Genomic DNA, 41,775 nt, shown 5'->3' with positions numbered 1-41,775 from the left:
TTCACCTTCCACAATATCGAGGCCTTTGCCGGGCTGATGGAGGCAGGGGACACGGAACTTCGCCAGTGGCCGGAGCCCGTGGCGGCGGCGATGGCGAAGGTGTCGGGCGAGGTTCTCGCGGAGCTGGCGGCGACAAGCGACCTGGCGGGACGCGTGGCGGCCTCCTATGGCGATTATCTCGCCAAGGCTCGGGCCTGGTCGGAATGGAGCGAGGCGGCGATGCTCTCGCTCCGGAACCGGCATCCGGCGGGCTGAGCCAGCTTTTGAAATAATTGCGCCATGGCGCGCACTTAGGTCCGGTTATTAACGCCGTATTTACCGACATTGCCGCTTTATTGGCGGTGCTGGAAGCAGCACGTCCCGCCGATTGTTTGCGCGCCGGCGGAGACTTGAGAACCGCAACAAGATTTTGGGTTAGTCTGCGTTGAGAAATACCAGATAGCGCGGTTTATACTGGCTCGAAGGGTTAACGGGCATAGTGATTCGGATGCGATCGGGTGTTCCATGGAGCGTCAAGGGTATTGAGCCCGAGGCGCGGGAGGCGGCCAAGCAGGCGGCGCGGCGCGCCGGCGTGACGCTTGGGGCGTGGCTGAACCAGGTCATCATGGATACGGGGACCGACGAAGTGGGGCAGCAGGAGGAGTCCATCATGGCATCTCATGCCCACTACACCCCGCCGCACCAGTCGGCGCCCGGCATCGCGATACCCGAACCCAAGATCGATCTCGGCCCCGTGGCCGAAGCCGTGCGGGAACTCGTGCAGCGGGTGGACAGCAGCGAACGGCGGACTGCGGAGATGACGCGCAAGCTGGAAGCGACGGTGGGACATCTCGCCGCGCGCATCGACGGGTCGGAGCACGACATGGACGACAGGTATTCCGAAGCGAGATCGCCCGATCCGCTGGAGCGCAAGCTGCAGCAGCTCGGCGAACGCATGGAGCGCGCGGAGCGCAGCCGCGGCGGGCTTCGCCCGGAAGACGCGCGCGCGATCCAGACGCTCGAGAAAGCCATGAACGCCGTCGTCGACCATCTCGACGCGACCGAGCGCCGGACGGACGAGACGCTGATCGAAATACGCCAGTCGCTCGCATCGCTCTCGCACCGCATCGAAAACGCGGAACAGGAATCCGAACGCGAGGAGGCGAAGAAGCGCGCCCGCGCGCTCGAAGACACGCTGATGCAGCTCGCGACCCGCATGGAGAAGATGGAGACGGGCGTCGGCGGGATCGGCTCGCAGGCCGTGGAGGCGGCGCTGAAGGCGATCGAGGAGAAATCGAACGCGGAAAACCAGCGCGCCACCATCGACCGGCTGCAGAAGAGCATCGAACAGATTTCGGCACGCATCGAGCAAACGGAACGGCGCGGCGACGAAACGGCAAAGGCGCTGGAGACGACGGTTTCGAGCATCGTCCGCAAGATCGAAGAGATCGACGTTTCCCATCGCACGCATATTCCCGACGCACTCGCGCAGCGGCTCGAACAGATGGCGCAGCGGCTGCAGCACAATGAGCAGTTGACGGTGGAAGCCGCGCAGACGGTCGAGCGCGCCATTGCCGGTATCGGCGAGAACCTGACGGCGACCGAGAGCCGCGACCGCGAGGCGCTTTCATCGCTGCAGGCGATGATCGAGCGCATGACGAACCGGCTCGGCCAGCTCGAAAAGGAAACGAAAGCGGTGAAGGCGCAGGCCGCCCTGTCGCCGCAGCTCAATGTGGGCGCCCTCGCCGCCGGCTTTCCGCCCGCCGGGCCGGGATACGGCATGAACTTCGATGCGCCGCAGATGATGAACCCGAGCATGGGCGGCAATCTCGGGCCGTCTTTCGGTCCGAGCGACTGGGGCCGCCAGTACGAGGCGGAGCGCTCGGCACCGAGCGTTGCCGCGCCGCCGCCCTACGAAGCGCCGCCCCCGCCTTACGAGCGGACGGCACGGGAAGACCACTCCTTCGAGGAAGCCAGCCCGCCGCCCTTCGCGACGGAGACAAGGCCCGATCCTTACGATGACGATTTCAACGGCGACGCGCAGATGCGCGGCCAAGTGGACGACGGCATCATTCCGCCCGACCCGGTGGAGCCGATGCAGAATGCCGGCCAGCGGGCGGCAAGCGACTTTCTTGCCGCGGCACGACGCGCAGCCCAGGCAGCCGCGGAAGGCGGCAGCACCGGGCGGCAGGAGCCTTACTATGGCGCGGCGCCGGCAACGGGCTTCGCGGAATCTTCAGCACGGTTCTCCGCGCAGGACGGCAGTGAAGGCCGCCGCCGGAAACTCGTTCTCGCCGTAGCCGCGAGCTTCGTGGTGCTTGCCGTTCTCGCGGGCGCCTATGCGATGCTGAAAGAGAGTGCCGCACCCCTTTCCCCTGTGAGCGGCATCGACAATCCAGGCAGCACCCGGCCGACCGTTCTCGACAGCCAGCCGGTGAAGCCGAACATCCCGGAGGCCAATCCGGAAGACGCCGGAACCAGCGACGCGGCTGCAAGCGCCGCCACGGCTCCGGCGTCGACGCCTTCAACCGACGCGTCGACGGATGTGCCCGTCATGCCCGACGACGCATTGGTGCCGGCACCCAAGACACCTGCGGCGAATGTTCCGGCAGCGGCGCAGCCTTCCGCCGGCACACCGGCGGGACAGGCCTCGCTGACGCCGGCACCCTCGCTGACGCCAGCCCCTTCGACGCCCGTGGACGCGGCGCCGATGGAGCCTGCCAAGGTGACGCTGATGGATGCGGCGCGGGGCGGCGACGCGGCTGCGCAATACGAAGTCGGCCAGCGCTATGCCAATGGCGAAGGCGTGACACAGGACATGTCCGAAGCGGCGCGATGGTTCGAGCGCGCCGCCGGCCAAGGCCTCACCATCGCGCAATACCGGCTTGCCACCCAGTATGAAAAAGGCCGCGGCGTGCCGCAGGACGACGCGAAGGCGCGCGACTGGTACGAGAAGGCAGCTTCGGGCGGCAATGTGAAGGCGATGCACAACCTCGCCGTCATCCATGCCGAGGGACGCGGCACGGCGCAGGATTTCGAAACCGCGTCGCGCTGGTTTACGCAAGCGGCGGATTTCGGGCTTGGTGACAGCCAGTACAATCTCGCGATCCTGAACGAACGCGGGCTCGGCATCGAGAAGAACCCGGTGGAGGCCTACAAGTGGCTCGACATCGCCGCGAAGGGCGGCGACAAGGGCGCGGCCGCGAAGCGCGACGCCATTGCCACGGAGATGAGCGCCGACGATCTGGCGCGCGCGAAAATCGCCTCCGGCACGTGGCGCGCGAAGACGCCCGACCCGATGGCGAATGGCGATGTGAGCTCGCTGAAGAGCTGGGAGGTCTCCTCGCTTGAAGGCGCGACGACGGCGAACGGACCCGCCTCGCGGGCCGACATCGCGCGGGCGCAGGAGCTTCTCAACCGGCTCGGCTACGACGCCGGATCGCCGGACGGATTGATGGGCCCGCGCACGCGGGACGCCATACTGGAATATCAGCTCACCGAAGGGCTGGAGACAACAGGAACGGTGACGCGCGAGACGCTGGCGTCGCTGGAAGCGACGCTCAGCTAGCCTTCGGCGCCCGATCCGGCGCCGGCATGCTAGGAATTGGCGGGGGGACGTGCTACCCCAATTCCCGTTCATTCCTTTTCAGGGCGACTTTCCGGTCCTGAGGGTCTCCGGCAGCCGGAGCCGCGCGCGACATGCAGATCTACCTTCCGATCGCCGAGTTGCCGGTCAACATCCTGACCATTCTCGCCATGGGCGCGACTGTCGGCTTTCTCTCCGGCATGTTCGGCATCGGCGGCGGCTTTCTCATGACACCGCTTCTGATTTTCCTCGGCATTCCGCCCGCCGTCGCCGTGGGCACGCAGACGACGCAGGTCGTCGCCTCGTCCGTCACCGGGGCACTCGCGCATTTCACGCGCAAATCCATCGACTTCAAGATGGGCGGTGTGTTGCTGGCCGGCGGCATCGTCGGATCGTTGAGCGGCATCTATCTCTTCAAGGTGCTGACGGCCATCGGCCAGATCGACCTCACCATCTCCATCGCGTATGTGCTTTTGCTGAGCGTCATCGGCGTGATGATGATGGTGGAAAGCGTGCGCGCGATCCGCGCGGCGCGGGGCGGCGCGCAACCGGCGCGGCGCGGCGGACATCACAGCTGGATCCACGGCCTGCCCTTCAAGGCGCGGTTCCGCCGCTCGAAACTCTATATCAGCGTGATCCCGCCCGTTCTCGTCGGATTTTTCGTCGGCGTGCTGTCGGCCATCATGGGCGTCGGCGGCGGCTTCATCATGATCCCGGCGATGATCTATCTGTTGCGGATGCCGACCAATGTCGTCATCGGAACGTCGTTTTTCCAGATCGTCTTCGTGGCGGCGCTGACGGGCGTGATGCATGCCACCGAGAACCAGGCCGTCGACATCGTGCTCGGATTCCTGCTTGTCGTCGGCGGCGTCATCGGCGCGCAATACGGCGTGCGCGCGGCGGAGAAGATGCCGGCGGAACAATTGCGCGCGCTGCTGGCGGCGATCCTGATGCTGATCGGGCTTCGGCTCGGCTACGACCTCATTTCGACGCCGCCGGATCTCTATTCCATCATCGAAGTGGAGCCGCTTCCATGATGCGGCGGGCGGCGGCGTTTCTTCTCATGCTTGTCGCATTCACGGGCGCGGCGCGCGCGGACCAGCTTGTCACGGACCTGTCCGAACACCAGATCGCCATCCGCTCGAACTTCACCGGCACGCAGATACTTCTGTTCGGCGCGGTGGAGGCGCGGACGCCCGGCACGCGGGCACTCAACCGCGACGTCGTCGTCGTGGTGCAGGGACCGGTGCGGCCGGTGATGGTGCGGCGGAAGGAGAGAGTGGCGGGCGTCTGGGTGAACCACGATTCCGTGACCTATCCGAATGTGCCCGGCTATTACGCCATCGCGAGCACGCGGCCGCTCGAAGTGACGGCGGCGGCGGACACGCTGAAAGCGCTGCGCATCGGCATCGAGAATATCGGACCGGGGGCGCCGACGGCGCGCTCCATCGACGGTACCGTGCAGATCCTGCCGCCGGACGAAGAGACTGCCTTCTGGAAAGCGCTTATCCGCAACAAGCGCCGCGACGGGCTCTATATCAACGTGCCGGGCGGCGTGACCTTTCTCGGGCAAACGCTTTTCCGCGCGACGGTGAACATTCCCGCGAATGTGCCGGTGGGGCTTTACACGGCGAAGGTCTACCTGCTGCAGGACGGCGAAATCGTCGATACGATTTCGTCGCCGCTCTATATCGACAAGCGCGGCGTGGAGCGTTTCATTTTCCGCATGGCGCATAGCGACCCGCTTCTCTACGGATTGATCGCGGTGCTCGTCGCGGCATTTGCAGGGTGGCTCGCTTCCGCCGTGATGAACCGGCGATAAGGGGGATGTAAAAACATGTCGCAAGAGAGAGTGGCACGGCTCAACGAATTCGCGCGGCACAAGCATCCGGGACTTGTCGGCGTCGAGCTTGAAATCTGCGAGCCGGAACTCGTTACCGGCAGGATGACGGTAACGGAACCGGTCGTCGCGGGGACGGGTTTTCTGTGGGCGCCGGTCGTCATCACGCTGGCGGACTGGCTCTGCGCGGCAGGCATGTCGCCGAACCTGCCGGAGGGCGCGAGCTTCACGACGGTCGAACTGAAGACGAATTTTCTCGGCTCCGCGAAGGAAGGCGAAGTCGTGACGGGGCGCGCGGTGCCGGCGCATCGCGGGAAAAGCACGCATGTCTGGGATGTCGAAGTGCGAAACGAGACGAAAGACCGCACCATCGCCCTCTTTCGCTGCACCCAGATGATCCTCTATCCAAGGTAGACTGCGCGCTCGAAAGACGAAGGACAAATGGCGACGCTCGAACTTTCATATGCCGCCGCGGCGCTTGGCGGCCTTATCAGTTTTCTGTCGCCTTGCGTGTTGCCGCTGGTGCCGGCCTATCTTTGTTTCATCGCGGGGACGTCGCTCGAGGAACTGACGCGCGAGGACGAACAGGGAAAGCCGCTGGCGTCGGAAGGGCTGACGCGGCGCGTGGCGCTCGGCGCCGTGGGCTTCGTTCTCGGTTTCACAACGATCTTCGTGGCGCTCGGGGCGAGCGCCAGCGCGATCAATCCTTTCATTCTCGAACACAAGGATGTGCTGTCGCGCATTGCGGGCGCGGTCATCATCGTGTTCGGCTTGCATTACATGGGATTGTTCCGGATCGCCTTTCTCAATCGCGAGGCGCGGTTTCATATTGCGGGTACGGGCGAGGAAGCGCGGAGCCCGTTGATGCAGTTCGCGAGCCCCTATCTGCTGGGGCTTGCCTTCGCGTTCGGATGGACGCCTTGCATCGGTCCCATTCTCGCGACGATCCTGACGATCGCGGCGGCGCAGGAGAGTCTCAGCGCCGGCGTTACTCTGCTCACGGTCTATTCCCTGGGGCTCGGTATTCCTTTTCTGCTTGCCGCATTTGCGGTGCGCGGGTTTCTCAGTTTCGCGGCGCGGTTCCGGCGGCATATGCGGAAGGTGGAGATCGCCGCGGGCGTGCTGCTGGCGGGGACGGGAGCGATGATGCTGACCGGCAATTTCGAGCGGATCGCGATCTTCATTCTGGAGACATTTCCGGTGCTGGCAACGCTCGGCTGAGGTGTGGTTATCCCCGGTTTTCGGGCGACCGTCATCGAACTGTCATGAAAATGTCATCAACGGATTTTCAGGGTGGCGGGAAATAAGTAATCCCCGGTTTTGGCGCCCTGCCCTGCGGCTTACCCCTCCCCAAAATTTGCTGTGCAAATTTTGACCCCGGATCGGGTCCGGGGCAGGCCCTCCCTCAGGGGGAGGGTAGGGAGTGAGCGCGCCGGGGGTGGGGACAAGTATTTTTGTCCGTCTACGGATCAATCTGCTTCGAGGCGGCGGGCGGAGACGGGGATAACCGTTCTTGCGCCCATCATCCAGGCGTGGAAGTCGAAGCCGGGGAGAAGATTTTCGTAAGCGACGTCGAGGACGTTGAGGCCGCCGGCATAGGCGCCGAAGGCGGGGAGGATAAGTCTCGTGCCGTCGGAGGCGAAGCAGCGGCGGCGGAGGCGGCGGCCACGGACGCGGACGGCGGCGCAGGGGTGGAGATGGCCGGCGACCTCGCCCGTCGAGGGCGCGGCCTGCGGCTCGTGACGGAAGGTGAGCGGGCCGAGGCGAAGTTCCTCCATGACGGTGCCGCCGAATTCGCGAGGCGGCACGGGATCGTGATTGCCGGCGATCCAGACCCAGTCGAGATTTTTGGCGAGGCGCGTTAGATGCGCGGCGTCGGATGCGTCCATGCGCGAAGCGGCGGCGCGATCGTGGAAGCTGTCGCCGAGGGCGACGATTGTGCGCGGCTTCAATTTTTCAATGAGGGCTTCGAGGCGCGCGAGCGTGGCGCGCGTGTCGTAGGGCGGGAGCGCGATGCCCCGCGCGGCGAAGGCGGAGCCTTTTTCGAGATGGAGATCGGCGACGACGAGGAGGCGCTCGTCCGACCACCAGCCCGCGCCTTCGGGCATGAGACCGAGCGTGACGCCGCAGACGCGGAGCGAGGGCTGCGTTTCTATGCGGGGTTCTTTTTCTTGCAGGTCATACATTCAGCGGTGCCCGTCGAGAGGCCCATGGGCCCCGGCTTCCGCCGGGGTGACACTTCTATTTATCGAGAGGCAGCGGGTCAAACCAGCCTTGTCGCTTCTTCTATCAGACTGTCTCTCGCTTCCGCGAGCAAGGCTTCGTTGGCTTCGCCGTCGATCTGGACCTTGCCGATGTCGAGGAGGACGGGGACGGCCAAGGGCGAGACGCGGTCGAGGCGCTTCAATGTGATGCGGCCCCTTACGCGCTTCAGCATTTCGGCGACGCGGCCGACATCGAGGAGGCCGGTCGCCGCGTCGTTATAGGTGGCGCGGAGCAGGATGTGGTCGGGTTCGTGCTCGCGGAGCACGTTGTAGATGAGGTCGGAGGAGAAGGTGACCTGGCGGCCGGTTTTTTCCATGCCGGGATAACGGCGCTCGATGAGGCCCGATATTATGGCGCAATCGCGGAAGGTGCGCTTCAGCAGGCTCGATTCGGCGAGCCATGCGTCGAGGTCGTCGCCCAGCATGTCCTCGGCGAAGAGTTCGCCGAGCGGCAATTCGTGGCGCTCATGCATGAGGCCGGAATCGCGCAGGCACCAGATGGCGAGCGAATATTCGGAGGCGACGAAACCCAGGGGCCGCGCGCCGGCGCGGTCGAGGCGGCGGGTGAGCAGCATGCCGAGCGTCTGATGCGCGAGGCGGCCCTCGAAGGGATAGCAGACGAGATAATAGCGGTCGCCGCGCGGGAAGCACTCGACCAGCAAATTGTGTTCGCCGGGAAGGACGGAACGCCAGGCCTGAATTTCCAGCCATTCGCGGACCTGCGGCGGCAGCGCCGACCATTGTTCGCGATGCGCGAGCATGGAACGGACGCGGGCGGCGAGATAGGTCGAGAGCGGAAACTTGCCGCCGTAATAGGACGGGATCATCGGCTCGGCGGCGTTCGACTTCGTGACGAGGGCTTCGGTTTCGGCGAGGCCTTCGAAGCGGAGGACATGGCCGGCGAAGAGGAAGGTGTCGCCGGGGGACAACTGATCGATGAAATATTCCTCGATCTCGCCCAAATAGCGCCCGCCCATGCTGCCCACCGGGCGGCGGCCGCGGCTCTTGATCATGCGGACTTTCAGCATCGGCGCTTCGACGATGGTGCCGACATTCATGCGGTATTGCTGGATGACGGAGGGCGAGGCGGCGCGGAGCCGCATGTCGCCTTCGTGCTTCGCGTTGGGGCGGAGGCGCGCGAAGCGGTCGTAGTTTTTCAGCGCGTAGCCGCCGGTGGCGACGAAATCGACCACCTTGCCGAAATCCTCACGCGGGAGAGCGCGGTAGGGTGCGGCGGATTTTACTTCCGCGTAGAGCGCATCCGGGTCGAAGGGTTCGGAGCAGGCGCAGCCGAGGATGTGTTGCGCCAGAACGTCGAGCGCGCCCAACCGCGCGACCATGCCATCCTGTGCGCCTTCCAGCGCGGCGGCGCGGGCGGCCTCGCATTCGAGCACCTCGAAGCGGTTTGCGGGGACGAGCAGCGCGCGGGACGGCTCGTCGAGGCGGTGATTGGCGCGGCCGATGCGCTGGAGGAGGCGGCTTGCTCCTTTCGGTGCGCCCATGTTCACCACGAGATCGACCTCGCCCCAGTCGATGCCGAGATCGAGGGTGGAGGTACAGACGACGGCGCGGAGCGAGCCCGCCGACATGGCGGCCTCGACCTTGCGGCGCGCTTCGGCGGCGAGCGAGCCGTGATGGAGCGCAATGGGGAGCGCGTCTTCGTTCAGGCGCCATAGTTCCTGGAAGACGAATTCGGCCTGACTGCGCGTGTTGACGAAGACGAGGACGATCCTGTTGGCGCGGATCGCTTCGTAGACGGCGGGGAGCGCGTGGCGCGCGGAATGGCCGGACCAGGGAATGCGCGCCTCGCCGCCCTCCTCCGCGCCGGGCTCCATCGGCGTCAGCACGGCGATTTCCGGTACGGCGCCGGGCGGGGCGACGACGATTTCGCTGAAGCTCTCGCCTTCCGCCGGTTGCGGCATGAGGTAACGGCGCAGCTCGTCCGGCTCGGCGACGGTGGCGGAGAGGCCGACGCGACGGAGGCCCGGCGCGAGACGGGAGAGACGCGCGATGCCGAGCGCGAGAAGATCGCCGCGCTTGGAATTCGCCAGCGCGTGCAGTTCGTCGAGCACGACGCAGTCGAGCGCGCCGAAGAAATCCTTCGCGTCGGGATAGGACAAGAGAAGCGCCAGTTGCTCGGGCGTCGTCATCAATATGTCGGGCGGCTCGCGGCGCTGGCGGAGGCGGCGGTTCTGCGGCGTGTCGCCGGTGCGGGTTTCGATGGAGATTTCGAGGCCCATTTCGGCGACGGGCATTTCGAGATTGCGCTTCACGTCGACGGCGAGCGCCTTGAGCGGCGAGATATAGAGCGTGTGGAGCTTGCGGGTTTTACGCGGATTGGTGGCGAGATCGACCAGCGTGGGGAGGAAGCCGGCGAGCGTCTTGCCGGCGCCTGTGGGCGCGACGAGGAGCGCGGATTTCTTCTCGCGCGCGAGACCGACAAGGGCGAGCTGATGCGCGCGGGGGCGCCAGCCGCGCGCCTCGAACCAACGGGTGAAGGCGGGCGGGAGGATGGCGCCTTGCGGTTCGGCTTCCTTCGGGGCGGGGAGCGGCTTGGTCATGGGGGAGAGCGTATCAGGCCACACTCCCCTTGGGGGAGGGTCGAAATTTGCGCAGCGAATTTCAGGGAGGGGATGCAGCAGCGGACAAACATGCAGTCCTGAATTTCCTGGCAGATTCCCCTACCCCTCCCCAAACGGCTTGCAGCCGTTTGACCCTCCCACAGGGGGAGGGTGATAGAGAAGGATCGACTTCAGGCGCGGATGGGGGGCAGGCCGGGGCGAGGTTTTCTCAGCGCGTGCCAGATGGTTTCGACCACCTTGTCGGTTTTCGCGAGGACGTCGTTGTTCCAGAAACGGAGAACCTCGAAGCCATCGGCTTCCAGCCATTCGGTTCTGCGGGTATCGCGGGCAACGCCGGCCGACATGTTGTGTTGACCGCCGTCGACTTCCACGACCAAGCGTCTTTCGAGGCAGACGAAATCGACGATCCAGCTGCCCAACCGATGCTGGCGCCGGAACTCGTATCCAAGCGCCTCCTTGCGCAACCGGCTCCAGAGGCGGCGTTCGGCCTCTGTCATGTTTTTCCGCAGATTCCTGAGCGCCGGATCAACCATGACGTCAGTGTAACTTCCACCCTCCCCCTGTGGGAGGGTCGAAATTTGCGCAGCGAATTTCGGGGAGGGGTTGCAGCAGCGGACAAACATGCAGTCCTGAATTTCCTGGCACCTTCCCCTACCCCTCCCCAAACGGCTTGCAGCCGTTTGACCCTCCCACAGGGGGAGGGTGGCAGAAGGGGGAGGGTGGCAGGAAGGGGGAGGGTTCAAATCACGCGGCAGTCGTGGGAGACTGCAGGGCACGGGTTCAAGGAGTTTTCGCATGCTCGATCAGTTGCCGCCGGAGTTGAGGGACCAGATCGCGGTTTTGCTGCCGCAGATCGTCGATGGCGGGCTCAGCCTCCTGTCGGCAATCCTCATTCTCATTCTCGGCATCTGGTTCGCCGGGAGGCTGCGGCTGTGGACCGTGCGGGCCTTCGGGCGGATGCCGCAGATGGACACGATGCTGCAGAATTTCTTCGGCACCATCGTCTGGTATCTCGCGATCATCTTCACCGTGCTGGCGGTGCTGGCGAAATTCGGCGTGCAGACAGCGAGCCTCATCGCCGTTCTCGGCGCGGCCGGCCTTGCGGTGGGCCTTGCGCTGCAGGGGACGCTGGCGAATGTGGCGGCGGGCGTGATGCTGCTCATCATCCGGCCGTTTCGCGCGGGCCACTATGTGGAGGTGGGCGGGATCGCCGGGACGGTGAAATCGCTGTCGCTTTTCACGACCGAACTTTCGACGCCGGACAATATCCAGATCATCGTGCCGAACAGCGATATCTGGGGACAGCCGATCAAGAACTACACCTATCACCCGACGCGGCGGCTGGATATTACCTTCGGGATTTCATACGGCGACAATATCGGCAAGGCGATGGGCATCATCAAGGCGGAGATCGCGGCGGATGCGCGCTGCCTCGCCGAGCCCGAGCCTTTCACCGGCGTGCTCAATCTCGGAGAGAGCTCCGTCGACATCGTGATGCGCGTGTGGGTGGCGAACAGCGAGTTCTGGAACGTGCGGTTCGACCTGATGCGGAAGATCAAGGAACGCTTCGACGCGGAAGGCATCACCATCCCCTTCCCCGCGCGGACGGTCTACACTGTGAATGCCGCCAGGAAAGTGGCGGAGTAAGGCCGGACGACGAGGCCATCGCCGGAAGACAATCTGGAAGGACGGAATATGGATCGGTTTTTCGGCGGGCCCGTGGTGCCCACACTTCTGAAGCTCGCCATCGCTTCCATCGCGGTGGGCGTCGTGCTGGCGGTGTTCGGCATCAAGCCGATCGACCTGTGGCGCGACTTCCTCGACACGATCGCGAACATATGGGCGATGGGTTTCGATGCGCTCGACTGGTCGGTGCAGTATCTGCTGCTCGGCGCCGTGGTCGTCATTCCGATTTTCGTCGCGGTGCGGCTGTGGAGCGTGCTGATGGCGCGGGGGAAGAAGGAGTAGCGCGTTCGACGGCGGGAGCGTTGCGGGCGAAGAGTAACTTCATGCGTTAGCCAAAGAGATAAAGTGTCATTCCGGCGAAAGCCGGGATGACATTTTTGTTTTTATTTCTTGCTGCGGCTCAATCCACCTCCCTTCCCCATCGCATTCCGCGACGTCAACCCGAAAGGCGAGACGGGCGGCGGCTGCCACGCTAGTCTTTCCGCAACAAAACACGGGAGGACGAGATGGCGACGATGTTTCGCGACGGGCTTTTGAAGGGCAAGCGCATTCTGGTGACGGGAGGCGGCACGGGGCTTGGGCGGGAGATGGCCGAGGACTATTTGCGGCTCGGCGCGGAGGTTTACATCTGCGGGCGGCGGAAAAACGTGCTCGACGACACCGCGAAGGAGCTGATGGCGAAGCATGGCGGCTCGGTGAAGACGCACAGCGTCGACATTCGCGTGGCGCAGGCGGTCGACGACATGGTGGCGGAAATCTGGGCGGATGGCGGGCCGCTGACGGGGCTTGTGAACAATGCGGCGGGGAATTTCATCTCGCCGACAAAAGACCTTTCGCCGCGCGGCTTCGACGCGATTGCCAATATCGTTTTCCACGGCTCGTTCTATGTGACGCATGCGATCGGCCGGCGCTGGATCGAGGACAAGGTGAAGGGGAGCGTGATTTCCATTCTCACCACCTGGGTCTGGAACGGCGGACCCTTCACGGTGCCTTCCGCCATGTCGAAGGCGGGCGTCAACATCATGACGAAATCGCTCGCCGCCGAATGGGGACCTTACGGCATCCGTCTCAATGCGATTGCGCCGGGGCCGTTTCCGACCGAAGGGGCGTGGGCGCGGCTTTCGCCGGGACAGTCGGTCGATGGCGGCGGCTCGCGCGAAGGCATTCCGATGGGGCGCGTGGGCGAGATGGACGAGCTGAAGAACCTCGCGACGTTTCTGATGGCGGATGGCTGCGAGTATCTGACGGGCCAGTGCATCGCGATCGACGGCGCTGGCTTTTCGGGCGGCGGCGGGAATTTCGCGCGGCTGTCGAAGCTGTCCGACGAGGAGTGGGACAAGATGCGCGAGATGATCCGCAGCGCGAACGACAAGGACAAGGCGCAACGGAGCGTTTGAGGGAAGGAAGGGGTTTGCACGCAGAAGAGGACTGGATTGCTTCGCTTCGCTCGCAATGACGAGGTGAGGCGGGCATACCAAATGGAAGTGTCATCCCGGCGAAAGCCGGGACCCAATTCACGTTTCCACAAGAGGTGAGGCACATGGATCCCGGCTTTCGCCCGGATGACACGTGTTTTTGTTTTTGGCCGAACGTAGTCGCGCTTGCTGGGGGAACCAATGGGTCCCGGCTTTCGCCGGGATGACACCTCTATATTTATTTTCGCTTCTATATTTATTTCACAGCACACTCACATCTCCAGCACGACCTTGCCGACGGCTTCGCGGTTTTGCAGCAGGCGCATGGCGTCTACCGCGCACTCAAGGGGGAAGCGGGCGCAGATGTGGGGGTCGATCTTTCCTTCGGCCGCGAGGCGGTCCACCGCTTCGATGTTTGCCCTGCCCGCTTCGGGGTCGCGGCGGCCGTATTCGCCGGCGCGGACGCCGATGACGGAGAAGCCTTTTATCAGCGGCATGTTGACCGGGATGGTTGGGATGCGGCCGCTGGTGAAGCCGATGACGAGGAGGCGGCCGTTCCAGGCGATGCAGCGCACGCTCTCGTCGAAGACGTCGCCGCCAACGGGATCGTAGATCACATCCGCGCCGCGCCCGCCTGTCAGTTCCTTCACCTGTTCGCGGAAGCCTTTCGTCACGTTCAGCACGTGATCGGCGCCGCGCGATTTCACGACTTTCAGTTTTTCGTCCGAGGCGGACGTCGCGATGACGGTGGCGCCGAGGAGCTTGCCCATTTCGACGGCGGCGAGGCCGACGCCGCCGGTGGAGCCGTGGACCAGCAATGTTTCGCCCGGCTGCAAATGGCCGCGGCAGACAAGCGCGACATAGGCCGTGAGGTAGGCGGCGGGATAGGCGGCGGCTTTCGCGAAATCCATGCTGCCGGGGATCGGGCGGCAGGCTTCCGCCGAGACGTTCGCCTCTTCGGCGAAACCGCCGGTGCGCAGGCCCGCGACGACGCGGTCTCCCGGCTTGAATTTCGTCACGCCCTCGCCCACCGACGCGACGACGCCCGCCCCCTCCATGCCGGGCGCGAAGGGAAGCTCGGGCTTGAACTGGTATTTGCCCTGCACCATCAGGATGTCGGGGAAATTGATCGAGCAGGCCTTGAGGCGGAGACGGATCTCGCCCTTGCCCGGCGGTGGCAGTTCGACCTCGTCCATCCGGAGGACGGAGATGTCCTCCGATAGTTCATGCACACGCATGGACCGCATTTTTTCACTCCCGAAATTTTCTCTTATGGCAAATTGCTTTGTGGACCGAGCATAGAGCGGCGGCCCCAACTTCGCCACGGTGGGTGCGGAGAATATGGCCCGGGGGAAGCAAGAGGGACGACATGATTGCGGGCATGGAGGAGGCGCGCTTCGGCGTGGCGCATCTCGACAGGGTGGCATTGCATTATGCCGAGATGGGGCCGGAGGACGGGCCGCTCGTCATTCTGCTGCACGGGTTTCCGGATAATTGCCTCGGCTGGAAGAACCAGATGCCGGCGCTGGCGAAGGCGGGGTTTCGCGTGATCGCGCCCGACCAGCGCGGCTATGGCGTGAGCGGGAAGCCGCGCGGCGTGAAGGCCTACGATCTCGACGAGCTGGCGGAAGACGTGGTGGCGCTGGGGAAGCATTTTGGCGAGGAGAAGCTGCGCGTCGTCGGCCACGACTGGGGCGCGAGCGTCGCCTGGTGGCTCTGCTCGACCAAGCCGGAGCACATGGAGAAGGCGGCGACGATCAACGCGCCGCATCCGGCCATCTGGAAAAATGCGATGTACACGGACAAGGTGCAGCGGAAGAAGAGCCGCTATGTGAAGGCGTTCCGCCTGCGCGTGCTGCCGGAGATGATGATAAGGCGGAAGAATTTCGACGCGCTGGTGGAGGCATTGAAAGGATCGGCAAGGCCAGGCGCGTTCGACGACGCGGAGTTCGACGCCTATCGCAAGGCGTGGCGCGAGCCGAAGGCGATCACCTCCATGGTGCATTGGTACCGGGCGCTGCTGAAGAAGAAGCTGCCGGCGGAACCGGCGCGGATCGAGACGCCGGTGCTGCTGATCTGGGGCGAGAAGGACGAATTCGCCGATGTCGCGCTCGCCAAACGCAGCATCGCGCTGTGCGAGCGCGGCGGCACGCTGTTCTTCGCGGAGGGCACGCACTGGGTGCACCGGGAGGAGCCGCAGGCGATCAACGACATGCTGATTACCTTTCTGCGCTCCGATCAGGAATAGGCGAGCGCGCCGCCAATGGCCGCGAGGCCGAGCACGATGAAAATGGCGGCAGTGACGGCGCGGACGACGCGGAGCGGCACGCGCTTCGCCGCCGCCTCGCCCAGATAAACGGCGGGGACATTCGCCACCATCATGCCGAGCGTGGTGCCGAGCGCGACGAGGACGAGCGACTGGTAATGCGCGGCGAGCGCGGCCGTCGCGATCTGCGTCTTGTCGCCCATCTCCACGAAGAAAAAGGCGACGGTGGTGGCGAGGAAGGGGCCGAAGCGGGTGGGGGCTTTCATCTCGTCTTCGGAGGGCGGCGCATCGGGGATCAAGGCCCAGACGCCCATGGCGAGGAAGGAGAGGCCGAGCACCCAGGCGAGAACCAGATCCGTCAGCCATTCGGCGATCAGCGTGCCGACCAGGGCGGCGAGCGCGTGATTGGCGACGGTGGCGACGAAGATGCCGGCGACGACCGCGAGCGGCGCACGGAAGCGCACGGCGAGGATGAGCGCGAGAAGCTGCGTCTTGTCGCCGATTTCAGCGACGGCGACGGTACCGAGGGAGACGAGGAAAGCTTCCAAGGAAATAACTCCGCGCCGGACGAGACAATGACCCATTGCGCCCGCCCGGCAGAGGGGCACGCATGAGCCAAAGGTCTCGCCAAATCAGCTTGCGCTGAGCACGGACGCCACGGGTTTTTGTTTGTCGCGATCCCGGACGACGAACCGGGGTCCACTTCGTCTGGGATCGCTTGGAACCCGAGTTTGTTGACGCCCGCCCCTCTCTGCCATGACGGCGGAGGGCGGCTACTCCCCTAAGGACGGGGTGGAATTAGCATGGAGAGTTGCGGCGGGCAAGAGAGCCAGGGGTGAGAACGACTCGCAGAGGCGCGTCTCAGAGGGCGATGCCGAGGCGGGCCACGAGCCAGACGGTGAGGAGATAGAGGAGGACGGTGACGGCGCAGCCGGCGGCGAGCGCAGGCCAGAAGGCGACACCGTTTCGCAGCATGGCGGGGAAGATCAGAAACATCGGCAGCGACGGCAGGACGTACCAGAAGGTTGCTTCGGCATGGGCGGCGATGCGCGCGGTGTCGCCCGTTTCGCGCCAGAGCCAGATGATGGCGAGAATGGAGACGAGCGGGAGCGACGCGACGAGCGCACCGAAGGCGGGGCTGCGCTTCGCCGTCTCGGAAACGATCATCACAAGAATGCCGGACAGCGCCGCCTTGACGATCGCGTAGAGCATGGATCAGCCCGTCTTGCGAAGGGTGGCGCCGACGTCGCGGGCGATGCGTTCGCAGGCGGCGTTGGCGGCGGGGAGGATTCCGGTCATGGCGGTGAAGGCGTGGGCGAGGTTGTCCTCGCAGCGATAGGTGACGGGGACGCCGGCGGCTTTGAGCTTTTCGGCATAGGCCGCGCCCTGATCGCGCAGCACGTCGAAGCCGGCGGTGACGATAATGGCGGGGGCGAGACCGGAGAGGTCCGGCGATTTCATCGGCGAGAGGCGGGGATCGTTCGCATCGGCGGGGCTGTTCATGTAGAGCGCGCCGAACCAGTCCATCACGTCGCGGGGGAGCGGGTAGACATTGGCGCAGCTTTCCATCGAGCCGCCCTTCCAGGCCCAGTCGGTCACCGGATAGATGAGAAGCTGGACGGCGGGGGCCGCGAAGCCCTCGCGCTTCGTTTCCTGCGCGACATGGGCGGAGAGATAGCCGCCCGCGCTGTCGCCGCCGACGCCGATGCGGCCGGGGACCATGCCGAGCGAGGCGGCGTTTGCCTCGGCCCATTTATAGGCGGCGACGGCATCTTCGCCCGCAGCGGGAAATTTGTGCTCCGGTGCGAGACGGTAGGCGACGTTGAGGACGGCGACGCCCGCGATATCCGCGATCATGGTGCAGAAGGTGTGGCAGGTGTCGAGATCGCCGATGACGCAGCCGCCGAAATGGAAGAAGACGAGGCCGGGCAGCGGACCCGATACGCCGTGCGGACGGCAGAGGCGCGCGTCGAGCGGACCGGCGGGACCGGGAATTTTCAGATCCGCGATTTCGACATTCGCGCGCGGCTCGCCGTCGAGAAGGGCGAGGCCCTGGGACGTGGCGGCGCGGGCGGCGACGGGATCGAGCGTCACGATGGAGGGACCGCGCGCACCCTGCGCGGCGAGGAACTGCATGCGGGCATCCATGATGCGGCCGTCTATGGCGAGGGGTTTGCCGCCGGAGAGGCGGACGAGAGCGCCGTCCGGCAGTTTCATCAGCAGGCGGATTATCGCTTTCTGGATGTTCATGTCTTTTCCTTGCCCGCTGTATTCTTCGGCTTTATCCCTCCCCGAAAATCCTTTGGATTTTTCGACCCCCGGGTCAAGCCCGGGGGCAGGCTCCTCCCTCACGGGGAGGGTGGGAAGGAAGTACTTGATAGGCTGCGCTGTCGCTACGGCTTGTCTGTGTTTCCTGCATGAGGGAGGGCGCGGAAGCCGCCGAGGACGAGGGCGGTGGCGAAGGCGGAGGCCTGTTCGGGATCCATTTCGGGGCGGCGCAGCATGCGGTCGCCCATTTCCATGGCGAGGCCAACGACGGAGGCCATCAGATATTCCGCGTCCACCGCCGGCAGGGTGCCGTTGCGGATGTCTTCTTCGATATATTCGCGGATTTCCTCGAAGCCGGCGATGATTTCGGGCGAATCCATGCGGACGCGCACCGTGTTCGGATTACGGCGCATGACCTGGAAGGTGTCGCGGTCGGTGGCGAGATAATCGAAATAGGTGCGGAAGGCGTTGCGGATGAAATCCTCGAAGGTGCGCGAACGGATGCGCTCGGCGCGCAGGCGCGGCCGGATGCGGCGCATGCCCTCGTCCATCAGCGCCTCGAAGACTTCTTCCTTGCTCTTGAAGTAATTGTAGAAGGTGCCCGATGCGAGGCCGGTCTTGCGGATGATGTCGCGCACCGAGGTCGCGCCGTAACCGAGATCGGAAAAGACGATGCGCGCGGCATCGAGAATGGCTTCACGGTTGTTCTGTTTGGTCTGTTCGCGCTTGCCCGGCGCCTTCGATTTCGCGGGCGCTTCCTTCAGATCGGTACTCAATCATTCCTCCCCATGAACGCCACGGGAAACCTCGGCCCCCCGAAATCCCGCGCGTCCGGATATCCGGCTCACTCTATCTTAATGACGATAATCGTCAACTTTTCAATGCGGGAGAGGGGCGGAAAAAATGACGAAATATCAATCGGTTAGGCGGCGGCCCCGGTCCGGCTATTCCCGAAGTTCAGGGAAGGCGTAGGCGGCGATGAGGCGCGTTACCCTTTCGCCATCCTCCGAGAGCGGCAGATGCACACACTGGAAGCGGCGGTAGCCGCGGCCCAGCCAGTCGAGACGGCCGCCGAGCGCAACGGGCCCGCGCGTCGCCAGCAGGCGCTCCAGCGCGGCGAGCCGCTCCGCCAGCGCCTCACCCTCGTGGTTTTCGCGGAGCGACTGGCCGGTGCGGTTGACGCCGCCCATCTCGACGACATGCGTGCCCATGAGGCGGTAACGCATGTCGAGCGGGTCGTAGGTGACGTCGGCGAGGACCAGCCAGGGAAGGAGGCGCGGGATCTCGACCGGGTCGATGTCGGCGGGCGCCGGCATTTCCCTCGCGCCGCGCTTGCGGTCCCAATATGAGATCAGCACGGGTAATGGCGACGCCAGTCCGTCCAGGTCCGTCAGGACGGCGAGACCTCCCTCGATCGTCAGCATGAGCTTCCGGTCCTCCCGCCTTCATTGTTGCGCGCCGGAGCGGCGCGATGCAAGCGGAGCGGCAAGAAGGAAAATACAGCGAGACCGGGGGAAGCGTTTGCGCCGCGCCCCCGCCCCAAAATTCGCAAGCGAATTTTGACCCTCCCCCCAGAGGAGGGTGATCAGGGTTGCTCTTATGGAAATGCGGGTTGACTTGGCGCGGGGGCGTGGCGCTATTAGGACGGCGTAGCGAGCGAGGAAACATGGCGGCCGACGACGACTTCAAGCCCGAACATATCGAACTGATGAAGAGCGTGCTGATCGAACATGTGCCGCATGCGAAGGCGATCGGGCTCACCGTCGTCGATGCGAAGCGGGGCCAGGCATGGCTCTCGGTGCCTTACGCGGAAAACCTGATCGGCAATCCCGAAACGGGCGTGATCCATGGCGGCGTCATCACGTCGCTGCTCGACAATGCCTGCGGCATCGCGGTGCAGCTTGCGCTGCCGGAGCGCATGTCCATCGCGACGCTCGACCTCCGGCTCGACTACATGAAACCGGCGACGCCGAAGCTCGACCTGATGGCGCATACGCATTGCTACAAGGTGACGAAGAACATCGCCTTCGTGCGCGGCACGGCCTATCACACGGACGAGGAAGACCCCATCGCCACCTGTGTCGGCACTTTCATGCTGGCGGCGAACCGCGCGGTGCCGATGCCGATATCGCCGGAGACCGTGGACGAAGCGATGAAACTGCTGGCGAAGAACAAGGACGGCGCGGCATGAGCGAGACGAAGAAGCCGGTCGACATCAACGCGCTGATGCAGGCGATCCCCTATGCGCGCTATCTCGGCATTACCGTCGACCAGCGCGGCAACGAGGTGACGACGGTGCTGCATTTTTCGCAGCAGCTTATCGGCAATCCGGTGCTGCCGGCGCTGCATGGCGGCGTGATCGGCGCGTTTCTCGAAACGACGGCGATCGCGCAGCTTGCCTTCGAAGGCGGCGCGGGGCCGCTGCCGAAGCCTATCGGCCTCACCATCGACTATCTGCGCTCCGGCAAGCCGGTGGATACTTACGGCCGCGCGGAAATAACGAAGCAGGGGCGGCGCGTGGCAACGGTGCGCGCGGAAGCCTGGCAGGACGACCGCTCGCGGCCCATCGCGGCGGCGCATGGCCACTTCCTGCTGCAGGCGGCGGACGACACGACCACATCATGAGCGAGACGGCGGCGGAGGCGCGGGTGAACCATCGCAAGGTTCTCGCCATCGCCATTCCCATCGTCATCTCCAACCTCTCGACGCCGCTGCTCGGCATTGCCGATACGGCGGTGATGGGGCGGATGGGCGATCCGAAATATATCGGCGCGGTGGCCATCGGCGCGCTCATCTTCACCATGGTCTACTGGACCTTCGGCTTTCTGCGCATGGGGACGACGGGGCTCACCGCGCAGGCGCTCGGCGCGATGGACGGCGAGGAAATCCGCGCGTCGCTCGGGCGGGCGCTGCTGATCGCAGGGGCGGTGGGCGCGGCGCTGATCGCGCTTCAATTTCCGATCGGACTTGCAGCCTTCGCGCTGCTCGACGGCGGCGAGGAAGTGGAGCGGCTGGCGCGAAACTATTTCGACATCAGGATATGGAGCGCGCCTTTTGCGCTCGCGAATTATGCGCTGGTCGGATGGTTCATCGGGCTTGGGCGCGCAAACATCGCGCTGGCGCTGCAAGTCTTTCTCAACCTGGTGAACATCTTCTTCAACATCGCGCTGGCGCTGGGGCTCGGCTGGGGCGTGGCGGGGATCGCGGCGGGGACGCTGATCGCGGAAGTGGCGGCGGCGCTTGCCGGGCTCGCGGTCGCGGCGCGGCATTTGCGATTCTATCCCGGGCAATGGACGCGGGCGCGGCTGATGGATGCGGCGCGGCTCGCGCGGACGGTCGCCGTCAATCGCGACATCATGATCCGCACCATCGTGCTGATGTTTTCCTTTGCGTGGTTCACGGCGAAGAGCGCGGAGGCAGGCGCGGTGACGCTCGCCGCCAATTCGATCCTGCTGCAATTCGTGACGGTGAGCGCCTTCTTCCTCGACGGTTTCGCGCTGGCCGCCGAGGCGCTGGTGGGCAAGGCCTTCGGCGCGCGGAGCCGCGAGGATTTCGATCTTTCGGCACGGCTTTCGACGCTGTGGGCGGCGGGGATCGCGTGTGCGCTGTCGCTCGGGATTTTCGCGTTCGGCGGGTTCGTCATCGACTTCCTCACCATCGATGCGGAGGTGCGCGCGGCGGCGCGGGTTTATCTCTTCTGGGCGGCGATGCTGCCGGTGCTGTCGGTCTGGTGCTACCAGCTCGACGGCATTTTCATCGGCGCGACGCGCGGGCCCGAGATGCGGAACGCGGCGCTGGCATCGAGCGCATTGTTCCTGACGCTGTGGTGGCTGTTGCTGCCTTACGGCAATCACGGGCTGTGGGCGGCGCTCGCGGGCTTCAACCTGATGCGGGCCGCGTCGCTCGGATTTTACTATCCGCGACTGGGGCGGGCGCTGGCGTAACGGTCAGAAAATCTCCAGCACGCTTTCGGGCGGGCGGCCGATTTTCGCCTTCGTGCCCATGACGACGATGGGGCGCTCGATCAGGATCGGGTTTTCGACCATGGCGCGGATGAGTTTTTCGTCCGTGAGCGTCTCATTGTCGAGGCCGAGGTCCTTGTAGGCGGCCTCTCCCTTGCGCAGCAGGTCGCGCGGTTTCATCTTCAGTTTTTTCAGGATCGACTGAAGTTCGGCAGCGGATGGCGGCGCCTTCAGGTAATCCACGATGAGGGGCGCGTGGCCGTTTTCCTCCAGCAGCGCGAGGGCCTGGCGCGACTTGGAGCAGCGCGGATTGTGATAGATGGTGGGTTTCGGCATTTTCGCTCCTACACATTTACATCCGCGCCGACGGCATCCTTCAGATGCGCGAAGCCATCGGCGGCAAGGTGCGCGGCGAGGCCCCGCTTGATGCTGCCGACGAGCGGCGGGCCGTCATAGGTGAGCGCGGAATAAAGTTGCACCAGCGAGGCGCCGGCGCGGATTTTCGCATAGGCATCGGCGGCGGACGAAATGCCGCCGACACCGACAAGCGGCAGGCGGCCTTTGGTGAGGCGGTACATGTCGCGCAGCACGGCGGTGGACATGGCGAAGAGCGGCGCGCCGGAGAGGCCGCCGGTTTCATTCGCATTGATGCCGGAGACGAGGCCTTCGCGCGCGATGGTGGTGTTGGAGACGATGAGGCCGTCGAGGCCCTGCTCGAGCGCCACCTCGGCGATGTCCCCGAGTTCTTCCGCGTTGAGGTCCGGCGCGATTTTCAGGAGGACGGGTGTCTTGCCCTTGCGCGCGGCGAGGACGCGGGCGACGAGGTTTTGCAGCTCCGCCTTGTTCTGCAGGGCGCGGAGGCCGGGCGTGTTGGGCGAGGAAATGTTGACGGTGAAATAACTCGCCAGCCCCTCGAAGGCGCGGATGCCCGCCTCGTAATCGGCGATGCGGTCGGCCGCGTCCTTGTTGGCGCCGATGTTGACGCCGACGATGCCGGGGCGCTTGCGGCGCGCGAGGAGGCGCTTTTTCAGGGCGGCATGGCCCTGATTGTTGAAGCCCAAACGATTGATGACGGCGCGGTGGACCGGCAGGCGGAAGACGCGGGGGCGCGGATTGCCGGGCTGCGGCAGGGGCGTAACCGTGCCGACCTCGGCGAAGCCCATGCCCATGGCGAGCATGGCATCCGGCACCTCGCCGTTCTTGTCGAAGCCGGCGGCGATGCCGAGCGGGTTTTCGAAGTGGAGGCCGAAAAGGTCTATCGCGAGGGAGGCCGAGTCCGGCTCGCGCTGCGAGGGGCCGAGACCGAGGCGCAGCGCACGGAGCGTGAGGCCATGCGCGGTTTCGGGGTCCATCAGGCTTATCAGCGGACGGGCGAGCGGAAAGAGGTCCATTCAGTCTTCCATCGAGGGAAAGAGATGTGTGCCCTCCTCATCCACGGGGAGCGCGTCGACGCGGCGGACGGCGTGGAGCGGCAGGACGTCGTAGAGATGCGGAAAGAGCGCGCCGCCGCGCGACGGCTCCCATTTCAGCGCCTCGCCAAGTGCGGCGGCCTCGACCGCGACGAGAAGGAGGCCGCGGCGGCCGGCGAAATGGCGCGAGGCGGTTTCGCGCGCCTGGGCGGCGGTGGAGAAATGGATATAGCCGTCGTCGATATCGACGGCAGAGCCGATGAAACGGCCCTCGGCCTCGGCGGCGAGCCATTCGTGCTGGCTCACGATCTTGTAGATGAGGCTGGAATCGGGCGGCATGAGGCGCACTCTAGCCGCGCGGGCGGAGGCCGACAAGGCGGCGGATGGGAATTGAATCCGCATTTCCGGGGTGCGGGGGGCGGCTGCCTGTGGCATGATTCCCAAGACCGCCCGCAGACAGGAATTCATTCAGGCCGATGCCCCGCATGCTTTCCCACAGCCGCCTCTGGACGGCGATCGACGCGCTGGCGGCGCGGCACGGGCTGACGGCTTCGGGGCTTGCCAAGGCGGCGGGGCTCGACCCCACGACCTTCAACAAATCGAAGCGCGTGACGGCGGCGGGGCGGCCGCGCTGGCCGAACACCGAGAGCCTGGCGCGGATACTCGACGCCACGGGCTCGTCGCTGGAGGAATTTCTCTCGCTGGTCGGGGACGGCGAGGCGCCCTTCGTGCCGCCGCCGCGCCATGTGCCGCTGATCGGGCTGGCGCAGGCGGGACGCGGCGGCTTTTTCGACGATGCCGGATTTCCGGTGGGCGGCGGCTGGGAAGAAGTGGCGTTTCCCGACTTCAAGGACGAGCACGCCTATGCGCTGGAAGTGAGCGGCGACAGCATGGAGCCGTTCTACCGGGCGGGCGATATCATCATCGTGTCGCCGGGCGCAGAAATAAGGCGCGGCGACCGCGTGGTGGTGAAGACGACGGCGGACGAGGTGATGGCGAAGGTGATGGCGCGGAAGACGGCGACGCGGATCGACCTGCAATCGCTGAACCCGGCCTATGACGACCGGGTGCTGAAGCCGGAGGAGATCGTCTGGATGGCGCGCATCATCTGGGCGAGCCAATAGCTTCTATCTCTTGCGGGTGGCGGCGGAAGGCGGGTCCCGGCTCTCCGCGCGGCCGAGGCGAAGGGCGACGATGCGGGAGGCGGCCGCCATGTCGTGGCGGTCGAGCGCCTGTTTCAATTCGAGGGCGGCATCGCGGAGCAGGGTTTCGAGCGCGGTGCGCGGCCGGCGGGCGACGATGCCGCCGATGAGTTCGGAGGCGCGCGCGACACGCTCCCGGCTGCCGAAGCCGGCGAGCTGGAACGCATATTGCCAGGCGATCGACATGTTGGCGGGGTCGAGCGCGAGGGCGCGCTCATAGGCGGCGATGCCGGCTTCCGCCGAGGCGCCATAGACGACCTTGGCGAGCGGCCCGCCCTCATAAGCGATTTCGAGATGCCAGCCGCCGAGCGCGGCGTGGGCCCAGGCATTGTCCGGGTTGAGGGCGAGCGCACGGTCGATATGGTCGCGGGCTTCCGTCGCCATGCCCTTGAAATGCGCCGCCATGCTGCCTTCGCGGCGGGCGATGAGGCCGAGCGCGACGGCGATGGCGAGATGTGCCTCGGGCCTGTCCGGCTCGCGCGCGACGGCGTGGCGGCCATCGCGGAGCGCCGCCTCGAAATGAGCGAGACGCGCGGGCCCGGTAGACCCGAAATCGCCGCGTACCATTTCCGCGCGCGAGGCGAGCGCGTCGCCCGCACCCGTCTGGAGCTTGCGGGCGAGCAAGGCCGCACGGCCGAAGGCACCGTCGTCGAAGGCCGCCTGCGCCTCGGCGAGGCCGCGATCGAGCGCGGCGGCGGGCGCGGCGGCGAGCAGGACCGCGAAGAGGAGAATCGCCATGCGCACGCCCTTCATCGCGCGAAGGCCTTTTCGATCAGGAAGGGCTCGTCGAAATGCGCTTCGCCGACAAAGGCGGTGGCGTGCGTTCCCCATTGGCGCATGGCACCGGGGCTTTCGATGCCGAGCGGCCAGAGCGTGAAGCGTTCCAGACGCTCCGTATGCGGCACGATGCCCGTGGGGCCGTAGAAGCTCTGGCGGCCGCCTTCCGGCAAAGGCAGGGAACGCTCGCCGAAGGCGGGGGGCGCCCAGGCGGATTCGAGTTCATAGGTGGAGGGGGTCGAGGCCGGTTTTCCGGCGCCGAGATTGCGCAGGTAGTGGCTGACGCTCGCGAGGCGGAGGTGGATGCGCTCGCCTGAGGCGAGGTGCGGCGCGGCTTTCGGCACGAGCGGGGCCTCGCGCGTGTCGCGGTCTTCCGGCACGGGCACGCGGACGAGTGGCGCGACGGGGAAGAACATGTGGTAGCAGCCGCAGGCATGGATCGCGTCGTAGATGAGCGGCGCGCCGTTTTCATCGAGCGTCACGCGCCAGATGAAACCGTCGATGCGGCCGCCGAGAAGATCGAACCTGCCCTGAAGGGGCCGCGCGGGAAACCAGACGGTGTAGACGAGTTGCGGCAGCACCCTGCCCTCGAAGCGCGTGTAGACGAGGCGGGTGGTGGCCGTGGGGCGCGAGACATCGACGGCGGGAAGCAGCTCGCCGTTCTCGCGATGCCAGACAGGCGCGCCGAGACGGTCGTCGCCGCTTTCAGTTTCGATTTCGAAGACGGGAGCGAAGGCGGCGGCGAGTTGCGCCACGTCGCTTGCGGAGAATTTCGGGAGGCCGAGGGGGGTGCGGGGCGCGGCGCGGACGATGCGCGACGCTTCTTCCGCATCGGCAACCGCGGCAGGCACATAGGCAACGACGCTTTCAGACGGCGCGGGCGGCGCGTAGGGGTGCGCGAAGGATCCGATATTCTCATCCTTCCAGCGCGCATAGCCGATGGCGGCACCGAGATTCGTAATGGGGTAGAGACCGGCGGCGCGAACCCAGTTGTTGTAATTGCTCGGCGGGACGGCGGCGCGGATGAGTGCGTCCCGCGCTTTGGCCGGTCCGGCCAGGACTTCGGCTTGCAGCAACAGATCGCCGCAGCTATTGGCGGCGGCGGCGAGGCCTTCGGGATCGGCGACGCCGTGACGCGCGGCGAGCGCGGCGCGCTCATCGGCCGACAGGTTCGATGCTTCGATCTCGCGTGCCCGCGCGTCGAGCCAGCGCAGATGGTCCGCCCAATCCTCGAAGGCGCCGGGGGCGGAGAGCTCATGGCGGAAGCTCGCCAGGAAACGGTCGATGCGGAGATAAGGGAAGGTCTTCAGGCGGGCGGCACCGGCATCGCCGACACCCTGCGCGGCGACGGCTTCATCCATGCCGCCGATCAACGAGAGGCAGCGCGCTTGCGGAGAACCGCCGGCCGGCTCCGAACGCCAGTCCGGCACGGCGACGCATCCGCCCAGCACGAGCACCATGCCGAGCGCGAGTGGCCATCGCGCAGTTGAGTTCGCCGTCCGGTTCACCGGATGCTCCCGAGGGACAAGAACAGGGAGCGCATGTTCGGCCATGCGGCGCGGGCCCGCAATGGCCGGGCACAAGATTGCCCCGAGGCCGCGACAAATTTCCGTGACCTAGCCTTTGGAAAGGTCTTCGCCCGCAAGCGCGCGGCGGATGAGTGCCACGGTTTCCTTGACGCCGTAGAGCTTGACGAAGGTGCCGAAGCGCGGGCCCTGTTCCTCGCCGAGCAGAACCTCGTAGAGCGCCTTGAACCAGTCGCGCAGCTTCTCGAAGGGATGGTTCTTGCCGATGTCGTAGACGATGTTCTGCAGTTCCTCGGCCGTCGCGCCCGGTTCCGCCGCTTCGAGGCGGGCGGCAAGCTCCTCAAGCGCGGCACGCTCCAGATCCGTCGGCGCACGGTACTTCTTCGCGGGGCGCACGAAATCGTGGAAATAGTTGATGGCGTAGCCGACGAGATGATCGAGGCGCGGATGATTTTCCGGCGTCGCATCCGGCGCATAGTTGCGGATGAAGCCCCAGAGGACGTTGCGGTCTTCCGAGTGGCTGGCGCTGGCGAGATTGAGCAGCAGCGAGAAGCTGATCGGCAGGTCTTCCGTGGGCGGATTTCCGTGGTGGATGTGGAAGGCGGCGTTGTTCAGCCGCTCGCGCGCATCCTGCTTCGGGAACGCGGTCAGCGCGCCGAGATACTCGTCGACGTTGCGCGGGATCACGTCGAAATAGAGACGCTTGCCGGCGCGCGGGCTCTGGAACATGAAATATTGCAGGCTTTCCGGGCTCGCATAGCGCAGCCAATCCTCGATCGAAAGGCCGTTGCCCTTCGACTTGGAAATCTTCTTGCCCTCCTCGTCGAGGAAGAGCTCGTAGTTGAAGCCTTCCGGCGGCGGCGCGCCGAGGACGCGGCAGATGCGCGAGGCGAGCTTCACCGAATCGATGAGGTCCTTGCCCGCCATTTCGTAGTCGACGCCGAGGGCCGCCCAGCGCATCGCCCAGTCGGCCTTCCACTGCAGCTTGCAGTGACCGCCGGTGACCGGCACTTCGACCGTTTCGTTCGTGCCCGGCTCGACATAGCTCACGGTGCCCTTCGCCGCATCGCGCGCGACGAGCGGCACGAGGAGGACATGGCCGGTGCGGGGGCTGACGGGGAGGATGGGGCTGTAGCTCTGCTGGCGCTCCTCACGGAGGGAGGGCAGCATGATCTCCATGATTTCGTCGAACTTCGCGAGCACCTTGAGGAGCGTCTCGTCGAATCGGCCGGACTTGTAATAATCGGTGGAGCTCGCAAATTCGTATTCGAAACCATAAGAGTCGAGGAACGAACGCAGGCGGGCGTTGTTGTGTTCTCCGAAGCTCGGAAACTTTTCGAAAGGATCCGGCACCTGGGTCAGCGGCATATTGATGTAATTTGCCAGCATCTCCTGATTTGGGACATTGGTCGGCACCTTGCGGAGGCCGTCCATGTCGTCGGAGAAGCAGAGAAGCCGCGTCTTCACGCCCGGCATCAGGATTTCGAAGGCGCGGCGCACCATGGTGGTACGCGCGACTTCTCCGAAGGTGCCGATATGCGGGAGGCCCGACGGACCGTAGCCGGTCTCGAAAAGGACCGTGCGCTCCGGGCGACCTTCCCTTTCGAGCCTGTCGACGATTTTGCGCGCGTCCTCGAACGGCCAGGCCTTGCTTACGCGGGCGGCTTCGAGGAGGTCGGAAGGAGTTATGGCGGCAACGTCGGCAGACATTTAATGTACCCGGAAGAATGACTTAAGGCTTTGTCAAGCGGGCGGACCCTATGCTTTGGACATTCTCCAGTCAACGCGCCGGCGAACCGGGCATAATGCCGGCTCCCGCGCGGTGTTCGGGGGTGCCCTGTTGGAGTGTAGCGCAGCGACGCGCCCGGAGACCGAGAAGTTGACGACGAGCGAAACGGACAGGCCCGCGGCGGCCCAGGTGCCCCCAGAGGGGGAGGCGCCTTTCCCCGGTTCCGTTCGGCGTAACCATCCCATCGAGACCCGCATCGCGGCCGAACAGATTAAACTGCTGCTTTCACTCGGCGAGGCGAGCCGCTGGACCGTGTTCGGCGGCATTCTCGTGGTCGGCCTTGCCTTTTACCAGACGGCGCCGATCTGGGCGACGGCGGTGGTGGCCGCGATCCAGCTCATCGCGCAATTCGCCTTCGACCGGGTGCGGGCAGGCTTCAATGCCGATCCCGATGCCGTGGAAAACGCGCCGAAGTGGGCGCATCGCTATGCGCTCGTGACGCTCATCAGCGGCTCGACATGGGGCGTCGGCGCCCTGCTCTGGCTGCCGGGCTCCTCCTTCGCGCATGAAATCTTCTACCTGCTGGTGCTTGCCTCGCTGGTCATGGCGACGGCGGTCAGCCGTGCCAATTATCCGCCTGCCGTCATTTACTACACGGTGGCCTCGTGCCTGCCCGCAATCGGGTTGCTGCTCATGCGGGGCGACCCGCTCGCGGTTGCGACGGTGCTTCTGGCGCTGATGTTCTTCGCCACGATCGCCGGGTGGACGCGGCGGATCAACGTGGGCTACCGCGAGGCCTTCCGGCTGCGCTTCGAGAATTCCGACCTGGTGGAGCGGATGGCGCGCGCCCATGCGGCAACCGAGCAGCGGCGGCGCGACGCGGAGGACGCGGAAGCGCGCGCCGTGGCGGCGATGCGGGCGAAACAGGAATTTCTCGACATCATCAGCCATGAAGTGCGGGCGCCGCTGGACGGCCTTCGCAACATGGCGCTTTACCTCGGCGACGAGGCGGTGAACGAAACGCAGATCAAGATCGCCGCTTCCATCGAGGAGACGAGCCAGCTTCTGCGGCGGCTGATCGACGACATGATCGACTTTTCGGAGATCGAATCCCTGTCGCTCGAACTGAAGCCGCGCAGCTTCGACCCGGTGGAGCTTGTCGCGAGCATCGTGCGGATGATGCGGCATCAGGCGGTCGCGCGCGGATTGTCGCTCGAACTCGACGTGGCGCCCGGCATCGACGCGTATATGAACGCGGATCCGGACAGGCTGCGGCAGGTGCTTTCGAACATCATCGGCAATGCGATCAAGTTCACCTATCAAGGCGGCATCGTGGTGCGCGTGGCGTCGCTCAAAGTACCGAGCGGGGAGACGATCTTCCGTTTCTCCGTGACGGATACCGGGCCGGGACTTTCGGACGAGGCGCGGGCGACGCTCTTCGAAGCCTTCGCGCAGGGCGCCGATGCACGCGATTTCCGCTTTACCGGGCAGACGGCGGGCGTGGGCCTCGGATTGCCGATCAGCGAGCGGCTGGTGCGGCTGATGGGCGGGCATATCGATGTCGACAGCACGGCCGGACAAGGCAGCACGTTCTGGTTTCTGCTGCCGTCGGAGCCCGGTGGCGCGGAGGACTATTTCGCGACGCTGCGCGACGAAAAGCAGCCGCACCGCCCGGCCAAGCCCGAGCGGCTTATCGACCACGACCATCTCTATGAACTGGAGCGGCGCCTCGGCGGCCACCACATCACGGACTACCTCGTGACCGGCCTTCACCGCGTGCTCGAACTGCAGCGCGAGATGGAGAGCGCGACGAGCGGCCGGGACGGCGCGGCGCTGGCAGAGGGCGCGCGGGCGCTGAAGCTTGCCGCGGCCGACCTCGGCCTGACGGCGATTTCGACCGTCGCCGGCAATATCGACACCGCCGTCGATCAAGGCGAGGCGGAGGCTGCGATGCGCGAAGTACCGCGCCTGCAACAGAAGATCACCGCGACATGGCGGGAACTCGCAAAGGCCTATCCGAGCCTCGCCGCCTGACAATATCTTTGCGGCGGCGCATCGCTATACTCGCCGCCGATGCCGGAAAATCCTCCATTCGATTCGATACATGCGGGCGGGCCGTTTCTGCCCGATGCCGCCGCCATGGTGCCTTCGCGCGCGAAGGGTGGCGGGGCCATTGCCGTGAGCGCCGATGGCGAGATCGAGGAACTGGGCCCCGACGAGGCGCTGCGGCGGATCGAGCGCGAGCCGGTGATGCTGGTCCATGCGGGCTTCACGGCGCGGCGGATCGCGCGGGGACGGCCGTTCCGGGAGCCGGGGCCGCATGTGCTGGACCTGATGGAACTTTTCGCCTTCGTGCATCCGGCCCAAGCCTGCCTGCCGACGGCCGAGGGGCTGGCCCGCGCGCTCGGCCTCGATGCGGGCGAGGCGCCCGAAGACCAGGCGCTGATGCTGCGCGAGGCGGCGGCGCAAATGCTGGCGACGCTGCAGAACCCCGCCCTGCCCGACCGCCCGTCGGCCGCACGCACGGCCTACCGGATGGCGGAAGGCGGCTGGGCGTGGGGCCCGGGCGTGGTGGCGGCGCTGCGCGACGCGCTGGGCCGGGAGGGCAAGCCGCCGGCGCTGCGTGGCTTCGACATATGGAACGAACTGCCGGAATGGGAAGAGCGGGGCCCGCGCCCGCCTGCGGGCTCGATGCCGGTGAGCGACGCGGAAGCCCGGGCGCAGCTTGCGCTGCTGGCGGGGGACGGCGCGGAACGGCGGACGGGGCAGGCGGATTTCGCGGGCGCCGCCTCGCTCGCCTTCGCGCCGCGCGATGCGGCGGGCGCGCCCAATGTGGTGATCGCGGAAGCGGGAACGGGCATCGGCAAGACGATCGGCTATATCGCGCCGGCCAGCCTCTGGGCGACGCGGAACAAAGGCACGGTCTGGCTTTCCACCTATACGAAGAACCTGCAACGCCAGCTCGACCAGGAGCTCTCGCGGCTTTATCCCGATCCCGCCGAGAAGGCGGAGAAGGCGGTGATCCGGAAAGGGCGCGAGAATTATCTCTGCCTGCTCAATTTCGCGGAGATGGCGGACCGGGCGGCGATGGGCGGCGGCGCGGTCGCCATCGGCCTCGTGGCGCGATGGGCGAAGGCAAGCCGCGACGGCGACATGGTGGGCGGCGATTTTCCGGCATGGCTGGCGGCGCGGCTCGGCGGCGTGACCGGACGCACGGGGCTGACCGACCGGCGCGGCGAGTGCGTCTATACGGCCTGTCCCTATTACAAGAAGTGCTTCATCGAACGCGCGATCCGCAAGGCGCGGCGCGCGGAGATCGTGGTGGCGAACCATGCGCTCGTGATGCGGCAGGCGGCGCTCGACCAGGCGATGGGGCCGGTGGCGCATCGTCCGGTGAAGGCAGCGGAGGCGGCCGGCAACGCGGAAGACGAAGCCCCGAGCGGACGGGAGGCGCTGGCGCGGTTCGTGTTCGACGAGGGACATCATATTTTCGACGCGGCGGACGGCGCGTTCTCGGCGTCGTTGTCGGGGCTTGAAACGGCGGAGCTCAGGCGCTGGGTGCGCGGCGCGGAAGGACAACGCGGACGGCGCGGACGCGGCATCGAGGAACGCGTGGGCGACCTCATCGCGGAGGACAAGCTGGCGGAGGAAGCGCTGGTTGCGGCGCTTTCCGCCGCGGCCGCCCTGCCCGCGCCCGGATGGGCGGGGCGCATTCACGACGGCGCGCCGCGCGGCGCAGGCGAAAAATTCCTGGCGCTGGTACGGCAGCAGGTTCACGCGCGGGCGGAAGACAACGACAGTCCCTTTTCGCTCGAAGCCGAGACGATGCCGCCGGTGACGGGGCTGACGGAAGCGGCCGCCGCGCTGGACGACGCGCTGAAGCGGCTGGCGGCACCGCTGCAACTGATCGCCGACCGGCTGCGGGCGCGGCTCGACGACGAGGCGGAAGACCTCGACACGGCGACGCGCATACGCATGGACGCCGCCGCGCGCGGGCTCGACCGGCGCGTGCGGATTCTCATTCCGTCGTGGCGGAGCATGCTGGCAAGCCTGAACGCGGCAACGCCCGAAGCTTTCGTCGACTGGTTCTCGGTGGAGCGGCTCCATGGGCGCGAGATCGACATCGGGATGCACCGGCACTGGCGCGACCCGACGATACCCTTTGCGGACGCCGTATTGGAGCCGGCGCATGGCGTGCTCATCACGTCGGCGACGCTGCGCGACCGGCTGGTGGAAGAAACGGAAGACGACGAGGGCTGGGAGACGGCGGAGATCAGAACGGGAGCTTCGCATCTTGCCGTGCCGGCGCGGCGCGCCTTCATGGCGTCGCCGTTCGACTATGAAAAGCAGGTGAGGATTTTCGTCGTGCGCGACGTCAGCCGGACGGACCTCAACCAGGTGGCTTCGGCCTACCGGGAACTCTTTCGCGCGGCGGATGGCGGCGCGCTCGGTCTCTTCACGGCGATCCACCGGCTGAGGGCCGTGCATGAGCGCATCGTCTCGCCGCTGGAAGAAGCGGGGCTGACGCTTTACGCGCAGCATGTGGATGCGCTGGATACGGGCACGCTGGTCGATATTTTCCGCGCCGAACGCCATGCCTGCCTGCTCGGCACCGACGCCGTGCGCGACGGCGTGGACGTGCCGGGAGATTCGCTGCGCATGATCGTGTTCGACCGGGTGCCATGGCCCCGTCCCGACATTCTGCACAAGGCGCGGCGCGAGCAATTCGGCAAGGCGCGCTACGACGACATGCTGACGCGACTGCGGCTGAAGCAGGCATTCGGGCGGCTGATCCGGCGGGCGACGGACAGGGGCGTTTTCGTGATGCTCGACAGCCGGCTGCCGACGCGGCTGACCTCCGCCTTTCCGCCGGGCGTGACGGTGCACCGGGTGGGGCTCGCGGAGGCGATCGCCGAGAGCCGGCGCTTCCTGTCCGGCGGCGAGCCCATGCTTGCCCCGGCGAAAGCCACCCCCTAAGCTCCCCGCAAATCGAGCAAGGAAGCCAAATGTCGACGATTTCTCCCGAGAATGCCCTGATCTACATCATGGTCACGATGAGCGCGGTGGACCGCGCGATGAGCGACAATGAACTGCGCGACATCGGCACGATCGTGCGGACGCTGCCGGCCTTTCGCGAGTTCAACGAGGAGCGGCTGATCCCGGTGGCCAAGGAATGCGCCGCGATCCTGCAGGAGGATGGCGGGCTCGATGCCGTGTTCGGCCTGGTGCGGGACGCGCTGCCGCCGCATATGCGCGAGACGGGCTATGCGCTTGCCGTGGAAATCGCGGCGGCGGACCTGTCGGTCGGCGCGGAGGAAATCCGCCTGATGCAATTGCTGCGCGAGACGCTCGACGTGGACAAGCTCACCGCCGCCGCCATCGAACGGGGCGCGCGCGCACGGCACATGCCGCTCTAGATTTCAGGTACAGGTGCCTTCGCCGGTTTTCCTCAGTTCGCCACCGATGCGGTCGAAGAAAGTGCGGGTGCAGCGCGCGGGGCCGTCATACCTGTCGGCTTCGCGGTGGATCAGGACCGGGGTCGCGCCGTCCCATGTATAGACGTCGACGCCGCCTTCCGCCGCGCTCGAGCGCCAGCGGCTGAGAATTTCCTGTGTTTCGGGATCGAAATCAGGCGACACGATTTCGTCGAGCGCGGCGTTTTCCACGAAGCGCATTTCATCTTTCGACCAGAGCCAGTTGCGGTAGAGCACGTTGGGTCCGGCGGCGATCTGCGCGATCAGCCGCATGTCGAGATAGCCGTCGAAATCGACGTCGATCATCTCGAAGCCGTTATTGTCGATCTCCTGGATGGCGGAGGAGCCGGTATCCGAGATGACCTGGAAGGGGGCCGCCTTGCCCTTCTGGCGGATGGAAATGCTGTCGATCACGCGGTCGCGGTTCTGCGGATCGAGGTGCCAGGCAAGGGAGAAATGGAAAGCGGGCAGCACGGGGTTGATCTGGCTTTCGCAGACGATGGGGCCCATATCGCCCGCTCCCGCGGGAGACAGGCAGACGAAGCCGCCCTGGAAGGTTTCATCGCCCGTTACGCGCTCACGGCGGCCGTCGGCTTCGGCCGCCGCCTCCGCCGCGACGGCGCCTATCTCGGCGCCCATATCGGCGTCCTCCTGCGCGGACGCTCGGTCCGGACAGGCGAGAAACAGAAACAGGAAGCAGCAGGAAACAACGCGCCACGGCATTGCAGCAGCCCTCGAAGAGCCGCGCCATTGAGTCGCGGCGGGCCATTCTAGCTCAAGGCGGCCCGAAGCGGCCTTTTTCTTGTGGCCCGGGCCGCTCTATAGTCCGGGTACATTTTCGACCGCCCGCGCAACCGGGCGGGTCAGTCAAGGGCGTGCCGATTTTCGATGCATGATTTTCTCACCCTTCACGAACCGGTCCTTCGGTTCGGTGCCTTTGCCGGGGTGCTGGCGCTGATGGCGCTGTGGGAGACGCTGTCGCCGAGGCGGGCACCGGGAAGCCCGCGCGGGCGGCGCTGGCTGACCAACCTTGCGCTTGCCGGTGCCGGCACGATCCTGCTCCGCATCGCCGTGCCGCTGCTCGCGGCCGGTGTGGCCCTGGAAGCGGAGAGGCGCGGCTTCGGGCTCTTCCACTGGCTGGACGTGCCTTATGCTCTCGCCTTCTGCGTATCGCTGCTGGCGCTCGATGCGCTCGTCTATGCGCAGCATGTGGTCTTCCACCGTGTCGGGCTGCTGTGGCGGCTGCACCGTGTGCATCATGCCGACACCGATGTCGACGTGACGACGGGTGTGCGGTTTCACCCCATCGAAATCCTGCTCAGCATGGGGATAAAGATGGCGGCGGTCGCGCTTATCGGAGCGCCCGCCGCCGCCGTCATCCTGTTCGAGGTGGTGCTGAATGCGACGGCGATGTTCAACCATTCCAATGTCGATCTCGGCGCGACGGCGGACCGCGTGCTGCGGTGGCTGATCGTGACACCGGACATGCACAGGGTGCATCATTCGGTTCACCGCGACGAGCACGACACCAATTTCGGTTTCAGCCTTTCCTTGTGGGACAGGCTGTTCGGAACCTACAGGCCGCAGCCCCGCGACGGGCACAAGGAGATGCGGCTGGGGCTTTCGGCCTTTCCGGCGCCATTGCCGTCGGGGCTGGGCTGGAGCCTCTGGAATCCATTTTCAAACGACACTCTATCGGGCGGGCCCTTGCCGGACGAGGGAAGCCGGGAGCCTACGACATGAAACGACTTTGCCTGCTGCGCCACGCGAAATCGGACTGGAGCGATCCGTCCAGCGACGATTTCAACAGGCCGCTCAACGCGCGCGGCACGAGGGCGGCCAACTTCATGGCCCAGTACATCGCAAAATCGCCCTACCGGCCCGACACCGTGCTGTGTTCGACCGCCGCGCGCGCGACCGCGACCTGTGCGCCGCTTCGCGAGGCGCTGGGGCGCCGGGTGCCGATCATCTATCGCGACGAGCTTTATCACGCGATGCCGGACAAGATGCTGGAGGAAGTTCACGGCGCGCCGCCGGAGGCGGAGACGCTCCTCGTCGTTGCGCATAATCCGGGGCTAGTGCTGCTGGCGATGGCGCTGGCCGACGACCCTGACGAGGAGACGGCGCTGCGCATCGCGCATGGCGTGCCGACCGGCGGGTTCATCGTGTTCGAGTTCGACGTCGACGACTGGACGAAAATCAAGGAAGGGACCGCACGCACTGTCTTCTTCGTCCGTCCACGCGATCTGATGACGGAAGGCGCCGAAGAGAGGAGCTGAGAGCCGCCTCAGTAAATGCTGGCGGTGAAGTAACGCGCGCTGATGCGCGCATAGGTGCCGTCGGCGACGAGCGCCGAAAGAGCCGTATCAAATTCGTCGCGCAAGGCGGCATCCCCGGCACGAAATGCAATGCCCGCGCCCTGCCCGAAATAGGCCGGGTCTGCGTAATCCGGGCCGACAAGCCGGCAGCACGCACCGGCCGCGCCCGACGTCCAGCGCAGGAGCGCGTTGCGGTCCCCGAACAGAAGATCGGCCTCGCCGTCCGACAGCGCGGCCGCGGCGTGCTCGGGCGTGGGAAACGCGAGAAGGCGCGCATTGGGGAAGCGGGACAGCGCGAAAGCCTGATGCACCGAGCCGGCCTGAACCGCGATGCGGCGCCCGGCAAGCGCCGTGGATGACACCGTGCCGCTTTTCCGCGCGGCGAACCGGCCCGGCGTTGAGTAATAACTGTCGGTGAAGACGATCTCTCCATCGGCGGCGGGACTTTCACGGCCCGGCACGGGGATCAGCAATGAGGCGATGACAGCATCCCCCTCGCCGCTTTTCAGCGCCGGCAGCAATTGTCCCCATGACCTCGCCTCAAAGCTGCAGACGGCCTTCAGACGTTCGCAGATCGCACCCGCAAGCTCGACATCGAAGCCGGCCAAGGCTCCCGTTTCGTCGCGATAGTTGAATGGCGGGTAGTCGCCCTCGGTGAGCAGGCGGAAGCGACGGGGAGCCGCATCGGCGGGCGTCCTCTCCGGGTTCGGCAGCGGCAGCTGCAGGGCCACGACCAGATCGATCGAGATGGGTGCGGAAGGCTGCGGCGCCTCCACCGCCGAGGGCATCGTCGCGGCCGGCGCGGGCCGTTCGAGCCTCGCCTCGGCCCAGGGCAGCGGCGCGCCCTCGTACAGCCGGGCAAGCGCACCGGCCACGATGACGATCGCTATCAGGTTCAGGTAGAGAAGAAACCGCATTGCGCCCGCCCGATCGATGCCGCCCCCAAATGGTGCATCATCCTTGTTTCATTATGACACGCCCGCTCTCCCCGTCTCGCGTCAGCACGGGAAACGGAGGGCGCTCCCTCCCCGAAAAGCAAGGTTTATGCCCCGTCTGACCCTTCGGACTATATGGTTAATAAAGGGCCTTGTTAGGCTCGTCCCTGCGCTTTCGATTTTATCAAACGACACTGCTTGGGTGCGGGGCCGAGGCCGGAATTGCGAGAAACGTGGAGCAACAGGGGCGATGCATCGTCATCGCCCGCGAAAGAGGCTTTTGGCCGTCGGCGTCCGCGCGGGCGAGCGCAGCCTGGCTCGCGTCCGCTGATCGGCGAAATGGCCGTTGCGGAGGGTCTGATGGCGCCGGACGCGCTGGCGCCGGCCCTGGAGCAGCAAGGACGCTGGGGCGGGCCACTCGGCGCGGTACTGGTGAGCATCGGCGCGATGCGCGTGGCGGACGTGGCGCGGCTCTACGGACGGCAGCGCGGCCTGCCCTATGTCGACATGCTGGCGGAGCCGCACGACACGGCGCTGGTGAAATCCGAGAGGCTCGATTTCTATCTTCGAGAATTGTGCATGCCGTGGCGACGGCGTGCCGGCGAGACGATCTATGTGGCCGCAAATCCGGACGCATCGCGCGAGGCTATCGCCGGCCATGAAGGGCGGCGACTGCCGGTATTCGTGACGTCGCCGCGCGACATCAGCCGCACCGTTACGCGCGAATTCGGCGAGGCGCTGACGGACCGGGCGATTTTCGACCTCCGCCGGCAAATGCCGGAGAGTTCCGCCGCGCACCGTTTGTCGCGGCCGCAGGGAATTTTCCTCGCCGGCCTCGCCCTTTTCCTGCTTGCAGGTTTTCTCACGGTGCCGGGGCAGCTCCTGACCGTGGCGAATGTGATGCTCGGCATCGTCTTTCTCGCAATTGCCGGCTTGCGCTACCTGTCGATTTTCATCGGGCTCATGGCGCCGCCGACTGCCGAGGAACTCGCTCATGCGAATTACGGCGTGCCGGCGGACAAGGACCTTCCCGTCTATACGGTAATGGTGCCTCTCTTTCGCGAGGCGCGCGTGCTGCCCGTTCTCGCGGCGGCGTTGCGCGCGCTGGACTATCCCGCGTCGAAGCTCGACATCAAGCTGATTTTCGAGGAGAGCGACCGGGAGACCTATGAAGCGGCGAAGGCGCTGAAGCTGCCGGATCATTTCGAATTCATCGTGGTGCCGACGAGCTTCCCGCGCACAAAGCCAAAGGCCTGCAATTTCGCGCTGCCTTTCGCGCGCGGTGAATTCCTCGTGATCTACGACGCGGAGGACACGCCGGACCCCGGACAACTGAAAAAGGCGGTCGCCGCGTTCAGGCTCGGCGACGACAACCTTGCCTGTGTGCAGGCCCAACTCAACTATTACAACTGGAACGAGAACTGGCTCACGCGGCAATTCGCGATCGAATATGCGGCCTTCTTCGACCTGCTGCTGCCGACAATGGCGCGGTTGCAGCTGCCGATACCGCTCGGGGGAACATCGACCCATTTCCGCACCGAGCTGTTGCGGAAGGCCGGTGCGTGGGATCCGAACAATGTGACCGAGGACGCCGACCTCGGGATGCGTTTCGCGCTGCATGGCTATCGCTGCGGGATCATCCGTTCGACCACCGAGGAGGAGGCCAATTGCAGCCTGCCGAACTGGATCCGGCAACGCTCACGCTGGATCAAGGGCTGGATGCAGACCTATCTCGTGCGCATGCGCCATCCGATCCGGCTGTACCGGGCGCTCGGACTGCGCGGTTTTGTCGGATTTCAGGTTCTGGTCGGCGGCTCGACGCTTTCAAGCCTCATACATCCCTTTCTCTATATCGCCATCGCCGTATCGCTCGCCCGTAACGGCCTGACCGCCGATTTCGGAGGCATCTCGGGTCTCACATTCTTTCATCTGCTGGTTTTGGTTTCGGGCTATTCGCTGGCGATCTGCGCCGGGCTTGCGGCCGTTTCGGCGCGCGGCCTGCCCCAGCTTTTCGCGCATACATGGATGATGCCCGCCTATTGGCTGCTGATCTCGGCAGCGGCGTACAAGGCGCTCTGGCAGCTCCTTACCCGACCCTTCCACTGGGAGAAGACCAATCACGGCATCAGCCGCATGATGGAAAGCCGGCTGGGGGCGGGCGACCGGTAGGCGCGGTTTCCGGCCATTTTTCCGTCCGGCACTAACCAATCGCTAAAGACTTTCCCTCATATTGGCGGCGTCACCCCGGACAAGCGTGAGAGAATCCAGATGTCGCAGCGAGCCGAAACCCGCAGACCCACAATCAGCCCCGAAACCTATTCGCAGCTTGGTGTGCTTCTCGTCGAGGACACGCTTCACATGGCGACCCTGCTGCGCGGTGTTCTGGGCGGGATCGGCATCCGCAATATCGTGAGTGCCCGCTCGGGCGAGGACGCGCTGGCCGCACTGATGCGCGGCAAGGTCGATCTCGCGATCATGGACGATCTGGAACCGCCGCTGGACGGGCTTTCCGTCGTGCGCGCAATCCGGCTCGCCGAGGAAGACAAGCTGAACCAGATTCCCGTGATCTACCTGACGACGAAGCGCGAACGCAGCGCGATCATCGAAGCGAGAGACGCGGGCGTGACGGAAATTCTCTCCAAACCCTTTTCCGCACAGCAGATGATCGAGCGGATCGAAGCCATACTGACGCGGCCCCGCGCCATCGTCCGCTCCGAAGGGTTCAACGGTCCCGATCGCCGGCGCCGCGACGGCAAGGCGATCGTCAAGCGCCGCGAAAGCGACCGCAAGGCGTAACACCCGTTAGCGGCAGGCGTCCTTGTAGTCGTTGCGCAACAGATTCTTCTGCACCTTGCCCATCGTATTGCGGGGCAGGCTTTCGACGAAGAAGGCGCGCTTCGGCACCTTGAAATTCGCGATGCGTTCCTTCAAGCGTCCGACGAGCGTCGCCTCGTCAAGCGCCTGACCCGGACGAAGCACGACGACGGCGACACCCGCCTCGCCGAAATCGGCATGGGGGACGCCGACGATAGCGGATTCGAGCACCTCCGGCATCTCGTCGACCAGTTCCTCGATTTCCTTCGGGTAGACGTTGAAACCGCCGGAGATAATGAGGTCCTTGGCACGGCCCACGAGATGGACGTAACCGTCGGCGTCGATCATGGCGACGTCGCCCGTCCTGAACCAGCCATCCTGCGTGAATTCTTCCGCCGACTTTTCCGGCATCCGCCAGTAGCCGGCGAAGACATTGGGGCCGCGCACTTGCAGGCCGCCGATCTCGCCGTTGCCGAGAAGCTCGCCCTCGCCGCTCACGACGCGGACCTCGACGCCCGGGAGCGGAAAGCCGACGGTGCCCGCGCGGCGTTCGCCGTCATAGGGGTTGGAGGTGTTCATTCCCGTCTCGGTCATGCCGTAGCGCTCGAGTATCGCGTGGCCCGTGCGGGCGCGGAACTCATCGAAGGTTTCGGCGAGGAGAGGCGCGGAGCCGGAGGTGAAGAGCCGCATGTGCCGGACGAGATCGCGGTTGAAATCATCGCCGGCCAGAAGGCGCGTGTAGAAGGTCGGCACGCCCATGAAGGCGGTGGCGCGCGGCAATTCGCGGATCACATCCGCACGGTCGAATTTTTGCTGCCAGATCATTTTCGCACCCGACAGCAGCGCACAGTGACAGGCGACGAAGAGGCCGTGGGCGTGGAAGATCGGCAAGGCGTGGAGCAGCACGTCATCTTCGGTGAAGCGCCACGCATCGCGAAGCGCAATGCCGTTCGCGGCGAGATTGCCGTGGCTCAGCATGGCCCCTTTCGGCTTTCCCGTCGTGCCCGAGGTGTAGAGGATCGCGGCGAGATCGTTCGCGGCGCAGACGGCCGGCGGCAATGCATCCCTGACCTTCAGGACAACGTCGATAAAGCTTCCATGCGCGTCCGCGTCGAGCGTCAGTACGTGTGGCGTACCGCGCCGCGCGGCGATCTCGCGCAGGGCGGTTTCCGCCGACGGGTCGCAGATGACGAGCGCGGGTTCCGCGTCGCCGACGAGATAGTCGATTTCGTCCGTGCGGTAGGCCGTATTCATGGGCAGGAAGACAAAACCGCCACGCAGGCAGGCGAGGTAGACGCCAAGCGCCTCCGGCGATTTCTCCGCCTGCAGCGCGACCCGGTCGCCCGGCTTGAGCCCGAGACCCGCGAAGAAGGCCGCATAGCGCGCGGCCATGGAGGCGAGACGGTCGAACGACCATTCGCGCGGGCCGTGCGCCCGATCCGGCGCTTCAAGCGCCATGCGGGATCGGTCGTCGGGGAAAGAGGCTTCGATCAGGGTATAGAGGGAGAGGCTCATGGCGCTTCCGGCTTCGGACTGGTTCCGGCTTTATAGCCGAGCGCGGACAAACCCGCACCTGCCGAGGCGCAAGATTACCCCGTCATATGCAGGTTCAGGTAGTGCATATGGCGCTCATACTGGCCGAGAAGGTCGGCGATCACCTGCTCCCTCGTATAACCCATGATGTCGTAGCGCTGGCCACCTTCGCGCAAGGCGGCTTCGGCGCGCCATGTATGATCCGGCCCC

The 41,775-nt window shown here is 65.7% G+C and carries 38 protein-coding genes and 1 pseudogene; 21 read left to right on the top strand and 18 right to left on the bottom strand.

Annotated features, from left to right (window positions below; genetic code table 11):
- The 6 genes and pseudogenes from Q8S60_RS01115 to Q8S60_RS01090 all read left to right on the top strand — a co-directional run.
- A pseudogene (locus Q8S60_RS01115) lies at nucleotides 1–255 on the top strand (ABC transporter substrate-binding protein); the annotation flags it as partial.
- A gap of 232 nt (nucleotides 256–487) precedes the next feature.
- Nucleotides 488–3,547, top strand: a complete 3,060-nt coding sequence (locus tag Q8S60_RS01110) for a peptidoglycan-binding protein (RefSeq protein WP_305275883.1) — start codon at nucleotides 488–490, stop codon at nucleotides 3,545–3,547.
- Nucleotides 3,548–3,678: 131 nt separating this feature from the next.
- Nucleotides 3,679–4,602, top strand: coding sequence for a sulfite exporter TauE/SafE family protein (locus Q8S60_RS01105; RefSeq protein WP_305275882.1), 924 nt, complete (start codon nucleotides 3,679–3,681; stop codon nucleotides 4,600–4,602).
- Nucleotides 4,599–5,387: a TIGR02186 family protein gene (locus Q8S60_RS01100; protein WP_305275881.1), complete on the top strand. Its 789-nt coding sequence runs from the start codon at nucleotides 4,599–4,601 to the stop codon at nucleotides 5,385–5,387. Before Q8S60_RS01105 ends, Q8S60_RS01100 begins: the two co-directional genes overlap by 4 nt.
- Before the next feature lie 15 nt (nucleotides 5,388–5,402).
- On the top strand, nucleotides 5,403–5,819 hold the full coding sequence (locus Q8S60_RS01095) for a PaaI family thioesterase (RefSeq protein WP_305275880.1): 417 nt from the start codon (nucleotides 5,403–5,405) through the stop codon (nucleotides 5,817–5,819).
- Nucleotides 5,820–5,846: 27 nt separating this feature from the next.
- A complete protein-coding gene (locus Q8S60_RS01090) occupies nucleotides 5,847–6,626 on the top strand; it encodes a cytochrome c biogenesis CcdA family protein (protein WP_305275879.1) in 780 nt (259 codons plus the stop codon).
- A 248-nt stretch (nucleotides 6,627–6,874) separates the two neighbouring features.
- On the opposite strand, the gene pdeM is transcribed toward Q8S60_RS01090, so the two are convergent.
- From pdeM to Q8S60_RS01075, 3 genes are all read right to left on the bottom strand, one after another.
- On the bottom strand, nucleotides 6,875–7,591 hold the full coding sequence (pdeM, locus tag Q8S60_RS01085) for a ligase-associated DNA damage response endonuclease PdeM (protein ID WP_305275878.1): 717 nt from the start codon (nucleotides 7,589–7,591) through the stop codon (nucleotides 6,875–6,877).
- Nucleotides 7,592–7,668: 77 nt separating this feature from the next.
- Entirely contained in the window at nucleotides 7,669–10,230 is a 2,562-nt protein-coding gene (locus Q8S60_RS01080) for a ligase-associated DNA damage response DEXH box helicase (protein WP_305275877.1), read from the bottom strand.
- 191 nt (nucleotides 10,231–10,421) lie between these two features.
- Nucleotides 10,422–10,784, bottom strand: coding sequence for an endonuclease domain-containing protein (locus Q8S60_RS01075; RefSeq protein WP_305275876.1), 363 nt, complete (start codon nucleotides 10,782–10,784; stop codon nucleotides 10,422–10,424).
- A gap of 262 nt (nucleotides 10,785–11,046) precedes the next feature.
- Here Q8S60_RS01075 and Q8S60_RS01070 point away from each other — a divergent pair, with 262 nt between their 5' ends.
- The 3 genes from Q8S60_RS01070 (at nucleotide 11,047) to Q8S60_RS01060 (ending at nucleotide 13,334) form a co-directional block, all read left to right on the top strand.
- The gene (locus Q8S60_RS01070; protein WP_305668271.1) at nucleotides 11,047–11,898 is read left to right on the top strand and encodes a mechanosensitive ion channel family protein; all 852 of its coding nucleotides are present in this window, start codon (nucleotides 11,047–11,049) and stop codon (nucleotides 11,896–11,898) included.
- A gap of 48 nt (nucleotides 11,899–11,946) precedes the next feature.
- Nucleotides 11,947–12,219 (top strand): DUF6460 domain-containing protein, encoded by a 273-nt coding sequence (locus Q8S60_RS01065; RefSeq protein ID WP_305275874.1) that lies wholly within the window; start codon nucleotides 11,947–11,949, stop codon nucleotides 12,217–12,219.
- A gap of 233 nt (nucleotides 12,220–12,452) precedes the next feature.
- Nucleotides 12,453–13,334, top strand: coding sequence for an SDR family oxidoreductase (locus Q8S60_RS01060; RefSeq protein WP_305276408.1), 882 nt, complete (start codon nucleotides 12,453–12,455; stop codon nucleotides 13,332–13,334).
- Nucleotides 13,335–13,624: 290 nt separating this feature from the next.
- On the opposite strand, the gene Q8S60_RS01055 is transcribed toward Q8S60_RS01060, so the two are convergent.
- Nucleotides 13,625–14,599 carry an NADPH:quinone oxidoreductase family protein gene (locus Q8S60_RS01055; protein WP_305275873.1) on the bottom strand — a complete coding sequence of 325 codons (975 nt, stop codon included), beginning with the start codon at nucleotides 14,597–14,599 and terminating at the stop codon, nucleotides 13,625–13,627.
- 122 nt (nucleotides 14,600–14,721) lie between these two features.
- Here Q8S60_RS01055 and Q8S60_RS01050 point away from each other — a divergent pair, with 122 nt between their 5' ends.
- Nucleotides 14,722–15,600 (top strand): alpha/beta fold hydrolase, encoded by an 879-nt coding sequence (locus Q8S60_RS01050; protein WP_305275872.1) that lies wholly within the window; start codon nucleotides 14,722–14,724, stop codon nucleotides 15,598–15,600.
- Here the strand turns inward: Q8S60_RS01050 and Q8S60_RS01045 are convergent.
- The 5 genes from Q8S60_RS01045 to Q8S60_RS01025 form a co-directional block, all read right to left on the bottom strand.
- The gene (locus Q8S60_RS01045) at nucleotides 15,591–16,166 is read right to left on the bottom strand and encodes a TMEM165/GDT1 family protein (protein ID WP_305275871.1); all 576 of its coding nucleotides are present in this window, start codon (nucleotides 16,164–16,166) and stop codon (nucleotides 15,591–15,593) included. The two genes, Q8S60_RS01050 and Q8S60_RS01045, sit on opposite strands and share 10 nt — an antisense overlap.
- Before the next feature lie 313 nt (nucleotides 16,167–16,479).
- Nucleotides 16,480–16,830: a DUF3147 family protein gene (locus Q8S60_RS01040; protein ID WP_305275870.1), complete on the bottom strand. Its 351-nt coding sequence runs from the start codon at nucleotides 16,828–16,830 to the stop codon at nucleotides 16,480–16,482.
- 3 nt (nucleotides 16,831–16,833) lie between these two features.
- Nucleotides 16,834–17,868, bottom strand: coding sequence for an alpha/beta hydrolase (locus Q8S60_RS01035; protein ID WP_305275869.1), 1,035 nt, complete (start codon nucleotides 17,866–17,868; stop codon nucleotides 16,834–16,836).
- A 143-nt stretch (nucleotides 17,869–18,011) separates the two neighbouring features.
- Nucleotides 18,012–18,662 carry a TetR/AcrR family transcriptional regulator gene (locus Q8S60_RS01030; RefSeq protein ID WP_305275868.1) on the bottom strand — a complete coding sequence of 217 codons (651 nt, stop codon included), beginning with the start codon at nucleotides 18,660–18,662 and terminating at the stop codon, nucleotides 18,012–18,014.
- Nucleotides 18,663–18,830: 168 nt separating this feature from the next.
- On the bottom strand, nucleotides 18,831–19,310 hold the full coding sequence (locus Q8S60_RS01025; protein WP_305275867.1) for a PAS domain-containing protein: 480 nt from the start codon (nucleotides 19,308–19,310) through the stop codon (nucleotides 18,831–18,833).
- A gap of 242 nt (nucleotides 19,311–19,552) precedes the next feature.
- Between Q8S60_RS01025 and Q8S60_RS01020 the strand changes: the two genes are divergently transcribed.
- Genes Q8S60_RS01020 through Q8S60_RS01010 form a run of 3 tightly spaced genes read left to right on the top strand, consistent with a single transcriptional unit; the run spans nucleotide 19,553 to nucleotide 21,830 of the window.
- Nucleotides 19,553–20,077, top strand: coding sequence for a PaaI family thioesterase (locus tag Q8S60_RS01020; RefSeq protein WP_305275866.1), 525 nt, complete (start codon nucleotides 19,553–19,555; stop codon nucleotides 20,075–20,077).
- Entirely contained in the window at nucleotides 20,074–20,511 is a 438-nt protein-coding gene (locus Q8S60_RS01015; protein WP_305275865.1) for a PaaI family thioesterase, read from the top strand. The genes Q8S60_RS01020 and Q8S60_RS01015 overlap by 4 nt, the downstream gene beginning before the upstream one ends.
- A complete protein-coding gene (locus Q8S60_RS01010) occupies nucleotides 20,508–21,830 on the top strand; it encodes an MATE family efflux transporter (protein WP_305275864.1) in 1,323 nt (440 codons plus the stop codon). Before Q8S60_RS01015 ends, Q8S60_RS01010 begins: the two co-directional genes overlap by 4 nt.
- Nucleotides 21,831–21,833: 3 nt before the next feature.
- Here Q8S60_RS01010 and arsC read toward each other — a convergent pair whose 3' ends face one another.
- From arsC to Q8S60_RS00995, 3 genes are read right to left on the bottom strand one after another with little or no spacing between them, the layout of a single operon-like run.
- A complete protein-coding gene (arsC, locus tag Q8S60_RS01005) occupies nucleotides 21,834–22,184 on the bottom strand; it encodes an arsenate reductase (glutaredoxin) (protein WP_305275863.1) in 351 nt (116 codons plus the stop codon).
- An 8-nt stretch (nucleotides 22,185–22,192) separates the two neighbouring features.
- Nucleotides 22,193–23,239: a quinone-dependent dihydroorotate dehydrogenase gene (locus Q8S60_RS01000; RefSeq protein ID WP_305275862.1), complete on the bottom strand. Its 1,047-nt coding sequence runs from the start codon at nucleotides 23,237–23,239 to the stop codon at nucleotides 22,193–22,195.
- Nucleotides 23,240–23,596, bottom strand: coding sequence for a DUF952 domain-containing protein (locus Q8S60_RS00995; protein WP_305275861.1), 357 nt, complete (start codon nucleotides 23,594–23,596; stop codon nucleotides 23,240–23,242).
- Nucleotides 23,597–23,742: 146 nt separating this feature from the next.
- Here Q8S60_RS00995 and Q8S60_RS00990 point away from each other — a divergent pair, with 146 nt between their 5' ends.
- Nucleotides 23,743–24,381, top strand: coding sequence for a helix-turn-helix transcriptional regulator (locus tag Q8S60_RS00990; protein ID WP_305275860.1), 639 nt, complete (start codon nucleotides 23,743–23,745; stop codon nucleotides 24,379–24,381).
- A gap of 3 nt (nucleotides 24,382–24,384) precedes the next feature.
- On the opposite strand, the gene Q8S60_RS00985 is transcribed toward Q8S60_RS00990, so the two are convergent.
- The 3 genes from Q8S60_RS00985 to Q8S60_RS00975 all read right to left on the bottom strand — a co-directional run bounded on the left by Q8S60_RS00985 (nucleotide 24,385) and on the right by Q8S60_RS00975 (nucleotide 28,472).
- Entirely contained in the window at nucleotides 24,385–25,197 is an 813-nt protein-coding gene (locus Q8S60_RS00985; protein ID WP_305275859.1) for a hypothetical protein, read from the bottom strand.
- An 11-nt stretch (nucleotides 25,198–25,208) separates the two neighbouring features.
- Entirely contained in the window at nucleotides 25,209–26,744 is a 1,536-nt protein-coding gene (locus Q8S60_RS00980) for a hypothetical protein (protein WP_305275858.1), read from the bottom strand.
- 108 nt (nucleotides 26,745–26,852) lie between these two features.
- Nucleotides 26,853–28,472 carry a lysine--tRNA ligase gene (locus Q8S60_RS00975; protein ID WP_305668270.1) on the bottom strand — a complete coding sequence of 540 codons (1,620 nt, stop codon included), beginning with the start codon at nucleotides 28,470–28,472 and terminating at the stop codon, nucleotides 26,853–26,855.
- A 169-nt stretch (nucleotides 28,473–28,641) separates the two neighbouring features.
- On the opposite strand from Q8S60_RS00975, the gene Q8S60_RS00970 reads away from it, so the two are divergent.
- From Q8S60_RS00970 to Q8S60_RS00960, 3 genes are read left to right on the top strand one after another with little or no spacing between them, the layout of a single operon-like run.
- Complete coding sequence (locus Q8S60_RS00970; protein WP_305275856.1) at nucleotides 28,642–30,525, top strand: HAMP domain-containing sensor histidine kinase; 1,884 nt, start codon at nucleotides 28,642–28,644, stop codon at nucleotides 30,523–30,525.
- A 39-nt stretch (nucleotides 30,526–30,564) separates the two neighbouring features.
- Nucleotides 30,565–33,468: an ATP-dependent DNA helicase gene (locus Q8S60_RS00965; RefSeq protein WP_305275855.1), complete on the top strand. Its 2,904-nt coding sequence runs from the start codon at nucleotides 30,565–30,567 to the stop codon at nucleotides 33,466–33,468.
- Nucleotides 33,469–33,497: 29 nt separating this feature from the next.
- Nucleotides 33,498–33,908 (top strand): tellurite resistance TerB family protein, encoded by a 411-nt coding sequence (locus Q8S60_RS00960; protein ID WP_305275854.1) that lies wholly within the window; start codon nucleotides 33,498–33,500, stop codon nucleotides 33,906–33,908.
- A gap of 3 nt (nucleotides 33,909–33,911) precedes the next feature.
- Here the strand turns inward: Q8S60_RS00960 and Q8S60_RS00955 are convergent, their stop codons facing one another.
- On the bottom strand, nucleotides 33,912–34,604 hold the full coding sequence (locus tag Q8S60_RS00955) for a hypothetical protein (RefSeq protein WP_305275853.1): 693 nt from the start codon (nucleotides 34,602–34,604) through the stop codon (nucleotides 33,912–33,914).
- A 249-nt stretch (nucleotides 34,605–34,853) separates the two neighbouring features.
- Here Q8S60_RS00955 and Q8S60_RS00950 point away from each other — a divergent pair, with 249 nt between their 5' ends.
- Both Q8S60_RS00950 and Q8S60_RS00945 read left to right on the top strand, forming a co-directional pair.
- On the top strand, nucleotides 34,854–35,708 hold the full coding sequence (locus Q8S60_RS00950; RefSeq protein ID WP_305275852.1) for a sterol desaturase family protein: 855 nt from the start codon (nucleotides 34,854–34,856) through the stop codon (nucleotides 35,706–35,708).
- Nucleotides 35,705–36,244, top strand: a complete 540-nt coding sequence (locus Q8S60_RS00945; RefSeq protein WP_305668269.1) for a histidine phosphatase family protein — start codon at nucleotides 35,705–35,707, stop codon at nucleotides 36,242–36,244. Before Q8S60_RS00950 ends, Q8S60_RS00945 begins: the two co-directional genes overlap by 4 nt.
- Before the next feature lie 8 nt (nucleotides 36,245–36,252).
- Here the strand turns inward: Q8S60_RS00945 and Q8S60_RS00940 are convergent, their stop codons facing one another.
- Nucleotides 36,253–37,200, bottom strand: coding sequence for a transporter substrate-binding domain-containing protein (locus Q8S60_RS00940; protein ID WP_305275850.1), 948 nt, complete (start codon nucleotides 37,198–37,200; stop codon nucleotides 36,253–36,255).
- Nucleotides 37,201–37,578: 378 nt separating this feature from the next.
- On the opposite strand from Q8S60_RS00940, the gene Q8S60_RS00935 reads away from it, so the two are divergent.
- The gene (locus Q8S60_RS00935; RefSeq protein ID WP_305275849.1) at nucleotides 37,579–39,387 is read left to right on the top strand and encodes a glycosyltransferase family 2 protein; all 1,809 of its coding nucleotides are present in this window, start codon (nucleotides 37,579–37,581) and stop codon (nucleotides 39,385–39,387) included.
- Between the two features lie 99 nt (nucleotides 39,388–39,486).
- A complete protein-coding gene (locus tag Q8S60_RS00930) occupies nucleotides 39,487–40,014 on the top strand; it encodes a response regulator (protein ID WP_305275848.1) in 528 nt (175 codons plus the stop codon).
- A gap of 6 nt (nucleotides 40,015–40,020) precedes the next feature.
- Here the strand turns inward: Q8S60_RS00930 and Q8S60_RS00925 are convergent, their stop codons facing one another.
- On the bottom strand, nucleotides 40,021–41,547 hold the full coding sequence (locus Q8S60_RS00925) for a malonyl-CoA synthase (RefSeq protein WP_305275847.1): 1,527 nt from the start codon (nucleotides 41,545–41,547) through the stop codon (nucleotides 40,021–40,023).
- Nucleotides 41,548–41,775 lie beyond the last annotated feature (228 nt).

Origin of the sequence: Parvibaculum sp. (genome assembly GCF_030694575.1) — a bacterium.
Lineage (GTDB): Bacteria > Pseudomonadota > Alphaproteobacteria > Parvibaculales > Parvibaculaceae > Parvibaculum.
The sequence above is the reverse complement of the archived record's forward strand: the minus strand, read 5'-3'. Positions and strand labels throughout refer to the sequence as shown.

What these genes read in the sequence shown, in the direction of transcription:
- Q8S60_RS01110 (WP_305275883.1), top strand. Translation starts at nt 488, where the DNA reads ATGCGATCGGGTGTTCCATGGAGCGTCAAGGGTATTGAGCCCGAGGCG.
- Q8S60_RS01105 (WP_305275882.1), top strand. Translation starts at nt 3,679, where the DNA reads ATGCAGATCTACCTTCCGATCGCCGAGTTGCCGGTCAACATCCTGACC.
- Q8S60_RS01100 (WP_305275881.1), top strand. Translation starts at nt 4,599, where the DNA reads ATGATGCGGCGGGCGGCGGCGTTTCTTCTCATGCTTGTCGCATTCACG.
- Q8S60_RS01095 (WP_305275880.1), top strand. Translation starts at nt 5,403, where the DNA reads ATGTCGCAAGAGAGAGTGGCACGGCTCAACGAATTCGCGCGGCACAAG.
- Q8S60_RS01090 (WP_305275879.1), top strand. Translation starts at nt 5,847, where the DNA reads ATGGCGACGCTCGAACTTTCATATGCCGCCGCGGCGCTTGGCGGCCTT.
- pdeM (WP_305275878.1), bottom strand. Translation starts at nt 7,591, where the DNA reads ATGTATGACCTGCAAGAAAAAGAACCCCGCATAGAAACGCAGCCCTCG.
- Q8S60_RS01080 (WP_305275877.1), bottom strand. Translation starts at nt 10,230, where the DNA reads ATGACCAAGCCGCTCCCCGCCCCGAAGGAAGCCGAACCGCAAGGCGCC.
- Q8S60_RS01075 (WP_305275876.1), bottom strand. Translation starts at nt 10,784, where the DNA reads ATGGTTGATCCGGCGCTCAGGAATCTGCGGAAAAACATGACAGAGGCC.
- Q8S60_RS01070 (WP_305668271.1), top strand. Translation starts at nt 11,047, where the DNA reads ATGCTCGATCAGTTGCCGCCGGAGTTGAGGGACCAGATCGCGGTTTTG.
- Q8S60_RS01065 (WP_305275874.1), top strand. Translation starts at nt 11,947, where the DNA reads ATGGATCGGTTTTTCGGCGGGCCCGTGGTGCCCACACTTCTGAAGCTC.
- Q8S60_RS01060 (WP_305276408.1), top strand. Translation starts at nt 12,453, where the DNA reads ATGTTTCGCGACGGGCTTTTGAAGGGCAAGCGCATTCTGGTGACGGGA.
- Q8S60_RS01055 (WP_305275873.1), bottom strand. Translation starts at nt 14,599, where the DNA reads ATGCGGTCCATGCGTGTGCATGAACTATCGGAGGACATCTCCGTCCTC.
- Q8S60_RS01050 (WP_305275872.1), top strand. Translation starts at nt 14,722, where the DNA reads ATGATTGCGGGCATGGAGGAGGCGCGCTTCGGCGTGGCGCATCTCGAC.
- Q8S60_RS01040 (WP_305275870.1), bottom strand. Translation starts at nt 16,830, where the DNA reads ATGCTCTACGCGATCGTCAAGGCGGCGCTGTCCGGCATTCTTGTGATG.
- Q8S60_RS01035 (WP_305275869.1), bottom strand. Translation starts at nt 17,868, where the DNA reads ATGAACATCCAGAAAGCGATAATCCGCCTGCTGATGAAACTGCCGGAC.
- Q8S60_RS01025 (WP_305275867.1), bottom strand. Translation starts at nt 19,310, where the DNA reads ATGCTGACGATCGAGGGAGGTCTCGCCGTCCTGACGGACCTGGACGGA.
- Q8S60_RS01020 (WP_305275866.1), top strand. Translation starts at nt 19,553, where the DNA reads ATGGCGGCCGACGACGACTTCAAGCCCGAACATATCGAACTGATGAAG.
- Q8S60_RS01015 (WP_305275865.1), top strand. Translation starts at nt 20,074, where the DNA reads ATGAGCGAGACGAAGAAGCCGGTCGACATCAACGCGCTGATGCAGGCG.
- Q8S60_RS01010 (WP_305275864.1), top strand. Translation starts at nt 20,508, where the DNA reads ATGAGCGAGACGGCGGCGGAGGCGCGGGTGAACCATCGCAAGGTTCTC.
- arsC (WP_305275863.1), bottom strand. Translation starts at nt 22,184, where the DNA reads ATGCCGAAACCCACCATCTATCACAATCCGCGCTGCTCCAAGTCGCGC.
- Q8S60_RS01000 (WP_305275862.1), bottom strand. Translation starts at nt 23,239, where the DNA reads ATGGACCTCTTTCCGCTCGCCCGTCCGCTGATAAGCCTGATGGACCCC.
- Q8S60_RS00995 (WP_305275861.1), bottom strand. Translation starts at nt 23,596, where the DNA reads ATGCCGCCCGATTCCAGCCTCATCTACAAGATCGTGAGCCAGCACGAA.
- Q8S60_RS00990 (WP_305275860.1), top strand. Translation starts at nt 23,743, where the DNA reads ATGCTTTCCCACAGCCGCCTCTGGACGGCGATCGACGCGCTGGCGGCG.
- Q8S60_RS00985 (WP_305275859.1), bottom strand. Translation starts at nt 25,197, where the DNA reads ATGGCGATTCTCCTCTTCGCGGTCCTGCTCGCCGCCGCGCCCGCCGCC.
- Q8S60_RS00975 (WP_305668270.1), bottom strand. Translation starts at nt 28,472, where the DNA reads ATGTCTGCCGACGTTGCCGCCATAACTCCTTCCGACCTCCTCGAAGCC.
- Q8S60_RS00965 (WP_305275855.1), top strand. Translation starts at nt 30,565, where the DNA reads ATGCCGGAAAATCCTCCATTCGATTCGATACATGCGGGCGGGCCGTTT.
- Q8S60_RS00960 (WP_305275854.1), top strand. Translation starts at nt 33,498, where the DNA reads ATGTCGACGATTTCTCCCGAGAATGCCCTGATCTACATCATGGTCACG.
- Q8S60_RS00955 (WP_305275853.1), bottom strand. Translation starts at nt 34,604, where the DNA reads ATGGGCGCCGAGATAGGCGCCGTCGCGGCGGAGGCGGCGGCCGAAGCC.
- Q8S60_RS00950 (WP_305275852.1), top strand. Translation starts at nt 34,854, where the DNA reads ATGCATGATTTTCTCACCCTTCACGAACCGGTCCTTCGGTTCGGTGCC.
- Q8S60_RS00945 (WP_305668269.1), top strand. Translation starts at nt 35,705, where the DNA reads ATGAAACGACTTTGCCTGCTGCGCCACGCGAAATCGGACTGGAGCGAT.
- Q8S60_RS00940 (WP_305275850.1), bottom strand. Translation starts at nt 37,200, where the DNA reads ATGCGGTTTCTTCTCTACCTGAACCTGATAGCGATCGTCATCGTGGCC.
- Q8S60_RS00935 (WP_305275849.1), top strand. Translation starts at nt 37,579, where the DNA reads ATGGCGCCGGACGCGCTGGCGCCGGCCCTGGAGCAGCAAGGACGCTGG.
- Q8S60_RS00930 (WP_305275848.1), top strand. Translation starts at nt 39,487, where the DNA reads ATGTCGCAGCGAGCCGAAACCCGCAGACCCACAATCAGCCCCGAAACC.
- Q8S60_RS00925 (WP_305275847.1), bottom strand. Translation starts at nt 41,547, where the DNA reads ATGAGCCTCTCCCTCTATACCCTGATCGAAGCCTCTTTCCCCGACGAC.